This is a genomic window from Methylorubrum sp. B1-46, assembly GCF_021117295.1.
GTDB lineage: Bacteria > Pseudomonadota > Alphaproteobacteria > Rhizobiales > Beijerinckiaceae > Methylobacterium.
This window is the reverse complement of record NZ_CP088247.1, coordinates 4,824,389-4,882,059: the sequence shown is the minus strand read 5'-3', so window position 1 is coordinate 4,882,059 and position 57,671 is coordinate 4,824,389. Positions and strand designations below refer to the sequence as shown.

Here is a 57,671-nt window from a genome sequence, read left to right as displayed (position 1 = left end):
TGATCGCCCTGCTGCTCGCCGCCGTCGGATTGGCTCGGGCGCTCCTCGCCAGCCGCACCGCCGCCCGCCGCAGCCTGCGCCGGGCCGACACCGCCGCCACGGAAGCGGGCCTGCGTGACCTGATCCGGCGGATGCCGGCGGTGCGCGCCCACGGCGCCGCGGCGTTCGAGCGGCGCCGCCTGGGCCTGCGAGCGCGAGCGGCGCGCTCGGCCCTAGTGCGGGCGGAGGCCCAGCTCGCCTACGCGCGGGCCCCGGCGCTCGCCCTCGTCGTGATCCTGCCCGCGCTGCTCATCGCCACCGCCCTGTGGCAGGGCGAGGCGGCGACCGAGGCCGACAACGTCCTGCCCGGCGCGCTGGTCGCGGCGGCCGGCGCCTTCGCCCTGGCCGCAAGCCTCGTGGCGATCAGCCTGCGGCTCTGGAACCAGTACCGCACGGTCGCCCCCCTGTTTCGCACCATCGCCGAGACCCTGGACGCGCTCAATCCGCGCCGGCCGGGTGACCGCGCCCGCGCGGCCGCCCCGTTTCCCGAGACCGGTGCCCTCGTCGCGAAAGGTGTGGGCGCCTACGACCCCGGCAGCGGCGAGCGGCTGACCGGGGTCGACCTCGCCCTGCCGATGCCGGCGCATGTGGCGATCGTCGGTCATCGTGGCAGTGGATCGCGCGCGCTCGCGGCGCTCCTCGCCGGACAGATCGAGCCCACGGCCGGCGCCGTCACCTATGGCGGCATCGACCTGCGCGCCTTCGATTCCGCCGAGCGCGCCCGGCGGATGGCGCTGGCCGGCTCCGAGGCGATCCTGATCGAGGGGACGCTGCGCCAGAACCTGCTCTACGGCGCCCGCAGCGGCGACCGGGAAGCCTCGGGTCTCGCCGAGCGCATCGCCATCCTCAAGCTCACGGGCCTCGACGCCTTCGTCTACGAGCGGGGCCTGGAGGCCTCCGTCGATCCCGAGGACGATCCTGCCACGGCGGAAGCGGTCGTCGCCGCTCGGTGGGCCGTGCGCGAGGCGCTCGCCCGCGAGGGCATGGCCCGCCTCGTCGAGCCGTTCGACCCGGCCCGCTACAACCATCAGGCGGATATCGGCGAGAACATCCTGTTCGGCGAGGCGGTGAGCCCGGCCTTCTCGCAAGCGCGGCTCGCGGCGCACCCCTACCTGCGCGCGGTGCTGGAGGCGGAGGACCTGACCCGCACGCTGGTCGATGTCGGCCTGCAAGTGGCCCGCTCCACCGTCGAGATCTTTTCCGATCTCCCCGACGATCACCCGCTGTTCGAGACCTTCTCGCTGTTTCCGGCCGCCGAGCGGGGCTATTTCGAGGATCTGGTCGCCCGCCAGCCCGAAGCCCGCGGTTTTCGCCGCGGCCCCGCCGGGCATCGCGACCGCGAGCGGCTGATCGGGCTGGCGCTCCGCTACAGCGAGACGCGCCACCGCTTCGGCCTGATCGATGCGGCACTCGAACAGCGTCTCGTGGCCGCCCGCCACTCCTTCGCGGCGATGCTGCCGCCGCGCTATCGCGAGAAGGTGGAGTTCTACGATCCCTCCCGGCTCACCGCCGCCGCGAGCCTGGAGGAGAACCTGCTGTTCGGGCGCATCACCCAAGGCGAGGCGGGCGCCGAGGGGCGGGTGCGCGCCCTGGTGCGCCGGGTGCTCGCCGAACAGGGGCTGGAGCCCACCGTCTACCGGCTCGGCCTCGCGGCGCGGATCGAGGCCGGCGTCGCGGTGGCGGGCCAAGGCCAGCGTGCGGTGCTGGGGGAGGGCGCTCTCGGCCCGCGCGAGCGGGTGGCGATCGAGTTCGTCCGCTGCCTCGTGCGCCGCCCGGACATCCTCGTGGTCGGCCTCTCGCTCGACGACCGCAAGCCCGACGAGATCACCGCCCGAATCGAGCGCCTGCGGGCGCTGCGCGCGGGCGCGGCGCTCATCGTCTGTCTCCCCGACGAGGACACCCTGAACCGGCAGGCGCCGTTCGACGCCGTGCTGCGGGTGGAGCGCAACACCGTGGTGACGGGCGATCCGCAGGAAACCGAGGCGGTCCCCGCCTGAGTGCTTCCGTTTCCCGCAAAACCGCCCCAAAGCTTGGGCACAATCCGATTTCGTCGCCCGTGGGCGCCGCCGGTCGAACCCGGCCTCGATCGAGACGGTGTATGCCTTCCCCGAACGAATCTCGACGCCTTGAGAGGTTTCGCCTGCGCACCCTCGTATCGGCCGTGATCGGGCTGTTGTTCGTCTCCGCCTCGAACACGCTCGCCCTGGCCGACAAGGCGAACGCGCCGATTCCGGCCGCGACCCTGGCGCTGATGGCGGCGCGCGGCACCGATGCCGCCTCGCCGATCGTGCTGCGGGCCTACAAGAAGGAATCCGAGATCGAGGTCTGGAAGCGCAACGCCGCCGGCCGCTACGTGCCGATCAAGACCTATCCGATCTGCCGCTGGTCCGGTCAGCTCGGGCCGAAGACCAAGACCGGCGACCGGCAGACGCCGGAGGGGTTCTACACCGTGGCGAAAAGCCAGATGAACCCGAACTCGCGCTACTACCTCTCCTTCGACGTCGGCTACCCGAACGCCTACGACCGGGCGCACGGCTCCACCGGCTCGGCGGTGATGGTTCACGGCGTCTGCTCGTCCATGGGCTGCTTCGCCATGACGGATGCCGTGGCAGGAGAACTGTTTTCCATCGCCCGGGAGGCATTCTCCGGCGGGCAGCGGGCGTTTCAGTTCCAGTCCTTCCCGTTCCGCATGACCGCCGCGAACATGGCCCGGCACCGAACCGACCCGAACATCGCCTTCTGGCGCCAGTTGAAAGAGGGCTCCGACCGCTTCGAGGCGACCGGCGAGGAACCGGTCGTGAGCGTCTCGGGCGGGCGTTACACCTTCGCGCCCTCGCCCGATCCGGCCAAGGAGGCGGCCTTCACCGCCCTGCACAAGGACGAGACCGACCGGATTGCCGCACTGGTGGAGGAGGGCGCGGCGGCCGTGCGCACGACCTATTCCGACGGCGGGCAGCACGCCTTCTGGGCCGCCCGGATCCGCCAGGGCTTTCCGGTAGGCGACATCAGCCGGCCCGAGGCCTTGGCCTATGCCGGCCAGGAGGTGGTGCTGATCCCCGCCCGCCGCCGGTCGGCTCCGCCCCCGCCGGTGCCGGAGGCCGTCTGGGCCGCGTGGATCGGCCCCGGGAGTCCGTCTCTCGCGCTGCGGACGGCGGATTTCGTGCCGCCCTACGAGGCCGCGCCGGGCCGCTTCACGGCCAGCGTTGCGCGCTACGCGCAGTCATGGCCGAGCCTGGCTCGTGCCGCCATCGAGACGACAATGCCACTGCCCGAGCTTGCACTTTCGCAACCCTCGGTTGAGAAGGTGGCACAGCGCTGATCTGGATCTCCTCGAAACGGCGTGTGCGAGCACGCACACAGACCCGAATGGCGGGCCCCCATCTCAGCACTGTACACTCCGTGCCCGATGAGGGGCCGAAGGACAGCCGCGAAAACGTGCGCGGATGCGCACGGCGGCGCCACTGCGACCCGAGAAAGCCCGGCATGAAACCGGGCATTGGTGCCGATCGATGACCCTGCCATATCCAGCCAAGGACGAGGCCCTCGTCCTGCGTTTCTGGGGCGTACGCGGCTCCACGCCGGTCAGCGGCCCCGAGACCGCCGAGTTCGGCGGCAATACGCCGTGCCTGGAGATCCGCTGCGGGGATCGCCTGTTCGTCATCGATGCCGGTTCCGGGCTCAATGCCTTCGGGCGGAGCTGCCGCGAGTCGCTGCCGCGGGACATCGATCTGCTGTTCAGCCATCTCCATCTCGACCACACGGCCGGCCTGCCCTTCTTCAAGCCGGCGGTGATGGATTGCGACCACACGATCCACACCTATTGCGGGAATCTCGACGGCGCCAGCGCGCAGGACGCGCTCGACCGGCTATTCTCGCCGCCGTTGTTTCCGGTGACGCTCGACGTGCTGCCCTGCACCTTCAAGCATCACGGCTTCAAGGCAGGCGAGTCGCTGACCTTCGCCGACGGCATCCGCGTCGATACGATCCTGCTCGACCACCCGCAGGGGTCGACGGGCTACCGCTTCGATTACGGCGGCAAGCGCCTCTGCGTCATCAGCGACATCGAGCACGGCACGAACTGGCCCGATCCGGAGCTGTGCCGCTTCGTCGAGGGGGCCGACCTCCTCGTCTATGACGGCATGTTCACCGAGGGCGAGTATCCCTGCTGCAAGGGCTGGGGCCACTCGACCTGGCAGAAGGGGGTCGAGCTGGCCAAGGGAGCCGGGGTCAAGGCGCTCGGCATCATCCACCTGCACCCGGCCCATTCCGACGTGCAGTTGCGCAAGGTCGAGGCCGAGATGCAGGCCGAGATGCCGACCGCCTTCATCGCCCGCGAGCGCCAGTCGATCGAGGTGGGCCGCCCCCTCATCGGCCTCGCCGAGCCGCCGGTGCTGGCCGTGGCCCGCCGGGCCTGAAAATCGGCTTGAGCGCCGTTTCTGGGGCAGGCCCATCGCGCCTCATGCTGCCAGATCGGCTGGTTGGCTCGTAATCCCAAGAGATTGGATCAAGACCAAGTCTGGGACGCTGCACGTCCCAATGCTGAATAGAACAAGGCCCACCCGGTGCGCCGGGTGGGCCTCTCGTCATGTTATGGTCCCGGGCGTGCGAGACGGGCGGCCGACCTCACATGGCCGTCTTCGCGCCTGCCCCTTCCTCGCGGCCGATGCGGCTGTGCTTGCGGCTCCATGCGAAGTAGATCACGAGGCCGATCGCCAGCCAGATGATCAGGCGCAGCCAGGTATCGCCGTCGAGCGAGAGCATCATCGCAAGGCAGAACAGCGCGCCGAGGATCGGCACGAACGGCACCAGCGGCGTGCGGTAGGCGCGCGGGGCGTCGGGCTGGGTGCGGCGCAGGATGATCACGCCGGCGCAGACGAGGATGAAGGCGAGCAGGGTGCCGATGCTGGTCATGTGGCCGAGCTGCGAGATCGGCAGGAAGCCGCCGAGCGCGCTGGTGAACACCATGAAGAACAGGTTCGAGCGGTAGGGCGTCTTCCACTTGGGATGGATCGCCGAGAAGAAGCCCGGCAGCAGTCGGTCCTTCGACATCGAGTAGAACACCCGGCTCTGGCCGAGCAGCAGCACCAGGATCACGGTCGAGAAGCCGCAGATCACGCCGAAGGTGACGAGGCTCTTCAGCCACGGATAGGGGGTCGCGGCGATCGCGGTGTTCACCGGGGCGGCGTCGCCCCGCATGGCGTCGTAGTGGACGAGGCCGGTCAGCACGCCTGCAAACGCGATGTAGAGCGCCGTGCAGATCGCGAGCGAGCCGAGAATGCCGATCATCATGTTGCGCTGGGGGTTCTTGGCCTCCTGCGCCGCCGTCGAGACCGCGTCGAAGCCGACATAGGCGAAGAACACCACGCCGGCCGCGCGCATCACGCCGCTCCAGCCGTACTCGCCAAAGGTGCCGGTATTGGCCGGCAGGAAGGGGTCGTAGTTCTGGGCCTTGATGTAGAACAGGCCGACCCCGATCACGGTGATCACCACCGCGAGCTTGATCAGCACCACCACGCCGTTGACGCGCGCCGAGGAGCGGATGCCGACGATGAGCAGGGCCGAGGTCAGGACCACGATCAGGATCGCCGGCAGGTTGACGAGGCCGTGCGCCATCGTGCCGTCGGCGAGCTGGTAGGTCTCGAAGGGCGAGTGCACGAGGGAGCCCGGCAGGTTGATGCCGAGGGTGTCACGCATGAAGCGGGTGACGTAGCGCGACCAGCTCACCGAGACGGTGGCGGCGCCGACCGCGTATTCGAGCACCAGATCCCAGCCGATGATCCAGGCGATGAACTCGCCCATCGTGGCATAGGTGTAGGTGTAGGCCGAGCCGGCGACCGGGATCATGCCGGCCAGCTCGCTGTAGCACATGCCGGCGAGCGCGCAGCCGATGGCGGCGATGGCAAACGAGAGCGTGACGGCCGGGCCCGCATGCTCGGCGGCGGCGATGCCCGTGAGCGAGAACAGGCCCGCGCCGATCACCGCGCCGATGCCGAGGCCGACCAGACTCCAGGGACCGAGGTGGCGTTCCAGCTTGTTCTCGCCGGATTCGGCGTCGGCATTGAGCCGTTCCAGCGTCTTGATCCGAAAGAGATCACTCGCCAAGCCTGACGCCATATCCGTTTCACCCCCCGCTTGATGCCGCCGCCCCCGATGAGAGGGAAGGCACGGCGTCACATCTCATAGATCAACCGCGAAACCGGCGTGCGCGCAACGGCCGGCCGTGACAAGACCGTGCAAGGAAACGGCCAAGATGTCGCGATCCGCTGTCGGATTCGTGTCACAGCGGCCAGGAAACGTCGCGGTAAGCCCCGTCCCAGAACCCGTATTCGAGGCGGGTGGCGTGGGTGTAGGCCGCGTGCATGCGCGCCCGCAGGAGGGGTGAGGCGTCCGCCGCGGCCTCATCGGTCGCGGCGATCATCGCGGCCACGGCCTCGCCGAATTCCTCGCCGGCATAGGTGTCGATCCAGGCACGGTAGGGATTGTCGGCGCCCGCGCGGGAGAAGATGTCGCGGCCGACCTCGGCATAGATCCAGAAACAGGGCAGGAGCGCCCCGAGCACGACTTCGTAGGGCTCGGCATAGGCCGTCGCCGTCAGCCACGCGACGTAGTGGTCGCAGGCGGGCGAGAGCGGCGTCGCCGCAAAGGCCCCGGCATCGATGCCGTAGGCCTGGAAGAAGCCCCCGTGCAGCGCGCGCTCGACCACGATCGCGGTCTCGGCGCCGCGGGCAAACTGCACGATCCGGTCGGGATGCGGCGCCTTGGCGGCGGCGAGCGCCAGCGCCCGGCCGAAGCCGATCAGGTAATGCGCATCCTGGACGATGTAGCGGCGGAAGCGCTCAGGGCTCAGCGAGCCCTCCGCCAGTTCCGCGTTGAACGGCATCGTGCGGATGGTCTCGTAGGCCGCGAGGTTGCGGGCCCAGGCCTCCTGCGTGAAGCGCCTGGCAGAGGTGGTGTCGGCCAAGAACGGCGCTCCGTCTTCGAGGAAAATCAGCCCTGCCTTTGCGCCTGCGTCACCGCCACGTGAATCAATTCGGCCAGCGTGCGGACCTTGAGCTTCTGGCGCATCTGCGAGCAGGCGTTGGTGACGGTCTTGTAGCTGACCGAGAGGTCGGCGGCGATGGCGCCGTAGGATTTGCCCTGGGCGAGGCGGGCCAAAATCTGCTGCTCGCGCGGCGTCAGCTGGGTCTCCGGCGTGCGGCGCGGATCGGCGCGCAGCATGGCGACCTCGGTCGCCAGCCGCCGGTCGAGATAGACCTCGCCCGCGCGTACCCGCTCGAAGGCCTGGTACAGCTCGTTCGAGGCGTGATCCTTCAGGACGTATCCGAGCGCCCCGGCCTCCAGCGCCCGCGAGACGATGACCGGATCGTTGTGCATCGAGAAGACGAGGACGCGGGTCTCGGGCTCGATGGCGCGCATGCGCCGGATCAGGGCGAGGCCGGCCAGCCCGCTGCCCTGGAAGGTCAGGTCGCAGATCACCACCGGCGGGCGCAGGCGGTGGAAGGCGCGGTAGCCGGAGACGACGCCGGTCGCCTCCACCACGGTCTCGATCCCGGCATCCTCCAGCACGCGGCGGCAGCCCTGCAGGACGATCGGGTGATCGTCGATGACCAGAACCGGGACGGGTCCGCCCTTGCTCGACGCCGCTTTCATCACGGGGCTGCTGACCGGGGCGTTCATCTGACACGCATCACTTGGGTTGCGGCGCGGGCGGAGGCGGAACCTCGCTGCCGTCGCGCTCGGGATCGATCGGAAGGGTGATCCGGACAACGGTTCCGGAGCCGCCGTTGTCAAGAGAAGCCGTGTCGAGGCGGAAATGACCGCCGAGCGCCTCGACCCGCTCGCGCATTCCGGACAGTCCGAGGCCGACGCGGTGGCCGGGCGCGATGCCGGTGCCGTCATCCTCGACGCTGATTTGAAGGGTCGTCAGGCCGGCGGGGTCGGCCTCCTGCGCCACGCGGGCCCGGACATGACGGGCATCGCCATGGCGCACGGCGTTGGTGCTGCTCTCTTGGATGCAGCGGAACACGGTGAGGTCGACGATGTCGCCGTAGCCCTGGGCCAGCCCCTCGAACGAGCCCTCGAAACGCGTCTCGGGATGGCGCCGCTGGAAGTCGCGCAGGAGGAGGCTGAGGCAATCGGCGAGCGGCACTTCGCCGAGGCCGTGCGGGCGCAGCCGGTTGAGGAGGTCCCGGTTCAGGACCTGAACCTGGCCGACGATGCTGCCGATGTCTCCGGCGCGCGAAGCGAGCCGACCGCGGTCGATCTCGCCGGGGCTGGCGGCGAGCCGCGCTACGGAGGCCGCGTTCGCCTCCAGGGCGAACAGGCAGGGACCGAACTCGTCGTGGAGTTCCAGCGCGATCCGGGCACGCTCGTCATCCTGGGCCGTCAGGAGCTGGCGGTTGAGACGGCTGTTGGCGGCTCGCGCCTCCGACAGCGCCCCGGCCACGCGGTTGAAGCGCTCGGCGATCACGGCCAGTTCGCGGGAAGCGGGCGGGTCGAGATGGGCGGTGTAGTCGTGCCGCTCCAGCCGGGTCAGTCCGTTCGCGAGGCGGCCGAGCGGCCGCAGGATGCGCCCGAGCGCCAGAGTGAGGGCGGCGAGCACCGCGAGGTTCAGGATCAGGCTGGCGAGCGCCAGCGAGCGGGCATAGCCCCACACCTCTTCGATCTCGTCGAGGGGCTGGGTCGTGATCGCGGCGGTGCCGATCCGCTCACCGCGCACGATGATCGGCAGATCGTGCTGGTGCGGCTCGGGGGCGATCAGCCGGACGAACCAGCGCGGCGCCGTGCGCTGCTCGCGCCCCTGCTCGGACGGACCGAAGCCGACCCGCCGCCCTTCCGCATCGAGGATCGTTACGCGCACGTGGCGCAGGGCCTGGAAGCGCAGGTCGAGGGTGTGGAGCACGCTCTCGGGGCTCGGGCTGCGCAGGGAGCGGATGGTGTCGGCCACCAGGGGTTCGACGGTGGCGAGACTGGCCGCCATCTCGACCTGCACGGCGCTGCGCGCCGTCAGAACGATCACGCCGCAGGAGACCAGGGCGGCGACGACGTCGATGGCGAGCACGATCAGGATCAGGCGCGTGCGCGTCGGCCAGCCGGCCCAGAACGGCACGGCGGCTCGATCCTGCGCCTCGTCGGCGTTGGGATCGGATGTCGGTTGCGCCATCATCGGCGACAGATCGGGTTGCAGCGCGGCGGGATTCGGCACGGGCCCTCGCGGTCGGTCAGGCCACCGCCCGCCGAGGGCGCCGCGGACCGGCTCGGCCCGGGACAATTCGGCAAGCCGACATCGGATAAAAGTCTCAGATCTCTACTCTTTCGGCACGAACGGCACCGTGGCCGATCGCCGGGCGAAAGTCCATGCCGGGGCCGCGCCGCAGGGTCGCACGGCCCACTGATGTTTCTCTTATGGTCGCCGGCCTCGACGCGGCGCGAGAGCTCTTCCGGGCTACACGCTCCGTTAAACCGCCTCCGATAAGAACGATGGCGAGAACAGATCGGGGCGAGACTTGTCCGCGGCACGCGCCGTCCGGTCAGGTTTGAATGCCTCGGAGATTCCGCCAGATTCGTGTGGATGGCTGGCGCCTGAATTCTGTTCAGGCCGCGCGGACATCTTGCCGCCGCATTGCCGAGGCCGTGTTGTTGCAGGGGTACAACGTGCAAGAGGCCGGCCGCATGTCGGTGGCGATTCATCCGTCCGAAGCCCGTCCGTCCGAAGCGAGAGCCCAGGCCCGGTTCCGGCTGCCCGTAATCGCGGGCGCCGCCGGCGGGGGCGTGGCCCTCGTCGTCTTCGCCGTCGGGGCGTTCTCGTTCTTCTCCGATCTCGCCGATCCGCGGAGCCGTCCGACCCGGATTGCACCGGTCGCCTCGCAATGGCCCGACCTGAAGGACGGTGTTCCGGCCCTGGCGCCGACGACGGACGGACCCGCGATCGAACCGCGCCGGGCGAGCCTTCCCATCGCCGAACCCACGCCGTCGACATCGTCTCCGGTGCCGGTCAAGGCCACAGCCCCCATCCCGGTCGCGGTACCGACGCAAGCCACGGCGCTCGTCCAAGCCGCAGCACCTGCACAAGCGACGCTGCCCGCTCAAGCCACGCCACCGACCCAAGCTGCGCTGCCGGCCCGAGGCGCGGCAACGGTTCAAGCCGCCGCGTCGTCGCCGACGCGGGGCAACCCTCCGATCGAACCCGCCCCCACGGTCCCGGCCACGGGCCGCACGGCGGCCGCGCTGCCCCCCGCCAAGGTCACGGTTCCGCTGCCTCCGAGCCGCAGCGAGACCGTCCGGGCCAAGACGGAACAGCCTGCCAAGTTCGTCTCGCTGCCCGCACCGAAGGCGAAGCCCGAGATCGCCAAGGCTGAAACCAAGCCCGAGGCGAAGGCCGAGACCGCGAAAGCCGATGCCGCCCGCAAGGCGGTGCCGGCTCCCCGCAATCGGACGGCGGAGACGCGGCCGACCCAGACCGCTTCGGCGCAGCCGCCCGCAGCCAACCCGGCGCAGGATTCGGCGGACGAGCCCGAACTGCTCGGCGTCAAGATTCCGGGCGGTCGACAGATCCGCGAAGGCTGGGACGCCGCCGTGAACGGCCTGCTCGGCAAAAAGTCCGGCGGCGAGTAGCCGTTGTCGGCCGATCCGGTGCGGACGCGCCGGATGCGAGCCTTCCCGACGATTTTCCGTTTAGCCGCCTCCGTCATCGCGAAGCGAAGCCGTGGCGATCCGAGGCGCGACCTTTGCAGAGGGGTTGCGCCCTCGATCGTTTCGGTTCGGCCCCCACGGCCTTGATTCCGAGGCGCCGGAGGCGTGCAGGCCACGACGAGCCTCCACCGCATGTCCCAGCGTTGCAATCCCGGGTTCCGCCATGCGGCTCCGGGATGACGGGGAGGGGCTGATCCCTCACGATCCGCCGGCAACGCGATCGCCCGGCGGCGTCGCTCAGCCGCCCCGGCCGGTTTTGGTCGCCTCGCGGCGGTGGCGCTGGGCGCGGGGGCTCTTCGGCGCCTTGGCGGGTGCGGGACCGTCTCCCGGCATCCGCTCGATGCGGACATCCGCCGGCCCGCGCCGGGCGAAGGCGGCGGCGAAATCCTCCGCGGCGCTGGCCCGCACCTCGAAGGCGGTCTCGTTGTCGAAGATCCGGATCGCACCGATATCGCCACGGCCGATCTGTCCGCGGCGGGTCAGCATCGGCAGCAGGCGGCGGGGCTCGACCCGGTCGCGGCGGCCGAGATTGAGCCGGAACCACGCCGCCGGCTCATCCTCGCCGATCCGCGGGGCGCCGACCGGGATGCCGCGGGAATCCGGGCGACGGCTGGTCTCGTAGGCCGGATCACTGACTTCTTCCGGCACGGGGATGCGCGAGCGGTAGAGACGGGCGAAGGCGGCGGCGAGGCGCTCGGGCGGGCAGCGCTCCATCAGCGCTTCGGCCCATTCCCGCTCCCACTCGCGATCCTCCTCCGTCTCCGGCTCGGCGAGCAGCGGATCGGACATCATCCGCTCGCGGTCGAGGGCGCGGATCTCGTCCGCATTCGGCGGGCCGCTCCAATCGGGGCTGACCTTGGCGATGGCGAACATCTGCTCGGCGCGCCGCCGCCGGGCGGGCGGCACCAGCACGACGCTCGTGCCTTTGCGGCCGGCGCGGCCGGTGCGGCCGGAACGGTGCTGCATCACCTCGGCATCGTGCGGCAGGTCGGCATGGATGACGAGGTCGAGCCCCGGCAGGTCGATGCCGCGGGCGGCGACGTCGGTGGCGACGCAGACGCGGGCGCGACCGTCGCGCAGGGCCTGGAGCGCCGCGTTGCGCTCGCCCTGGCCGAGTTCACCCGAGAGCGCCACGGCGGAGAAGCCGCGCTCGGTCAGCGAGGCTTGGAGATGGCGCACCCCGTCGCGGGTGTTGCAGAACACGATCGCCACCGGCGCATCGACGTAGCGCAGCACGTTGACGACGGCGTGCTCGACCTCGCGCGGCATCACCCGCACGGCGCGGTAGACGATGTCGGCATGGCCGCGGGTCTCGCCGGCGACGGCAAGCCGCAGGGCGTCGCGCTGGTAGCTCTCGGCCAGCGCGACGATGGCCTTCGGCAGGGTTGCCGAGAACAGCAGGGTGCGCCGATCCGCCGGGGTCTCGGCGAGGATGAATTCGAGATCCTCGCGGAAGCCCATATCGAGCATCTCGTCGGCCTCGTCGAGGACGACGGCGCGCAGCTCGTCGGTGACGAGCCGGCCCCGCTCCATGTGGTCGCGCAGACGCCCCGGCGTACCGACCACAATGTGGACACCGGCCTCCAGCGCGCGGGCCTCGCGGCGCGGGTCCATGCCGCCGACGCAGGGAACGACCCGCGCCCCGGTCTGCGCGTAGAGCCAGGTCAGCTCGCGCTGCACCTGAAGCGCCAGTTCGCGGGTCGGCGCGATGACGAGGGCCAGCGGCGCGGCCGGCGGCGGCAGGGCCTCCTCGGGCCCGAGCAGCGTGCCGGCGATGGCGAGACCGAAGGCGACGGTCTTGCCCGAGCCGGTCTGGGCCGAGACGAGCAGGTCGCGATCCGGCGCGGCGTCGAGCACCGCCTGCTGGACGGGGGTCGGCTCGGCATAGTTGCGCTCGGTGAGCGCCCGGGCGAGGGGGGAGGGCAGAGACGGAAATGGCAAGGGAGGTGCGCCTTCGGACCGGCGATCATCGGCCGGATCGGAATCAAGCGCCGCTTCTAGCCGCAAGCGGACGCGCCGACCACTACCTGCACCGCGTGGGGGCGTTGCATGCGGGCCAGAGCCGCTCGCCGGCGAGATGAACGGCGGAGCGATGAGCGCGCCTACGCCGCCCGCTCCTCCACCAGGGCGACGATGTCGTCCCAGCGCGAGAGGAAGGCAGCAACGCAGGCCGGGTCGAAATGCCGCCCGGACTCGGCCTCCAGATGGGCGCGCGCCCGGTCCAGGGACCATGCGGGCTTGTAGCTTCGCGCGGAGATCAGCGCGTCGAATACGTCGGCGACGGCGACGATCCGTCCGGAACAGGGGATCTCCTCGCCCCTGAGGCCGCGGGGATAGCCGGTGCCGTCCCAGCGCTCATGGTGGGTCAGCGCGATCTCGGCGGCGATCTGGAGCAGGCGCGAGGAGCTATCGTGCAGCATGTGGTAGCCGCGCAAGGCGTGCTGGCGCATCTCCTCCCACTCATCGGGCGTGAGGGGGCCGGCCTTCATCAGGATGTGATCAGGAACCCCGATCTTGCCGATATCGTGCATGGTCGAGGCGAGCGCGACGTCGTCGGCTTCCGCGGGTGACAGGCCGAGCCCCTCGGCCACGGCGATGACGCAGCCGGCCACGCGGGTCAGGTGGTCGCCGGCCCGGTCGTCGCGGAACTCCGCGGCGAGCATCAGACGGCGGATCAGCTCACGCTCCCGAGCCGTCGCTTCGGCCGCCGCGCGCGCCGCGTCACGCCGCATCGCCTGCGCGCGGTCGTCGTTCTCCCGGCGCGCCAGGGCGAGGTCGATCAGCACACCGACCCGGTCCTGCAATTCGACGGCATCGAAGGGCTTGGACAGCACGTCGGTGGCGCCGGCCTCCCGGCCGATCCGGCGCAGCGTTCGCGCCTCACCGCCGGCCACCAGCAGAACGGGCGTGCGCGCGAGGCTGTCCTGCTCCCGCAGGGCGCGGATCAGGGCCGGGGCATCAAAGCGCTCGGGCTCGGCTTCCACCACGATCACGGCGGGCGCCTCGGCGACGAGATCCTCGACGACGCGACCCGAGACGGCGACGATGCTGGCGCTGCAGGGCTGGCCGCGCAGGGCGAGGACGAGGGGGGCGGGGGTTCGCGCCGCCACGACGGCGACGACCGCGTTCCCGCTTCCTTCCGCGCCGCCCGTCATCGCGTCACCCATGGCGATCCCGGCGCGGCCCGCCGCCCGCCGACTCCCGATCGCCGCATCATGCGTGCCTGAACATGATTAACCGAAATTGAAACGATTCGTCCGATCTTTGAGCGGTCCGGGCCGCCGTGCAAGCCGCAGACCGGCCGCTCCATTACGGGACGGCGCCGGTCTCCCGCCTCGCGCCGGCCGGTCCGGAAACCGGCCACCCCATTTCGGGCCGGCGCCGGTCTTCCGCCTCGCGCCGGCTGATCCAAAAACCGGCCACCACTTTTCGGGCTGGCGCGCTAGATCCCCGGCATGACCGACGCCTTCTCCCTCGATCCGCGGCTCGCCGCCGACACCCATCCCGTGGGCGATCTCGCTCTCTGCTCCGTCCTGCTGATGGACGATGCGCGCTTCCCCTGGCTGATCCTCGTGCCGCGGCGGCCGGACTTGAGCGAACTCACCGACCTCGCGCCGGAGGATGCACGCCTCGCCTTCGAGGAAATCCGAATCGCGGTCGGGGTCGTGCAGGCGCTCGCACGGCCGGACAAGGTGAACGTCGCGGCGCTCGGCAACGTGGTGTCGCAGCTCCACATCCACGTCGTGGCCCGCTTCCGCTCGGACCCGGCCTGGCCCGGACCGGTCTGGGGCGTCGGCGAGCGAAAGCCCTATCCGCCGCATGCCCGCGCCGCCCTGCTCGAACGGGCCGCCGCCCTGTTCGTGGCCGCGTGAGGGGCTCGGCGATGACCGGCTCGCCCGTTGACACCAGCCGGGATGCGCTCGCCTACGCCGCGAGCCGCCTCGTGCGCCACTCCGCCGAGTTCGGCCCGGCGCCCGTCCTGGCGGAGGCCGGGCCCGAGGCGCGCCTCGTGCTGATGGCGGGCGAGACGGTGATCCTGCGCACCGACCCGGAGCAAACCGGGACGGCCCTGCTGGCGCCCGACGAAGCGGAGCGGGCGGGCGCGCGCGCCGTCGAGATCTTCCTCGGCCGGGCCGAGGGGCGGCCGGTCTTTGCCGGCGCGGTGGCGGAGGAGACCGCCTCCCTGTTCCCGGCGCCGGGCTACCGCGCCCTCGACCTGCGAGCGCTCGCCGCCGAGGGCGCCGTCGCCCGCGAGGAGCAGGGGCTGATCGCCACCGCCAAGTCTCTGCTGGCCTGGCACGCGCGCCACCGCTTCTGCGGCAATTGCGGCAGCCCGACCGCCATCGCCGCCGGGGGCTTCCGGCGCGAATGCGGCACGTGCGGGCTGCACCACTTCCCCCGCACCGATCCGGTGGCGATCATGCTGGTGCGGCGGGGCGACGCCTGTCTGCTCGGGCGCGGCCGGCACTTCAAGCCGGGGATGTATTCCTGCCTCGCCGGCTTCATCGAGCCCGGCGAGACGGTCGAGGACGCGGTGCGCCGCGAGACCCGCGAGGAGACCGGCATCGCGGTCGGCGCAGTCGCCTATCACGCCTCGCAGCCCTGGCCCTTCCCGGCCTCGCTGATGCTCGGATGCGTCGCGGAGGGCCTCACCGACGATGTCCGGACCGATCCCGACGAGTTGGAGGATGCGCGCTGGTTCCCACGTGCGGAGGTGGTGCGGATGATCGCGGGTACGCACCCGGAGGGCCTGACCGTACCGCCGCCGACCGCCATCGCCCATCTGCTGCTGCGCGACTGGGTCGACGGCGTCATCGCGGCTCCGCCGGCCCCGCAGGGGTGAGCCTGGCCCGCACGCGCTTCACGGACGCGTGCGGATAGTGTAGGCGCCCCCACTTGACCGAGAAATCATCCAAGAAGTCGGCCAAGACAATCGGCCGGGGAAGCCGAGCCCTGTCGGGTAGCCTGGGACACCGCGTCCCGGGCCTCACAGGCCGGATGGGCCGCCGGGAGCGAGAAGCATGACCGCCCGCATCGATGCCGCTTTCGCCCGCTGCCGCGCGGAAGGACGGGCCGCCCTCGTCACCTACGTCATGGCGGGCGATCCCGATCCGGAAACCTCGCTCAGGGTGCTCGAAGCCCTGCCCAAGGCCGGGGCCGACATCGTCGAGTTCGGCCTGCCGTTCACCGATCCCATGGCGGACGGGCCGGCGATCCAGGCGGCGGGCCTGCGCGCCCTGAAGGCGGGCCAGGACCTGAGCGGCACGCTGGCGCTGGTGCGCCGCTTCCGCGAGGGCGACGACCGGACGCCCGTGGTGCTGATGGGCTACTACAACCCGATCCATACCTACGGCGTGCCTCGCTTCCTGGAGGACGCGAGGGAGGCCGGGATCGACGGACTGATCGTCGTCGACCTGCCGCCGGAGGAGGACGAGGAACTCTGCCTGCCGGCCCGCGAGAAGGGTCTCGCCTTCATCCGGCTTGCGACCCCGACGACCGACGACCGGCGCCTGCCGGCCGTGCTCGCGAACACGGCGGGCTTCGTCTACTACGTTTCGATCACCGGCGTGACCGGCACCGCGACGCCCGATTTCGGCCGGGTCTCGCAGGCGGTCGGCCGGATCTCGGCGCAGACCGATCTGCCCGTCGTCGTCGGCTTCGGGGTGAAGACCGGCGCGCATGCCGCCGAGATCGCCCGCGGCGCCGACGGCGTCGTCGTCGGTTCGGCCCTCGTCGATGCGCTGGCGCGCAGCCTCGATCCGGGCGACCGGGCCGGCAGCGGCACGGTAGAGGCGGTCTCCACCCTGGTGCGCGAGTTGGCGGAAGGCGTGCGCAGCACCAGAAAGGCGCCGGCCCAGGCCTGAGCGCCATCATCCCGCCGCCCGCCTCGCCGGACGACGCCCTCGAAGAGCCCCTTCGAAGCGTTCTTTGGCATCGAGGCGGCGGCGATCCGATATCAGCGTGGCAAGTGACCGCCGTCCGGCAGGATGCGGTCAGACGGAACGCGGTCAGACAGGGAGCCCGACGCCATGGTCGAGCCGATGAACTGGATCTCGGAGGTCGTACGGCCCCGGATCAAGACGCTGTTCAAGCGCGAGACGCCGGAGAACCTCTGGATCAAGTGCCCCGACACCGGCCAGATGGTCTTCCATAAGGAAGTCGAGCAGAACCACTGGGTCATCCCCGGCTCCGAGCACCATCTCAAGATGGGCGCGACGGCGCGCCTCAAGATGATGTTCGACGAGGGCACCTGGATCGACGTGCCGCTGCCCGAGGTGCCGGCCGACCCGCTCAAGTTCCGCGACGAGAAGCGCTACGTCGACCGCCTCAAGGAAGCGCGGGCCAAGACCGGCATGGCGGACGCCTTCAAGATCGGCTTCGGCCGGGTCGGCGGCCTGCCGATGACGATCGCGGCCCAGGAATTCGGCTTCATGGCGGGCTCGCTCGGGATGGCCGGCGGCGAGGCCTTCGTCCGCGGCGCCGAGACGGCGCTGGAGAAGCGCACGCCCTACGTGCTGTTCGCCGCCTCCGGCGGAGCGCGGATGCAGGAGGGCATTCTCTCGCTGATGCAGATGCCGCGCACCACGGTGGCCGTGCGCCGGCTCAACGCCGCGCGGTTGCCCTACATCGTGGTCCTGACCAACCCGACCACGGGCGGCGTCACCGCCTCCTACGCCATGCTCGGCGACGTGCACTTGGCCGAACCCGGCGCGCTGATCTGCTTTGCCGGCCCCCGCGTCATCGAGCAGACGATCCGCGAGAAGCTGCCCGACGGCTTCCAGCGGGCCGAATACCTGCGCGAGCACGGCATGGTCGATCAGGTCGTGCATCGCCACCAGCTCAAGGAGACGATCAGCCGGCTCTGCGGCCTGCTGATGGACGTCCGGCAGGCCCCTGCCGGAGAGCCGCCGGCACCCACGGCCCCCGAGCCGCTGCCGGACGCCGCCTGAGCGTCTCTCACGAAACTCCCGCTGCGCTGTCTTCGCCAGAGCGAGAACCGTCGGCAATCGGGAGTTTTGTGAGGCACTCTGAAACCGATTCGCGACAGAAGGTCTTCGCGCGAGATGGACTCCTCCGACGCGCTGATGGCGCGCTTCCTCGCCCTGCATCCGCGCACGATCGACCTGTCGCTCGGGCGCATCGAGCGCCTGCTGGCGGCCCTCAACCATCCCGAGCGGCGCCTGCCGCCGGTGATCCATGTCGCCGGCACCAACGGCAAGGGCTCGACCATCGCCTTCATGCGGGCGATCCTCGAGGCGGGGGGGCTGGCCGCCCACGTCTACACTTCCCCCCACCTCGTGCGCTTCCACGAGCGCATTCGCTTAGGCGGCATCGGCGGCGGCCACTACGTCGCCGAGGACCGGCTCGCCGACGCCTTCGCCCGGTGCGAGGCGGCCAACAAGGGCGATCCGATCACCGTGTTCGAGATCACCACGGCGGCGGCCCTGCTGCTGTTTTCGGAATGCCCCGCCGACGTGCTGCTGCTCGAAGTTGGCCTCGGCGGCCGGGTCGATGCCACCAACGTCATCGACCACCCGGCCTGCGCCGTCGTCACCCCGATCGGACGCGACCATGCCGAATATCTCGGCGACACCGTCGAGGCGGTGGCGATGGAGAAGGCCGGCATCTTCAAGCGCGGCTGCCCGGCGGTGATCGCCGCCCAGGACTATTCCGGGGCCGATGCCGTGCTCTGCCGCCAGGCCGAGCGGGTCGGCGCGGTGCCGGTGCGCGTCGGCAACCAGGATTTCTCGGTCCACGAGGAGAGCGGACGGCTCGTCTTTCAGGACGAGACCGACCTGTTCGACCTGCCGCGCCCCCGGCTGGCGGGGCGCCACCAGCTCACCAATGCCGGCACCGCCATCGCGGCGCTTCGCGCGGCGGGCTTCGGCGATATCGGCACGGCGGCCCTCGAGGCGGGCTTGCGCAACGTCGACTGGCCGGGCCGGCTCCAGCGCCTCGTGCGCGGCGCACTCGCCGAGCGGATGCCGAGGGACGCCGAGCTGTGGCTCGACGGCGGCCACAACGCCGATGGCGGGCGCATCCTCGCCGCGGCGATGGCCGATCTCGGCGAGCGCAGCGACGCGCCGCTGGTCCTCATCGTCGGGCTGCTCGGCACCAAGGACGCGGAGGGCTTCCTGAAGAACTTCGTCGGCCTCGCCCGCTCGCTCATCGCGGTGCCGATCACCGGCCAAGTGGCCGCACGCCCCGCTGAGGAAGTGGCGGAAATCGCCCGCACCGTCGGTCTCGCGGCGGAGGTCGCGCCGAGTGTCGAGGCGGCGGTGGCCACTCTGTCGGACACGATCTTCCAGCGTCCGCCGCGCGTCCTGATCTGCGGTTCGCTCTATCTGGCAGGCGCCGTGCTCGAGGCCAACGGTACGATCCCGGTCTGATCTGCCTCCCGTTCGGTCGAGCGGACATCCCATCGGCGAGACCGCGCGGCGACTGAGCGAAGGCTCCGACCCGCCGCACGGTGCGAGGGAGCGGAATGTGCCGAACAGGCTATTCGGCCGACGCGAGCGGGTGTTGAGCAGACGAACAGACCCGGCTCGAGCCGCCAGAACAGAACATCCGCGCCGGAAGGCTGTCGCGCGCGGAAGCCGCAAGCCAAGACCGGCTTGCCCGCATCTTTCGCCGACCAGCCCCTGAAGCATTGCGGCCCGGCGAGGGATCGTCGGCGAGCGGGCTCATGCAACCGGAACCTTCTCCGATACCTTGGCTCGACAAGTCCCTGACGGCCATCCGTTTCGGCCCAGAGGCATCCGATTCGTCCGCCGCGGCGCGAAGTCTGGTTTCGGCATCGCCTCCAGAAGGTTGCGACCGCCCGTCAGCCAGGTTGTCGCGCAGCCAGTGTGTCCTGCTCGCTACATCTCGGGCGGGAGAAATGGTCTAGCTTGCGGTTGATAGGGTTTCTGCTGGGGATCAAAAAATGAAAAAGCTTCTGACCTCTCTCGCCGCCTTCACGGCGCTGACCGCCGCGGCCTCCGCCGCCGACCTGCCGCGCCGCGCCGCGCCGCCGCCCGTCTTCACGCCCGTCCCGGTCTTCACCTGGACCGGCTTCTACGCCGGTCTCAACGCCGGTTACGGCTTCGGTGTCGAGGACTCCCTGGCCCCGACGCAGGTCGTCACGATCGACCGCCGCGTGATCGGTGGACCGGTCGGCGCGATCGGCGGCTTCGCCTTCGACAACGGCGGCCGCAGCGACGGCTTCGTCGGCGGTGGCCAGATCGGCTACAACTACCAGTTCACCCCGGGTTCGGGTGTGGTGATCGGTATCGAGGCCGACGCTCAGTACGCCGACCTCGGCGGCCGCTTCGGCCGTAACGGCCTCTGCGGCACCGGCGGCATCGCCTGCGCCGTGACCCCGGGCGCCTTCGTGCAGCCGGGCGTGACCCTGATCAACCCGACCGGCGTCCAGGGCCTCGACTTCTTCGGCACCGTCCGCGGCCGTATCGGTTACGCCTTCGACCGCGTCCTGTTCTACGGCACCGGCGGCTTCGCCTACGGCAGCTTCGGTGGCGGCCGCGCCGTCGACACCGACGACTTCAAGACCGGCTACGCGGCTGGTGGTGGCGTCGAGTACGCGCTCCCGACCGACTCGTTCCTGAACTTCTTCCGCTCCTCGGCGGTGACGCTCAAGGTCGAAGGTCTGTACGTGAACTTCGACGGCAACAACAGCCGCTACGGCTTCGCCAACGCCAACGGCGTGATCGTCACCGCCACCCCGCTGACCGCGGCCGGCCCGATCTCGCCCTCGACCATCCTGAACAACACCGCCCGCCGCGACGTCGACTTCGCCGTCATCCGCGCCGGCCTGAACTACAAGTTCGGCAGCTACTAAGCCGAACCTCCCATAAAGGGTCTCGAAACCAGGAAGCCCGGCCGCAAGGCCGGGCTTCTTGCATTTCATGCGGCGTCCGCCGGGGTCTTCGATCCGTCGTCGCGAGGCAAAGCCGAAGCAGTCGAATCGAAACGGTGTTACGTCTCGTTGCGGGCGCCCGGTCGATAGGCGGCCGGCGCACATGAAAAAGCCCGGCCTCGCGGCCGGGCTGTCTCGGATCGGTCGGGCCGGAATGCGGCGTGCGGGTCAGGCGCTCGCCTGGATCCAGCGGGAGAGGTCGCCCTTGGGGGCGGCGCCGACCTTCTGGCTGGCGAGCTTGCCGTCCTTGAAGATCATCAGCGTCGGGATCGAGCGGATGCCGTAGGTCGAGGCGATGCCGGGATTCTCATCGACGTTGACCTTGGCGATCTTCACCTTGCCCTGGAGATCGACGGAGATCTCCTCCAGCGCCGGGCCGATCTGCCGACAAGGGCCGCACCACTCCGCCCAGAAATCCACCACGACCGGCTCGGCGGACTGCAAAACGTCCTGCTCGAAGCTCGCATCGGTCACTTTCACGGTCGCCATCGTAGGTCCTTTCGACACGCGGTCCCATGCGGGTCCATGGAAGGCTCCCGCATGGAGGGCACCGGGGAGTGGGTTCGGCGCCTCACGGTGAGCCGAGAATTGGCGACGCCCCGCTCCCCGGTCAAGGCGTCGCGCCCCGGTCGCGGGTCTGAGGCGCCAAACCCACATGGATCCGGCACAGCTCATCCCCGTAATTCTTGCCCGCAATCCTCGCCCCGGATGGGTGCGCAAAACCGCCGCCTGCGGTCACCTGCGCCGCCGCAGGCCTCGCCATGAGCCGCCCGCGCCCCATTTGGCGAGCAGGATCGGCGACCCGCACAAGGATCAAACGACGTGACGCGCACTCTTTCCCTTCTGCTCGCCACTGTCGCGGCCCTCGGCCTCGATGCCTCCGCCTTCGCGCAAGCGCCCTCCGGCCAGGGCGGAGCCGAGGACACGCGCGCCCCGCGCATTCAGGGCGAGTCGTTCCAGGCTCCGGCCGCGCCGAGCGCCGGCTCCACCGTTGCGGAGAAGGAGCCGCCGAACACCGAGTACAAGCCGCTCCTGCCGAACCAGACCCGCGCGCCCGAGCCGGCGCAGAAGACCGAGGTCGAGACCGCGGTCGTGGCAAAGGGCCTGGAGAGTCCCTGGGCGATGGAGTTCCTGCCCGACGGGCGTATGATCGTCACGGAGAAGGCCGGCAAGATCCGCATCGTGGCCAAGGATGGCACGGTGGGCCAGCCGGTGGCTGGCGTGCCGAAGGTCGATCCGAAAGGGCAGGGCGGCCTGCTCGACATCGCGCTGAGCCCGAGCTTCGCCGCCGACCGCACGGTCTACTTCAGCTACAGCGAGCCGCGGGACAAGGGCAACGGCACCACGGTGGCCAAGGCCAAGCTGGTGGAGAGCGACGGCAAGGCCCGGCTCGACGATCTCAAGGTCATCTTCCGCCAGATGCCGACCTATGACGGCGACAAGCATTTCGGCTCGCGCCTCGTCTTCGCGCCGGACGGCAAGCTGTTCGTCACGGTGGGCGAGCGCTCCGACAAGCAGACTCGCGGGCAGGCGCAGGACCTGACCAGCGGCCTGGGCAAGGTGTTCCGCATCGACACCGACGGCAACGCGCCGAAGGACAACCCCTTCACCGGCGGCGAGAAGGCCAAGCCCGAGATCTGGTCCTACGGCCACCGCAACGTCCAGGCCGCCGCCCTGGACAATCAGGGTCGGCTCTGGACGGTGGAGCACGGGCCGCGCGGCGGCGATGAGCTGAACCGCCCGCGCCCCGGCCTCAATTACGGCTGGCCGGTGGTGACCTACGGCATCGAGTATTCCGGCGAGAAGATCGGCGACGGTCAGACCCAGGCCGGCGGCACGGTGCAGCCGGTCTATTACTGGGATCCGGTGATCGGTCCCTCGGGCATGGCACTCTACGACAAGGACGCGTTCCCGGCCTGGAAGAACCAGTTCCTGATCGGCGGCCTCGTCAGCACGGGCCTCGTCGTGCTCAAGCTCGACGGCGACAAGGTCGTCACCGAGGAGCGCATCCCGCTGGAGCACCGCGTCCGCGACGTGCGCGTCGGCCCCGACGGTGCCGTCTACGCGGTCACCGAGGATGACGGCCAGATCGTCAAGCTGACGCCCAAGAAAAGCAGCTGAGGCTGCTGACCCGTCATTGCGAGGCGAGGCCGAAGCAATCCAGAGCGCGCCTTTCCCGGAAGGGCCGCGCCGCTGGATCGCTTTGCATCCGCTTGCGATGACGGGGAGGGCGTCAAACGGCCCTCTCCACCCGCCGCACCACCGGCCCCGAGGTCCAGACCAAGAGGGCGGTGATCGCGTGGTCCGGCCAGATCGCGGCGGCCAGCCGCGCGTAGAGGGCGACCTGCGCCGCCTCGCGCTCGGGCAGTGGGGCATCCTCCGCCGGCGGACGGCCGGTCTTGAAGTCGCACAGGATCACGCGGCCGTCCTCGACGACGAGGCGGTCGATGCGGCCGGTGACGTCGCGCTCGACGCCGTCCACCACGATCCTGCCTGAGAGGGCCACCTCGGCCCGCGCCTGGCCTGAGAACAGCGGCGCGAGGTCCGGCGCCTCGATCAGCCGCAGCACGGAGCGCACGAGGTCCCGGCGCTTGCTCTCGTCGAGAGCCGGCGCACGGGCGCGGGCGAAACGTTCGGCGGCTTCCGCCCGGCGGGCCGGCTCGATCCGCGGCAGGTGTTCGAGCAGCGCGTGGACCAGGGCGCCGCGGCGGCGGGCCTCGGCGTCGCCGAGGCGGCGCTGGGGCTGGCGCTGGCCATCCGCCGCGCCGAGAGCGCCGGACGGGCTCAGGGGCGGCGCGGCCTCGGCCTCCGGCGCGGCCTTCGCGAACAGCCAGTCCGGCACCGCCTCGGGCTCCGGCGCGACCGTGGCCTCCGCTGCGGCGGCGAACGCGGCGGCGGAGCCGTCGCGCCAGATCGTGATCGGTCCGTGCTCGGTCTCGATCGCCTCGCCGGGCCCCAAGCCCCGCTCCAGGCCGATGCGGACCATCTCGCACCACGAGGCCGGGGTCTCCCGCGTCGCCCCGCGATAGGGGGCGATGACGAGGTGGTCGGCGGCCCGCGTCATGGCGACGTAGAGCAGGCGGTTATGCTCCTCTCGCGCCCGCGCCTGCAGTGCCGAGCGGGCGGCCAGCGTCGCCGCGCAATCCTGCGTGCGCCCGCCGGTCCAGACCGGCGGCAGCGGGCCGTCGGCGGCGTGGTCGAGACCGAGGAGCGGCGGGTCGTTGCGCCCGAGCGGCTCGCAGCCGTCGATGACGACGACGACGGGCGCTTCCAACCCCTTGGCGCCGTGGACCGTCATCACGCGCACCTCGTCGCGGCCGGCCTCCAGGTCGCGCTTGACCGAGAGGCCGCTCTTTCCGCGGCCGGGACGCACCACGTAGTCGGACAAGAAGGCTTCGAGGCAGGGGGCGTCGCCGCCGTTCTCGGCGTCGGCGGCCTGGGCGAGGAAGACGTCGATGGCGTCGCCCGCCTCGCCGCCGAGCCGCGCCACCAGCCGGCTGCGCCCGCCATGGGGGCCGAGCAGGGCGGCGTAGAAGCCGAACGGGCCGTTCTCCGCCGCGAGGCGGATCCAGAGCTGCAGGGCAGTGCGGCCGCGGATCGCCGCCCCGTCGCCGGCTTCCGCGTGGCGGGTCAGCGCGTCTTCCAGCGTCTCGGAGAACGGGCGGCGGGCAGCGATGCGGGTCAGGTCGTCGTCGGTCAGCCCGACGAGCGGGGTCTTGAGGGCGGTGGCGAGCGTCAGGTCGTCGGCGGGCAGAAGCCCGGCGCGGCCGACCGCGACCAGATCGAGCACGGCGATGTGGCCCGCCACCTCGAGCCGGTCTTGGCCCGCCACCGGCACGCCGAGCCCTTTCAGCGCCCGGATCACTTCCTCGAAGGCGGCCGAGCGCTTGCGCACGAGGATCAGCACGTCGCCCGGCCGCCAGACGCGGCCACAGGCATCGCCCTTGCTCGTCCAGGCTTTCACCGCGCGGGCGATACGGCGGGCGGTGACGATGGCAGGCGCATTGGGCTCCGGCGCATCGACGGGGGCGGCCCAGGCATCGGGCTCTTCGGCTTCCGCCGGCTCCTCGATGCCCCAGAGTTCGACCGCGCCGGGCACGCCGGCACGGGCGGAGGCGTGGACCGTGCCCGGCGCGCCCGCGTCGAAGGAGAGGCCGGCAAAGTGCTCCGGCACGCCGAATACGGCATCGACCGCGGCGAGCACGTGGTTCGCGGTGCGGAACGAGAGCCGCAGGCTGACATCGGCGAAGTCGTGGCCCGCGCCCTCCGCCGCCCGGCCCCAGGCGCGGCGGGTCAGCTCGAATTCCCGCGGGTCGGCGCCCTGGAAACTGTAGATCGACTGCTTGGGGTCGCCCACGGCGAAGCGGGTGCGGGTGAGGCCGCGGGCGCCTTCGCCCGCCGCGAACTCGGCGGTGAGCGTGCGCAGGATTTCCCATTGCTGCGGGTTGGTGTCCTGCGCCTCATCGACGAGGACGTGGTCGACGCCGCGGTCGAGCTTGTACAGGACCCAAGAGGCGCCGACCCGCGAGAGCAGGTCGAGGGTCTTGTGGATCAGGTCGTCGAAATCGAGAGCGCCGAGCCGGGTTTTTTGAGCCTCGACCCGGCGGTGGATCTCGGCGGCCAGCCGAAACAGCCCGCGCGTCCGGGCGAGCGCGCGGGCGGCGCGCAGATCGTCGAAGAGCGGGATGAGGCGGGCCTGCTCGTCGAGCAGCGCCTGCTTCACGTCTTCCGGCACCGCCTTGGTGCCGAAGGACTTCGCCGCACGCGGCTCGTCCTTGTCGGTGAAGAAGACCGAGCGATAGGGGGCGAGCGCCTTGCCCAGGTTCAGGGCAGCCTGCGCCTCCACGAGCCCGTCGGCCAGCCGCTCGTCCGTCGCCTTGCCGGTGCGCAGCCTCGCCGCGATCTCGCGCCAGTCGCCGAGTGTGCTGCCCGCCAGGATTTCGGTCTCGATGCTCTCGACGCTGGCGCCGTCCCGCAGCGCCAGCGCGCGGGGCAGGCGGGCCAGCGCCGGCTCCAGGGCGCGGTGATCGGAGAACAGGGCGCGGGTGCGCATCGCGGCGCGGATCGCCTCGCGCAGCGTATCGCCGGAGGCTTCCGCGCCGACCACGGCCAGCGCGTCGGAAAGCTCCTGATTGCCGCCGAGGATCGCGTCGGCGAGGACGTTGTCGGTCTCGATCTCGAACGCCTCGCGCGACTGGTTGTCGTCGAGCACGACGAAGCGGGCCGGCACGTTGGCCTCGAACGGGAACATGTGCAGCAGCCGCTCGCACAGCGCGTGCAGGGTCTCGATCTTGAGGCCGCCCGGCGTCTCGACGGCGCGGGCGAACAGGCGGCGTGCGAGCCGCAGGGTGTCGCGGGCGGGCCGCTCGCCGGTGAGTTCGATCAGTTCCGCGCTCAGGGCCGCGTCGTCCAGCGTCACCCAGCGGCCGAGGCGCTGGAACACGCGGATCGACATGTTGGCGGCCGCCGCCTTGGTGAAGGTGAGGCAGAGGATGCGGCCGGGCGGCGCCCCGTCGAGGAGCAGGCGCAGCACCCGGTCGGTGAGCACCTTGGTCTTGCCCGCGCCCGCATTGGCCGAAACCCAGGCCGAGAGGCGCGGATCGGCGGCCCGGCGCTGGGCCGCCTTGGTCAGGTCGTCGACGGTGAAGCCGGTCAGCGGGGCGTTCACGCGGCCTCTCCTTCGCCGGCCAGCGACCATTCGAGCACGCGGGCGAGGTGATCGTACTCGTTATAGGCGCGCACATATTGCGGGTAGGGCCGCGACAGATAGGCCGCCTCTCCGGTCATGTAGCGGGCGATCAGCCCGCGCAGGCGCTCGAGATGCTCGGTGACGATGGCCTCGACCGGGCGGCCATCGCCGGGCGGAGGCTTGATCGGGATCGGCCGGAACGGGTCGCGCCCGCCCGAGGCGTGGACGTAGAGCAGATCCGGGGGGGCGGCGGCCTTCAGCCCCTCGAACGCGCCGTGCATCAGCATCGCCGCCTCCAGGGTGAGTTGGGGCGAGAACCCGGCGAAGACCGTGCGGTTGCTCGGCGGCGTGCCGGTCTTGAAGTCCACGATGCAGTAGCCGCCGTCGGCGCGGGCCTCGATCCGGTCGGCACGGGCCGAGAGGGTGAACGTCCGCTCGCCGAGCGGGATCGTCAGCTTTCCGGATCGCTCGGCGTGGATTGCCCGCAGGCCCTGGCGCTGGCTCGCCTCCCATTCGAGGAAGGCCACCGCCATCCGCTCGTAGCGGGGGAACCACTCGGCGTAGAGTTCCGGATACTGGTCCTGAAGCGGGCCGAAGGCGTCGAGGGCGATGGCGTAGAGCAACGTCTCCGCACCGGCTGGCAGCGGGCCGGGATGGGCTGCGGAAAAGTCGCCAAGAATCTTGTGGATCAGGCTGCCGCGCTCGGCCGCGCCCGGCACCACGGCCATCGGCTCCAGCGCTTCCAGCCCGAGGATGTGGCGGGCGAAGATCGAGTAGGGGTCGCGCACCAGGGTCTCGATCTCGGTGACGCTGAGCCGCTCCGGGAACAGGGCCGGATCGGGCCGCGGCGCGGGCCGCGTCAGCCGTGGGGGTGGCGCCTCCTGGCCGCGGTCGAGGATGGCCGCGAGGCCGCGCAGGCGCTGCCCACGGGCGAGGGCGCCGGCCCAGACCGCATCGCCGCCGAAGGCACGCAGGCGCTGGAGGAAGCGCGAGGGCACGGTCGGCGAGCCCTCGCGCTTCGCCGCGCGGGTCACCACGGCGTCGTGCGTCCCGAGGCCCTGGACGAAGTCGTGGGCTGCCTGCCCGATCCGGCGCTCCGGCGGGCTCAGGCCGACATCCCCGCGCATCGGCCGGTTGAGGAAGGCATCGGTGGTCTGGCGCACCGGCCAGACCGCCTCGTCGAGCCCGCCGAGCACGATCCGATCGACGGAGAGCAGGCGCGCTTCGAGCGGCCCGAGGATGCGCAGGCGCGGATGCGCGTTCCGCTGGGCGCAGGCCACGGTGCGGTCGCGGGCCAGCGCGGTGAAGAAGGCGGCGTAATCGGAGAAGCGGCCCGGCAGCTCTTCCTGCTCGGCCGCTTCGAGATCGTCGAACAGGCCGTCGAGGGTGTCGAGAGAGGGATCGTCGATCTCGTCGTCCTCTTCCGCTCCGCCCATCATCCCCTCGCAGGCCTCGCGATGGAGAGCGGCCAGCGCCACGAGGTTGCCGGTGGCGGGGTGGAGGTCGGTGCGGAACGCGTCGAGCGCGATCTCCAGACGGTCGAGGATGTTCTCGGAAAGATCCCAATCGATCGGCTTCAGGCGCTTCTTGGCGCGCGGCACCCGCTCCGTGGCGTTGCGCTGGAGCGCCACCGCCGCCCGCATGCCCTCGAAACTGTTCTTCGGGATCGGGGCGGGGCCGCGCAAGCCGCCGATCTCCAGGGCGGCGGCGGCGCGCACCACCTCGCTGCGGGAGAGACCCAGCCGGACGAAGGGATGGGCCAGGAGCGCGATGACGCGGGCAGGGGACACCTCGGCGGCGAGTTCGGCCACAAGCCGGGCGAAGCGGCCGGCCTGCGAGCGGGCGAGGCTCAAGCCCGCCGAATCCTCCGCCGCGATGCCCCAACGGGCGAGTTCGGCGGACACGCGCAGCGCCAGCCCGCGGTCGGGCGTGACGAGGGCGGCGGTGGCGCCGGGCGTCTCCAGCGTCTCGCGGAGCGCCAGGGCGGCGACCAGCGCCTCCTCGCGCTCGTCCGCCGCCTCGACCACAGCGAGGCCCGCCATCCCTTCCCGCGCGAGGGTCACCCGTTCGGCCGGGTCGAGCCGGGCCCAGGCATCCGTCGTCTCGGCCGGGCGTAGCGCCTGCGACAGCAGCCTCTCCCGCGCCACCGCCTCGGGCGGGAGCGCGCCGAGTGTCTCGACCTCCGCCCGGCCGGTGGCCAAGCCCCTCGGCCCGGTCAGAGCATGCAGGATCGCCTGCGGATGGCCGTGGGCGATCTCCTCGCGCTTGCCGCCCGCGCCGTCGATCGCCTCCCAGCCCTCTTCGTCGAGATGCAGGTCGAGGCCTGGCAGCACCACCGCGCCGCGGGGGAGGCGGGCCACCGCCGCGATCAGCCGTGCGGTCGCGGGCACCGAACCGGTGGAGCCCGCAACGATCACCGGATCGTCCGGCCGGTCGCGGTCGAGCCGGGCGGCCTCGGCGAGGACGAGGCGGCGGGCACGGGCGGCCGGGTCGGCGAGCGAGCGGGCGGCGAGGATGTCGGGCCAGTGCTCGGCGGCGATCCGCAGGAAGTCGAGGGTGAGGCGGAAGTAGCGCGAATGCTCGGCCTCCACCGCGGAGGCGATCTCGCTCCAGGGCAGGCCCTCGACGGTGAGCGCATCCATCAGCCCTTCGAGGTCGGCGGCGAGCGCCACCGCGTCGGCGGGAGAGGAGGGCACGAGGAAGGGCACCTCGTCGTCGATGGGCAGCAATTCGCGGTCCACCGTCTCCGCCCATTTCTGGACGAGCCGCGCCAGGATCAGCCGGCGCTCGAGCGCGGGGATCGACGGGTAGAGCAGGTCTTCCGGCGTTTCCAGAAGCGTGTTGGAGGAGAGATCGAGTTCGGCCTCGTCTGCCTCGCCGAGCGGGATCATCCGCGGCAGCAGGGCCGCCCCGCCCAGGCGCTGTGCGAGCACGGTCGAGAGCGCCCGCACCGCGCGCTGCGTCGGCAGGTAGAGCGTGACCGCGGCGAGCGCCAAGGGATCGTGGCCGACCGCGCCGACGAGGCGGCCGGAGACCAGGGCCTCCGCCAGTGTCGGCAGGAACGGGGCGCCGGGAGGAATCGTGAAGACGCGAGGAGCGGCGCGTGCGGACATGCTCGACGGTATGAGACCTGACCCTCGGGAGGCGTGTGCGACCACCTGAGGACAAGAGGGTGAAGGCTTTCGAAAGGCGGCGGCCGTGCCGGCTCTCGTTCGAGGTTTGTTCTAGCACGGGGCGGCAATCTGTGGCGAGGCGCCTGTTCGCCGCCCCAGGCTTGGCTTATCTCCTCGGCCATTCCCCGACAGGGCAGGGCGGCAGGCGGACCGGTGGAAGAAGTTCTCACCCGATGGCTCGGCACGACGGCCTCGCTTCGCACCGAGATCGTCGCGGCCATCGGCCTCGTGATCTCGGCGGGCGTCAGCGTCCACGTGCTGCTGCGCAAGCGAGTGGTGGGCGCGGCGATCGGCTGGATCGGGCTGGCCTGGCTCGCGCCGGTCTTCGGCAGCCTCCTCTACATCACCTTCGGCATCAACCGGGTCGAACGGCGCGCCCGGCGGCTGAAGCGGCGCCCCTCGCAGACGGTCGACGACACGCCGCAGCCCTCCGCCCACGTGCCCGAGCCGTACCGCGCCCTCGACCGGGCGGCGCAGTCGATCACAGGCCTGCCGACCGTGGCCGGTAACCGCTTCGCGATGTTCCGCAACGGCGACGAGGCCTATCCGGCGATGCTGGCGGCGATCGGCGAGGCAAGCCGCAGCGTCGCGCTGTCGAGCTACATCTTTCGCGACGACGCGACCGGACGGGCCTTTTGCGACGCGCTGAAGGCGGCCCAGGACCGGGGCGCCGAGGTGCGGGTCATCCTCGACGGCATCGGCAGCGGCTACTTCTTCCCGGCGGCGTGGCGGCGCCTGCGTCGGCTTGGGGTGCCGGCGGGCCTGTTCATGCATTCCGCGCTGCCCTGGCGGATGCCCTTCCTGAACCTGCGCACGCACAAGAAGCTGCTGATCCTCGACGGACGCGTCGCCTTCACCGGCGGCGTCAACATCTCCGACGGCAACCGCGTCGCCCAGAAGCCGGACTTTCCGATCCGCGACACCCATTTCCGGATCGAGGGGCCGGTGGTCGAGCACCTGACGCAGGCCTTCATCGCCGACTGGCTGTTCGTGGCCGACGAGGAGCTGGACGGCGAGGCGTGGCTGCCGCCGCTCGCGCTGGCCGGCGCGGTCACCGCCCGCGTCGTCACCTCGGGCCCCGACGCCGACATCGAGAAGATCGCCACCGTGATCCTTCAGGCGATCACCTGCGCGAAGGACTCGATCCGGCTGACGACGCCGTATTTCCTGCCCAACGACCTCATCGTGAACGCGCTGTGCCTTGCGGCGACCCGCGGCATCGAGGTCGACGTGGTCATCCCCAAGAAGAGCGACCATCGCTTCGTCGATTGGGCGACTCGCGGCCATATCGACCCGCTGCTCAAGAGCGGCGTGCGGATCTGGATCGATGGCCCGCCCTTCGACCATTCGAAGGCGATGACCGTCGACGGGCAATGGTGCTTCATCGGCAGCGCGAACTGGGATTCGCGCAGCTTCCGCCTGAACTTCGAATTGAACGTCGAGGTCTACGACACGGAGCTCGCTCGAAGGCTCGAAGCCTTCATCATGGGGAAGCGCCAGACCCGCCTGACGCTGAACGACCTCGACGCCCGCCTGCTCCCCGTGCGCCTGCGCGACGCAGCCGTCCGACTGCTTCTGCCATACCTCTGAGCCGGCCGATCGCGGCGGCGCCCTCCGGTGCGGGCGAGAGACGCACCACGATCGGATGATGGTCGGAGAGGCCGCGTGGCAGGACCATGCGCTCGTGGCAGACGAGGCCGCGCACGAGGCAGCGGTCGAGCCGCAGCGGCAGCACGTCGACCATGGCATGGGTGGGACGCCGCGGGCCGACATCGCGGAACCCCGGCAACAGGGCCGGGCCGACGATGTTGTAGTCGCCGAGCACCGCCGCGCGGACCGGCAAATGGCTCTCGATCCGCCGAAGCTGGCGTCGGTTCAGAACCTGCCCGTGCGAGAGATGCACGTTGGCGACGCCGAAATCGCCCCAGTCGAGCACCTGGCAGACCCGATCGATCAGCACGCCCGGGGGGAGGGTGACGATCTCGGGCGGCTTGCCCCATTCGACCGGGCTCCACATCGCCAGCCCGTGGATGCGCCCCGGCAATTGCGCCCAGGCATAGACGCCGCCGACCCGGTTCTTCAGGGCGGCGATCTCCTTGGTCGCCTCCTGCATCAGCAGCAGGTCGGGCCGCTCCTGCTCGATCAGCGTGACGAGGCAATCCACCGCCGCGCCGGTGCGGCGCAGCAGGTTCCAGCTCACGATCTTTTTGGAGTCGGGACCGGGTGCGGGCAGGGTGATGGCATTGCGGCGCAGGAGCATGAGGCTGTTTCGCGCGATCTCGTGTCGGCTTCGGGGCGGCGGGGAGGCAATGCGCCGGGGCAGGATCGGTTCGACCCCTCGCGCGTTCAACGTCCCCTGCGATCGAGGAAGGCGGCGATCCCCTCTTCCGCCGTGCGTGCCAGCATGTTCTCCAGCATCACCCGGCCGGCGTGGGCATAGGCCTCGGCCCGAGGCATCTCCAGTTGCTCGTAGAAGGCCCGCTTGCCGATCCGCACCGTATAGGGGCTGCGCGCCGCGATTCCTGCGGCCAGCGCCTGCGCCGCGGGAAGCGCGCCGCCCACCTCCACCACGTCGTTGACGAGGCCGAGGCGCTGCGCCTCTTCCGCATCCGCCATGTCGGCGGTGAGCAGCATCCGCATCGCCGCCTTGCGCGAGAGATTGCGCGAGAGCGCCACCATCGGCGTCGAGCAGAACAGGCCGATCTGCACGCCCGGCGTGGCGAAGCGCGCCTGCGCCCCCGCCACCGCGAGATCGCAGGAGGCCACGAGTTGGCAGCCGGCGGCGGTGGCGACGCCCTCCACCGCCGCGATCACCGGCTGCGGCAGGGCGGGGATCGCCATCATCACGTCTGAGCAGAGCGCGAACAGCGCCTCGAACCGCTTCGCGCCGCGGTCGGCCTCCCCGCGATAGCCGGTCATCTCCTTGAGGTCGTGGCCGGCGCAGAAGGCGGGGCCCGCTGCCGCCAGCACCACGGCGCGCACGCTCCCGTCCTCCGCAAGACCGGCGAAGGCGTCGCGCAGGGCTTCGAGCAGGCCAAGCGAGAGGGCGTTGCGGGCCGCCGGCCGGTTGAGCGTCAGGGTGGCGACGCCGTCGTGGTCCGCGCGCAGCAGAAGGGGGGTCGAGCCGGTTTCGCTCACGGGCATCCTCGTCGGGCCAATGTCTTCCACCTCGTTCTCGCCCGCCTTGGGAGGCGCGGCAACACCACCCCCTAGCCCGCGCTTGTGCACTGCCATACCGTGCGCCGCACCATCATCCTGCCAGCCCGGAGACCGCCACCGGTGACCGAAGCGACGACTCGCCCTACCACCCGCACGCCCGACCACGCCATCGAACCGATCTTCGCCGAGCGCTGGTCGCCCCGTGCCTTCACCGGTGAGGCGGTGCCCGAGGCCGAGCTGTTCAGGATGTTCGAGGCGGCGCGCTGGTCGCCGTCGGCCTACAACTCGCAGCCCTGGCGCTTCCTCTACGCACTGCGCGGCACGCCGGACTGGGACGCCTTCTTCGACCTCCTGGTGCCGGGCAACCAGAAATGGGCCAAGGATACGGGCGCCCTCGTCATCCTCGTCTCGAGCAGCCGGATGAAGGTCGGCGACGAATTCAAGCCGTCCGCCAGCCACTCGCTCGATGCGGGGGCCGCCTCGCTCGCCTTCGCGCTCCAGGCCAACCGCCAGGGCTGGCACGTCCACGGCATGGGCGGCTTCGACAAGGAGCGGGCGGTGACGGTGCTGAACGTACCCGAGCATCATCGGGTCGAGGCGGCCTACGCGGTCGGGCGCGCGACGCCCTGGGCGGAGCTGAGCGAGGAGCAACAGGCCAAGGAACGCCCAAACGCCCGCCGCCCGATCACCGATTTCGCCTTCCGCGGCGGCTTTCCGCCTCGCGAAGACTAGGCCCGCAAGACTGCGTGCAGCCTGCGGATTGCGGCTGCCCCGGCGAGGGTGGATGAGGGGCGGCCGGTCCCGCTGCGGCGCGACCGGCAAGACGAAACAGGACCGGCGCCGGGGGGCCGCCGCAGGTTCGAGGACAAGGCCGTGCCGGAGCCAGCCGACACTTACGAACAATGCGTCGCGAATTTCCGCTGGGAGATCCCGGAGCGCTACAACATCGCGGCCGATGTCTGCGACCGCTGGGCGCTGAGCGAGCCCGACCGCACCGCACTCCTCGTCCTGGGAGCCGACGACCGTCCCGAGGCGATGAGCTACGGCCGTCTGCGCTCCTGTTCGCTGCGGCTCGCGGCAGCACTGGCCGCGCGCGGCGTCGGGCCGGGCGACCGGGTAGCGGTGTTGCTGCCGCAATCGGCGGCGGTGGTGGTGACACATTTCGCCGCCTACCGGCTCGGGGCGATCGCACTCCCGCTCGCCGGCCTGTTCGGTGAGGCGGCTCTGCGCCATCGCCTCGCCGATTCCGGCGCCTGCGCCGTCGTCACCGACGCGCCGGGGCTGGCCAAGCTGGAGCCGCTGCGCGCCGACTTGCCGGATCTCGCCACGATCCTCTCGGTCGATGGGGCAGGGGACGCCGCGGAGGATTTCTTCGCGGCTCTGGAGAACGCCCCGGACGGGTTCGCGACACGGGCGACCGGGCCGGACGATCCGGCCCTGATGATCTACACCTCCGGCACGACCGGGCTGGCCAAGGGCGCGCTGCACGGCCACCGGGTCCTGCTCGGTCACCTGCCGGGCTGGACCCTGATGCACGGTTTTCCCGCTGAAGGCACCGGGCTGATGTGGACGCCCTCCGACTGGGCCTGGGCCGGCGGCCTGCTCAATGTGCTGATGCCGTCGCTCCGCCTCGGCATGCCGGTGGTCGCGAAGGCCTCGGGCCGGTTCGAGCCGGAAGCGGCGTTCCGGCTGATGGCCGATCTCGGCGTCACCCACGCCTTCCTGCCGCCGACCGCGCTGCGGATGCTGCGCGGCGTCACGAACCCGCGCGAAATCTTCGATCTCTCCGCCTTGCGCAACATCGCCTCGGCCGGCGAGGCGCTCGGGGCCGAGACCTTCGAATGGGCGCGAGCCGCGCTCGGCCTCACCATCGGCGAGGCCTACGGCCAGACCGAGTGCAACCTCGTTCTCGCCTCCAGCGCGCGGATCGGCGTGGCGCGGGCCGGTGCCACGGGCAAGCCGGTGCCCGGCCACCGCGTCGCGGTCTTGCGCGAGGACGGGACCGAGGCGGATATCGACGAGACCGGCGAGATCGCCGTACGCGCGCCCGACCCGGTGCTGTTCCTCGACTACTGGAACCAGCCCGAGGCGACCGCGAATAAATTCCGCGACGGCTGGTGGATGACCGGCGACCAGGCGCGGCGCGACGCCGACGGCTACATCCGTTTCGTCGGCCGCGAGGACGATCTCATCACCTCCGCCGCCTACCGGATCGGCCCGGCCGAGATCGAAGCCTGCCTCTGCGCCCATCCGGCGGTGGCCCTCGCCGCCGCCGTCGGCGTGCCCGACCCGCTTCGCACCGAGACCGTGAAGGCCTTCGTCACCCTGCGCACCGGCTTTTCACCCTCCGACGCGCTCGCCGCCGAGATCCTCGCCTTCGCTAAGGCGCGCCTCTCCGCCCACGAGGTGCCGCGCGCGCTCGCGTTTCGCGACACCCTGCCAATGACGACGAGCGGCAAGATCATCCGGCGGCAGTTGCGGGACGAGCCGGCCTGAGCGCCCAGCCGTTCACCCTGGAATTAAACGCATAAAGACATCTTTATGTCTTGATTGCTCCCTAAGCCCCGCCCTGCTACAGGGATGGCCGACCCGGCCGGGTGAACCGGCCGATGCGCCGGAACGATTGGCCGTTTCGCGCCGGCCACGACTGAAAAGGGATACCGAGATGGCAGTTGCCAACGATTACATCGTCAAGGACATCGGGCTGGCCGATTACGGCCGCAAGGAAATCTCGATCGCCGAGACCGAGATGCCCGGCCTGATGGCGACCCGCGCCGAGTACGGCGCGTCGCAGCCGCTCAAGGGCGCCAAGATCGCCGGCTCGCTGCACATGACGATCCAGACGGCGGTGCTGATCGAGACCCTGAAGGCGCTCGGTGCCGACATCCGCTGGGTCTCCTGCAACATCTACTCGACCCAGGACCACGCCGCCGCCGCCATCGCGGCTGCCGGCATCCCGGTCTTCGCCGTGAAGGGCGAGACCCTGACCGAGTACTGGGACTACACCTCGAAGCTGTTCGACTGGCATGACGGCGGCATGCCGAACATGATCCTCGACGACGGCGGCGACGCCACCATGTTCGTCCATCTGGGTCTGCGGGCCGAGAACGGCGACACCGCCTTCCTCGACAAGCCGGAATCCGAGGAGGAGGAGATCTTCTTCGCTCTCCTGAAGAAGAAGCTCGCCGAGAAGCCGAAGGGCTGGTTCGCCGGTCTCGCCGACTCGATCAAGGGCGTCTCCGAGGAGACCACCACGGGCGTGCACCGCCTCTACAACCTCGCCAAGGAGGGCAAGCTGCTCTTCCCGGCGATCAACGTGAACGACTCGGTCACCAAGTCGAAGTTCGACAACCTCTACGGCTGCAAGGAGTCGCTGGTCGACGGCATCCGCCGCGGCACCGACGTCATGATGGCCGGCAAGGTCGCCATGGTCGCGGGCTTCGGCGACGTGGGCAAGGGCTCGGCCGCCTCGCTCCGCAACGCCGGCTGCCGCGTCATGGTCTCCGAGATCGATCCGATCTGCGCCCTGCAGGCGGCGATGGAGGGCTACGAGGTCGTCACCATGGAAGATGCCGCGCCGCGCGCCGACATCTTCGTGACCGCGACGGGCAACAAGGACATCATCACGATCGAGCACATGCGGGCGATGAAGGACCGCGCCATCGTGTGCAACATCGGCCACTTCGACAACGAGATCCAGGTCGCCGGCCTGAAGAACCTCAAGTGGCAGAACATCAAGCCGCAGGTCGACGAGATCGAGTTCGCCGACGGCCACCGCATCATCCTCCTCTCGGAGGGCCGCCTGGTGAACCTCGGCAACGCGACGGGCCACCCGTCCTTCGTGATGTCGGCCTCCTTCACCAACCAGACGCTCGCCCAGATCGAGCTGTGGACCAACCCCGGCAAGTATGAGCGGCAGGTCTACACGCTGCCCAAGGCCCTCGACGAGAAGGTCGCGGCCCTGCACCTCGAGAAGATCGGCGTGAAGCTCTCCAAGCTCCGCCCCGATCAGGCCGCCTATATCGGCGTGTCGCAGACCGGCCCGTTCAAGCCCGAGCATTACCGCTACTGATCGACGTTCGAGCACCCGGCTTCGTTCAGGAAACCGGGTCGCCGGCGCGATTGGACCTGCCGTCAGAGTCACGCAAGAAGCCCGGCCATGGCCGGGCTTCTCTCGTTTTGCGGGTCGCCTCGCGCCGGCACAGACCGGCCATCGCACCGGTGGCGAAACTGTTTTCACGGCTGCATGGGAGACTTGACTTAGGATTACGGCCCATACGGCGCGGCAATCATTCCTAAGACGGCGTCAAGAGACCATTTCGGTGGTGTGGCTTTTGGGTGCTGTGTGCCGCCGGAATGCAGGGCCGACCCGCTCGGGGCGATAAAGGCGCTTCCAGCCGGAATCGACCCCGCGTTACAGTGGCGCGAATCTTCGGAAGCAGGTGCCTGCGCGGCGGCGGCAAGCCGGTTGCGGCGGTGGGCATTTGCCCGGCGTGTTCGGTGAGCTTTCCGAGCCGTGGGCGCGAGCGCCGCGGAGCGCCGGGTATGGGGTGGGGGCGGACATGGGTCTGGAACGGGCGGCGCGCGTCCTGTCGCGCGTCGGCGTCCTCGTCGTCGCGGCGCCGGTCGCGGCACTCGCCGAGGGGGCTCCGTCCATCGAAGCGAGGCCGATGCTGGGAGCGATGCAAACGCACAACGTTGCCGGCCTTGCCGTCGTCCTCGGCCTCATCCTGTTCGCGACCATCCTGTCGCTGGTCTATCTGCGCGAGCGCGTCGGCTGGACGCGCAAGGAGCGGGCGCTTCAGGACGAACTCGCTCAGCTCCGGGGCGCGCACGACCGGGCCGAGATGCTGCTCCATTCCGAGCATCAGGTCCTCATCGCCTGGGCCGGGCGCGGCGAGCCGAGCATCGTCGGCGATGCCGGTTTCGCCCAGGATTTTCGGAACCAGGATGCCCGCGGGATTCAGGGCGCCTCCCGGCACCTGCTGACCTTCGGCACCTGGCTCACGCCCCAGGACGCGCAGCTCCTCGAGGCGGCGGTCGCCACGTTGCGCGAACGCGGCACCGGCTTCCGGACGAATCTGCGCAGCCTCGCCGGGCGCTTCATCGAGGCGCAGGGGCAGGCGGTGGGCGGCCGGGCGCTGCTGCGCCTGCGCGAGACCACCGAGGAGCGCCGCGAGCTGATCGAGCTGCGCCACACCCTGGACGAGGCCAAAAGCCGTCTCGCCGCGCTCGCGGGTCTGCTCGACGCGATCCCGCAGCCGGTCTGGCACCGATCCCCGGACGGGGCGCTCGCCTTCGTCAACGCCGCCTACGCCGCTGCCGTCGAGGCCCCGAGCCGTGAAACGGCGCTGCATCACGGCCTGGAACTCCTCGACCGCGGCGCCCGCGAGCAGATCGCCCGCCAAGTGCGACGCGCCGGCCTCGCCCCCCAACCCTTACGCCTCTCGGCGGTGGTGGCGGGCGCCCGCCGCACCCTCGACGTCAGCGAGAGCACCCTGGAGGCCGGCCGCGTCGGCATCGCCGTCGACGTCTCGGAGCTGGAGAGCGTGCGCGCCGACCTGCAGCGGCAGATGGACGCCAACGTGCGCACCCTCGACCAGTTGCCGACCGCGGTGGCGATCTTCGATGCGCGCCAGCGCCTGATCTTCCACAACGCCGCCTACCAGCGCCTGTGGGATCTCGACCCCGCCTTCCTCGAAGGCCGCCCGCTCGACGGCGAGATCCTCGACCGCCTGCGCGCCGCCCGCAAGCTGCCCGAGCAAGCCGATTTCCGCTCGTGGAAGGCCGACGTGCTCGCCGCCTACCGCGCGGTCGAGCCGACCGACACGCCCTGGTACCTGCCCGACGGGCGGACGCTCCGCGTCGTCGCCGACCCCAACCCGCAGGGCGGCCTGACCTATCTCTACCACGACGTCTCGGAGAGCATGAAGCTCGCCTCGCGCTACGACGCGCTGATGAAGGAGCAGGCCGAGACCCTGGAGGCACTCAAGGAGCCGGTGGCGGTGTTCGGCGCCGACGGGCGCCTGACGGTGGCAAACCGCGCCTTCGCCGCGACCTGGCGCCTCGACCCGGCGACGCTCGCGGGCAAGCCGCATGTCGATGCGGTGATCGCCGCCTGCCGGGCGCTGACCCCCGACCAGAGCGCCTGGGCCGGCATCCGCCAGTCGATCACCGGCCTGTCCGAGACCCGCAGCGGCCATGGCTGCCGCCTCGATATCAGCGACGGCACGGTGCTCGACTGTTCCTCGCAGCCGCTGCCGCTCGGCGCCACGCTGCTGACCTTCATCGACGTCACCGCGAGCGCCAATGTCGAGCGGGCGCTGACCGAGAAGAACGACGCCCTGGAGCGCGCCTCGCAGCTGCGCGACACCTTCGTCCACCACGTCTCCTACGAGCTGCGCTCGCCGCTCACCAACATCATCGGCTTCACCCAGTTGCTGGGCGACGAGACCGTCGGCGCGCTGAACGAGCGCCAGCGCGAATATTCCGAGCACATCATGCGCTCGTCCGCCGCGCTGCTCGTCATCATCAACGACATCCTCGACCTCGCCTCGATCGATGCCGGCTCGCTCGAATTGCAGCGCGAGACCATCGACGTGCGCTCCACCGTGGAGGCCGCCGCCCGCGGCATCGAGGATCGGCTCGCAGAATCCGATATCGGCCTCGACCTCGACGTGCCGGAGGACATCGGCAACGTCTTCGCCGACGGCAAGCGGGTGCGCCAGATCCTGTTCAACCTGCTCTCCAACGCGGTCGGCTTCTCCGCGCCCGGCCAGCAGGTCCGCGTCGAGGCCCGGCGCGAGGGAACGGCGCTGCGGCTGACCGTGATCGACCGCGGCCGCGGCATCGCGCCCGAGGTGATCGACCGGGTGTTCGACCGGTTCGAGAGCAACACGCTCGGCACCAAGCACCGCGGCGTCGGCCTCGGCCTCTCGATCGTGCGCTCCTTCGTCGAGCTGCATGGCGGTCGCGTCGAGATCCACTCGGCGCCGGGCGCGGGCACCCGCGTCACCTGCCTGTTCCCGGTCGAGACGCCGCCGGGCAATGGGAGCCTCGCCGAGGCCGCCGAGTAGGACATCGACGTTCTTCGAGAGCCGGCCGCCGCTCACGGAATCGGGGTGAAATCGGCTCGCGCCGGCAGGCGGGGCTCACCGCGGGCGCGGAAAAAGGGTTAAACATCCCCCGATAGAAGGGTTGAGGCTTAACCCTGAGCGGGGTGGCCGTTCGCGGCTTTGCGGAGGATTGGGGCGTTGAGCGAGGTTCCGGACAGCACGGCGGGAAGCCCGCGGCCCGGCCCGTCGCAGGGCGAGGCCCAGACGCCGCCGGCGTCATCGTCGCCCCGGCGCGCCGCCTGGGAGGTGCTGCTGCCCGAGGAGGGCGCGACCGAGGACATGGCCGCTTTCCTGGCCGGCATTCTGCGGCCCGGCGACCTCGTGGCGCTCTCCGGCGGGCTCGGCGCGGGCAAGACCACGCTCGCCCGCGCGATGATCCGCGAACTCGCGGGCGATCCGCGGCTCGAAGTGCCGAGCCCGACCTTCACCCTGATGCAGCCCTACGAGACCCGCTCCGGCCGCACGGTGATCCACGCCGATCTCTACCGCCTGCGCGGTCCGGACGAGCTGGTGGAACTCGGCTTCGACGAACTTTCGGAGACCGCGATCACCCTGGTCGAGTGGCCCGAAAGGCTGGGCCACCGCGAGAATCCCACGCTCACCGTCGAGCTGTCCCTGCGGGCGGAGTATGGCGAGGAGGCCCGCCTCATCCGGATTGACGGCACCGGCGACATGCGCGAGCGCATCGATCGCGCCCGCGCCGTCCGGGCTTTGCTCGCCCGCAGCGGCTGGGACGAGGCCGAGCGGGTGCTGATGCAGGGCGACGCCTCCTCGCGCGCCTACGAGCGGCTGGTGAGGCCGGGCGGCGAGACCGCCGTGCTGATGATCTCGCCGCCCCGTCCCGACGGCCCGCCGGTCAAGGACGGGAAGCCCTACAGCGCCGTGGTCAAGCTCGCCGAGAGCATCCACGCCTTCGTCGGTATGGACCGGGCGCTGCGGGCGATCGGCTTCTCGGCCCCGAAGATCCTGGGTGAGAACCTCGATGCCGGCCTGCTGATCCTGGAGGATCTCGGCTCCGAGCCGGTGATCGAGAACGGCGCGCCGCGTCCCGAGCGCTACGCCGAGGCCGTCCGGCTGCTGGCCAAGCTCCATGCCACCGACCTGCCGACGACCGTGCCGGTGAGCGAGGGGATCGATCACGCCATCCCGGCCTACGACCTCGAAGCCCTGCTGTTCGAGGCGGAGCTGATGCCCGAGTGGTACGCGCCCGCGATCCGCGGCACGACCCTGTCGCCCGAGGCGCGGAGCACCTTCCGCGATCTCTGGGCGGAGGCGCTGAAGGACCTGATCGCCGAGCCCGCCACCTGGACCCTGCGCGACTACCACTCGCCCAACCTGATCTGGCTCCCCGAGCGGACCGGGCTGGAGCGGGTCGGCGTGATCGACTTCCAGGACGCGGTGATGGGCCACCCGGCCTACGACGTCGCCTCGCTGCTGCAGGACGCCCGCGTCGATGCCAGCGCCGATTTCGAATTGCGGCTGCTCGGCCTCTATATCCGCGAGCGCCGCGGCCGGGATATCGGCTTCGACATGCAGGCTTTCGCCCGCGCCTACGCGGTGCTGGCGGCCCAGCGCGCCACCAAGATCCTCGGCATCTTCGCCCGACTGGACAAGCGCGACGGCAAGCCGGGCTACCTGGCCCACCTGCCGCGGATCGAGGGCTATGTCGCCCGCAACCTCGCCCATCCGGCGCTGGCGGCGGTCAGGGCGTGGCACGAGACCCACCTGCCGAGCCTCGTCGCACCGCGGCCGGATGCCGAACCTGCCGCATCCTGAACGCTTCATTTCAACCGGACCGGTCGAGGCGGCATGAGCGCTGAACCCACCCCGAAAAAAATCACCCGCGCCTTCGTGCTCGCGGCGGGCCTGGGCAAGCGCATGCGCCCGATTACCGCGACGGTGCCCAAACCCTTGGTCGAAGTCGCCGGCAAGGCCCTGATCGACCACGCCCTCGACCGGGCGGCGCAGGGCGGCATCGAGACGGCGGTGGTCAACGTCCACTGGCTCGCCGACCTGATGGAGGGGCATCTCTCCCACCGCACCGGCGCCCCGGCCATCGTCGTCTCCGACGAACGGGACGCCCTGCTCGAGACCGGCGGCGGCGTGAAGAAGGCGCTCGACCGGCTCAACGGCGAGCCCTTCGTGGTGTTCAACTCGGACTCGTTCTGGTTGGAGGGGCCGCGGCCCAATCTCGGGCGGCTGATCGAGTCCTGGAACCCCGAGACGATGGATATCCTGCTTCTCGTCGCCCCGACCGCGACGAGCCTCGGCTACGAGGGCGCGGGCGATTTCGACATGGACTCGGACGGTCGGCTCTCGTGGCGCGGCGAGCGCGAGGTTGCGCCCTTCATCTATGCCGGCGTGGCGATCCTGAAGCCGGAGCTATTCGCCGACACGCCGGAGGGCTCCTTCTCCCTGACCCTGCTGTTCGACCGGGCGGTCAAGCGCAACCGCCTCCACGGCCTGCGCCTCGACGGGCAGTGGCTGCACGTCGGCACGCCGGAGGCGATCCAGGCGGCCGAGGCGCGGGTGCAGGAGAGTGCGCGGATCGTTTGACCGGCATCCCCGTTGTCGGGGCTCTGCCACGGGGTTTTGTACGAGACATGGGCCTTCTTCACGCTGCGGTCGAGCAGTTCCGCACCACCCTCAAGGCCTATGCCGGCGACGAGACGCTGATGCAGGCGGCGGTGTCGGCCTGCGCCAACGTCGCGGTGGCCGACGGCGAACTGATGACCGAGGAGTTCGAGACCGCGCTCGCCGGCATCCGCGCGAACCCGATCATCGAGAAGGGCTACGACAGCCTGATGCTGGAACACGCCCTCTACGAAGGGCTCGGCCGCGCCCGCACCCGCGCCGGCCGCGCGGAAAACCTCGTTCGAATCGGCGCGATCGCCGATCGGCCGGAGGAGCAGCGCCGCAACGTTTTCCTCGTCGCGGCCGACGTCGCCGACCACGAGGGTATCGGCCGCGAGGAGCACGCGGCGCTCGCCGAGGTCGGCGCCGCGCTCGGGCTCAATGGCGACGCGCTGCTGAGGCGGTTTCCGGAGGTTTGAGCCGGTCCCAAGCATCTCCTCGCCCCGCTTGCGGGGAGAGGGCTTTACCGACCTCGTCGTCGGGTAAGCGAGGCGGTCGCCGAAGGTGAGGGGCTTCGCCGGAAGAGCCTCTTTCGGAAGCGCCCCCTCACCTCCGCTTCGGCTTCGCCTCCGCCTCCCGCAAGCACGACGAGGGGCCTGCGGGCCTTTCCCCGCGGGCGGGGAGAGGGGATACCCGGCGGCACCGAACCGGCAAAATCCCGCCTATTCCGCACACTCCCCCTTAAGCCTCTTTCTCAAGCGGCGCTTCACGCCCGACTGGCATGATCGTCCCTCTGACGATCCCGGCTTTCGACCTCGGCCGGCCCTGGGGGATGTTCGTGGAACCGATGACCCTTGCGGTGAGCGTGATGGGCCTGAGCATCGCCGCGGCGATGCTGGCGCTGATCCTGGTGTCGCTGCGCCGTCGCGGATCCGTCGTGCCGGATTCCGACATGACGGAGGCGCTTCAGGACCGGCTCTGGCAGATCGCCGAGAGCGAGGAACGCTACCGGGTGCTGGTCGAGGCTACGACGGAGGTCGTGGTGCAGCGGGACGGGCAGGGGCGGATCACCTTCGCCAGCGAGGGCTTCGCCGCCCTGCTCGGCGTAAGGCCGCTGGAGCTGATCGGCTCGACGCTGAGCCCGCAGGTGATCGAGCGCGGTGCGAGCGCGCAGCGGCCCGACGGCGTGCGGGTGGTCGAGGAGCGCCTGATGCCGGTGGACGGCGTGCCGCGCTGGTTCTCCTTCATCGAGATGCCGGCGGCCGGCCGTGCGGACGGGCCGAGCTGGCTGCGGGCCGGCCAGGACGTCACTGAGCGTGTGGAGGCCGCGCGCTCCCTCGACGAGGCGAAGAGCCGGGCGGAGGCCGCCAACGTCGCCAAATCCCGGTTCCTCGCCACCGTCAGCCACGAGCTGCGCACGCCGTTGAACGGCATCCTCGGCATGGCCGACCTGCTGCTCGAGACGCGGCTCGACCCCGAGCAGCGCACCTATGTCGAGGCGTTCCGCACGAGCGGCAAGGCGCTGCTCGGCCTGGTCGACGGCATCCTCGACTTCTCGCGCATCGAGGCCGGTCGCCTCGACCTCGCCGCCGAGCCCTTCGACGTCGCCGCCCTGGTCGAGGGCGTGGTCGAGCTGCTTGCGCCGCGGGCGCAGGACAAGGGCCTGGAGATCGCCCTCGACATCGCCGACGACCTCGCCGCCTCACGCATCGGCGATGCCGACCGGGTGCGGCAGATCCTCGTGAACCTCGCCGGCAACGCCATCAAGTTCACCCAAGCCGGCGGCGTCGGCGTCAGCCTCGCGCGGGCGGGGCAGGGTCCGGGAGAAGGGCTCGTCCTCACGGTCGAGGATACCGGCCCGGGCATCCCCGAGGAGCGCATCCCGATCCTGTTCGAGGAGTTCGAGCAGGGCGAGGACAGCGCGAGCCACGAGGGCACGGGGCTGGGGCTGGCCATCACCCGCCGCCTCGTGGAGCGGATGAACGGTACGATCGAGGCCCGCTCGACGGTGGGGCGCGGCTCGACCTTCCGGGTGGTGCTGCCGCTCCCGGCGGCGGACTGTGCGGAGGCCGCCCGGGTCCCGCGCCTCGCTCCGCGAAAGGTGCTGATCGTTGCCGACTCACCCTTCCAGGCGCCCTACCTGGCGCGCCGGCTCAGCCGCTCGGGTGCCGCGGCGGTGGTGGTCGACAGCGCGGATGCCGGGCTCGACGCGCTGGCGGGCATCGCCTTCGACGCGCTCATCGCCGACCGCAGCCTGGGCGACGCCGCCGTGCGGCGTCTTGCGGCGGAGGCCACCCGCAGCGGCGTGCGCTGCAGCCTGATCCTGCTCTCGCCCTTCGACCGGCGGGAATTCGGCGCCCCGAACGCGGCGGGGTTCGACAGCTACCTGATCAAGCCGGTGCGCGCCCGCTCGCTGTTCGACCGCCTGCTGGAACCGGGATCCGCCCAGGCCCGCCTCCCAACCGACGCGACAGCAGAACCCGCTCCCGCCGAGCCGGCGCCGGCCGCCGCACCGGTCCGCCGGGTCCTGCTGGCGGAGGACAACCCGATCAACGCGCTCCTCGCCACCAAGGCGCTGGAGCGGCTCGGTGCGCAGGTGATCCTGGCTCGCGACGGGCTCGAAGCCTTGGCGGCGGCGGAAGGGCAGGGGCCCTTCGACCTCGCGCTGATCGACATTCGCATGCCCGGCCTCGACGGCCTGGAGGCGGCCCGCCGCATCCGTGCCCGCGAGGCCGAGACTGGCGCGGCGCCGCTCCATCTCGTGGCGCTCACGGCCAATACCGGCCGCGAGGACGTGGCCGCGGCCTTCGCCGCCGGCTTCGACGGCTTCCTGCCCAAGCCGCTCAACCTGCGCGCCCTGCCGAGGCTGCTCGACCGCCGCCAAGAAGCCGCTTGAGGGGCCACCTGAACGCAAAAAGAGGATTTCATCCCCTCGCCCTGGTGTGAATTCTGCCTCATGGTCCGGCGCCGAACCGACGGGGAGCGTATGACCGGACCGAAGGCACGATTCCGCAAGCCATCGCCGGGGAGGGGCCGTCGATGAAACTGATTCAGTGGCTCGCCGCGCTGCCCGCCCTCGGGATGCTGGTGGGACCGTTCTTCCTCAACCGGGTCGAGCCGATGGTGCTCGGCATGCCGCTGCTCTTGGCGTGGCTCGTCGGCTGCACGGTCGCGACCTCGGCCATCATGGCGCTGATCTACCTCACCGATCCCGCCAACCGGGAACCGGAGGAAGGGCCATGAACGCGGCGCTTCTCATCATCGCGCTCGCCGTCGTGGTGGCGTTGGGCCTGGGCCTCAAGGCGCGCTCGGGCCACGACATGGACATGGAACAGTGGAGCGTGGGCAAGCGCGGCTTCGGCACGCTGCTCGTCTTCCTGCTGATGGCGGGGGAGATCTACACCACCTTCACCTTCCTCGGCGGCTCGGGTTGGGCCTACGGCAAGGGCGGGCCGACCTACTACATCCTCTGCTACCTGACGCTGATCTACGTCATCTCCTACTGGATCCTGCCGCCGGCCTGGCGCTTCGCCAAGGAGCGCAACCTGTTCTCGCAGCCCGATTATTTCGCGGCGCGCTACGACAGTAAGAGCCTCGGCATCCTGGTGGCGCTGGTCGGGATCGTGGCGCTCGTCCCCTACATGGTGCTGCAGCTCAAGGGGCTGGGCATCATCGTCGCCACCGCCTCCTACGGCGCAATCTCGCCGACGGTCGCGATCTGGATCGGCGCGGCGGTGCTCACCGTCTACGTCATGGTCTCGGGCGTGCGCGGCTCGGCCTGGACCGCGGTCCTGAAGGACTTCATGATCCTGTTCGTGGTGATTTTTCTCGGCGTCTACCTGCCGTATCACTACTACGGCGGCATCGGGGAGATGTTCACGGCGATCGATACCGCCAAGCCCGGCTTCCTGGCCCTGCCGGACCGCGGCCAGAGCGCGACGTGGTTCGCCTCGACCACGGTGCTGACCGCGCTCGGCGGCTGGATGTTCCCGCACATCTTCGCCTCGATCTACACCGCGAGCGACGCGCGCACCTTCCGGCGCAACGCGGTCTTCCTGCCGCTCTACCAGCTCATGCTGCTGTTCGTGTTCTTCGCCGGTTTTGCCGCCGTGCTGCAGGTGCCGGGGCTGACGGGCCCGGACGTCGATCTCTCCCTGTTCAGAATCGCGCTCCAGACCTTCCCGCCGTGGTTCGTCGGCATCATCGGTGCCACCGGCGTGCTGACCGCTCTGGTGCCGGGCTCGATGATCCTGATCGCCGGCTCGACGCTGATCGCGCAGAACCTCTACCGGCCACTGGCGCGCAATGCGACCGACGCCACCACGGGCCGGCTCGCCAAGGGGATCGCGCCGCTGCTCGCGCTCGCCTGCGTCGGCTTCACCCTCTACGGCGGCGAGACGATCGTGCAATTGCTGCTGATCGGCTACGCCGTCGTCACGCAGCTCTTCCCGGCCTTCTTCTTCAGCCTCCTGCCCCGCAACCCGCTCACCCGCGCCGGGGCGATGGCGGGCATCCTGGCCGGCGTGGCCGCCGTGGCGGTGACGGTGGTCGGCGGCTATACGCTCGCCAAGCTGTTCCCCGGCCTGCCGGGGCCGGTGCAGGACCTGAACATCGGCGTCGTGGCGCTGGCGCTCAACCTCGCGGTGGCCTTCGCCGTCAGTCTCGTGGGCGGCGGCGCTCGGCGGACAGCGCTGCCCTGACTTTCAGAGGAGGGCCGGACGGTCAGCGCCCGGCCGGCTCCGGCGCGCCGCTCCGCTCCTTGGCCGCGGCATCATCCTCACGCACGTCCTCGAACTCCGCGCCGGTCCAGACCCGGACGGTCACGGTGGCCCGCCCGTCCTCGATGACGATGCGGTTATAGGCGTTGGGCTCGTTGCCGCGCAGCCGTGTCGAGGTGGCCGAGCCCGCCTGCACCGCGAGCAGCCGCTGGCCGCCCGCCTGCGCCCGGCCGCGATCGACCGCAACCATGTCGGGTTCGGTGCCGGTCTCCGGCGCCTCGGCGAAGCGGGCATAGTGGCGGTGGAGGTGGCCGGCCAGCGTCAGCCCGACGCTGTGGCGGCGGAAGGCGTCCAGCGCTTCGTCGGCGCGGCCCACGAGGCGGGCCTCCGCGTCCCAGGGCGGCGGCATGAAGGGGTGGTGGCCGACCACGATCCGGAACACGTGGCTCGGCAAGGCCGCCAGCCGCTCCTCGGTGCGGGCGATCTGCGCCCGCGTGATCTTGCCCTGCGACCAATCCGTTTCCGGCGCCCAGGTCCGCACGGTGTTGAGGCAGACCACCGCGATCTCGTCGTCGAGGAAGGTCGGTTCGGTGTCCCGCGCGATGAAGCGGCGGTAGCGGCCGAACGGATGGAAGAAGCGGGTGAAGAGCTTGAAATAGGCGATGTCGTGATTGCCCGGCACCGCGATCCAGGGCGCGGTGAGCCGGTCGAGGAAGGCGCGCGCCTCCGCGTACTCCTTGCGCCGGGCGCGCATGGTGAAGTCGCCGGAGGCCACGATCAGGTCCGGTGGGTCGCGGTTCAGCTCGGCCGCGAGCCCCTCGACCACCGCCGTGTCGGTGCGTCCGAAATGCAGGTCGGAGATGTGGGCGATCCGTCTCACCGCTTCGGCTCCGGAACGATCACGGTCAGCGCGCGGGGCATCAGACGGTAGCGTAGGGGCGGGGCGATCAAGCGGACCTCTCCATCGTTCATCACCCGCAGCGCGCGCCTCCGGGCGGAGACGGCGAAGCGGGTCGCACTGCGGCGTTCCAGCCCCGGCCCGTCGCGCCAGCGGCCGAGCCCGAACCCGAGGGCCAGCCGGACAAGACGCCACGGCGAGAGCCGGCGGGCGATGTAGAGCGTCAACTCGCCGCCATCGACCTGGCTCCGCTCCAGAATCTTTCCCGGCCCCTCGGCGTAGTCGTTGTTGACCACAGCGAGCATGCGGAGGCGCAGCCGCGTCCGCCGCCCGCCCTCCGAGATCACCGCCGCGAGACGCGGATAGGGTCCGAGATGGCGCAGGGTCGCCACCGCCAGCCGCAGCAGCGCCGGAAGGCCGAGCCGCCGCCCGCGAAATATCTCGCGGTGGCGGACCATGCGCGCGGGCATGCCGAGCACCGAGTTGATCAGGAAGAGGTGCCCGTTGACGCAGCCGAGATCGATGGCGCGGGTCTGCCCGGCCGCGAGAACGGCAATGGCGCGGTCGAGATCGAGCGGGATGCCGAGATCCTTGGCCAGCAGGTTCATGGTGCCGAAGGGCAGGATACCGAGCGCCACGCCGCTGCCCGCGAGCACACCGGCCGCGCCGTTGAGCGTGCCGTCCCCGCCCGCCACCGCCACGGCCGTGACGCCCTCCGTGTGCAGCGCGGCCCGCAAGCGGTCGGGCAGGGGCAGGGTCTCGTCCGGCTCAGGGGCGAGATCGAGACCCGCCCCCCGCAGCCGCGCACGGATCGCGTCCGGCGTCACGCCGGCAGCAAACGCGCCCGACGCGGGGTTGGCGACGAGGACGATCCGCATGTCGTGTCGAGCCCCGCCCGCGTCCGGCCGATGACGGCGCGGACATGGCAGGCTCCGGCGTCGAGCGTGTGACGGGCAGTGCGACTAGAGCATCGTCCTGGATATCGGATCCAGGACGATGCTCTAGGCCTTTTGTGTTGCATCATCTTTTTCCGAAAGCCGGCGGCCACCTTTCGGGATGATGCTCTAGCCCGGCGGCGGGCGCCGCTGCACGAAACGCGCCTGGAACCAGTCGCGCAACACCTCACGCTCGTAGAAGAAGGTCTGTCCGGAGGAGAGGCGGTTGGCGCGCAGCAGGAAGTTGATGTCGCTGACGGCCTCCTCCGCCGCCAGCACCGTGCGGCCACGCTCCTTCAGGGCGTAGCGCAGGCGAAAGCGGGGCGGGGTGATGTCGGTGACCACCCGCACACCCTGGGCCGGGCCGAAGCTCGGCTGGTCGAGCCCGGCGAGGTCGATGTCGAGCACCGCGATGTCGAGCGTCTGACCCGGCGCCAGCACCGGATTGCCAAGCGTCTCGAACAGGCGGCGCATCTCGGCGAGTACGACCCGCAACGATGGGCCCGAACCGAAGCGGTTCTGGGCGTCGGTGTAGCGCTCGGGCGCGACGAAGGTCACCCGCACCTGTGCCGCCGCGGGCGAGGCGGCCAGAGAGAGCGGCGCGGCCAGCGCCGCGAGCAGCGCGAGCGCCGCCGCCCTCATTGCTGCGAGCGCTTGAGGATCGCCTGCAGGGCGCGAGCGACCGGCTCAGTGATGGTGCGCCGGTACTTGCGGTGGACGAGTTGGCCGTTGTGGTAGATGTCCTGCTCGACGTAGAGCCGCTCGCCGTCCCAGCGGACGATGTTGTCGGATTCCGTCGTCTCCTCGACACCCAGATCCCGGCGGAGGATCGGTGCGCCGGATGTCGTTTGCATGGAGCGGCCTCGGCCTTCATTTCGGGAAACGTCCGCCCCTGTTTAGGGCCTCGGCGCGCGCTGTACCAGGGTCGGATGCGCGGTGCGGCCATCGGAGGACGCTCTACCGGTTTCTCTCAGGCCCGCTTGTCTCCAAGACCGTCGCTGTCTCGCCGATCGATCCGCGCTTTCGGCGGCGGGGGCGAGCCGCCGCCGACGTCACCGCGCCGTCACCTGATCCTTGATGCGCTGGTAGGTGGCGCGGTTGAGGACGCGTTTGGAGAGGAGCTGGTCAACGGAGGCGTAGGGCCGGTGCTGGATGATCGTCCGGCCGATGGCGCCGCCGCCCTTCAGCCCGTTCAGTTCGGCGAGCGAGGCGGTGTTGAGGTCGATCAGGGCGACCGCCGCGGGCGGCGCGTTCTCCTCGGCCTCGGCCACCGGATCGGGAGGCGGCGGGGCCGGCGCCGTTCGCGCCGCCGGAGACGTCACCGGCTCGGGTGAGGGATCGGCGCGCGGTGCGGCAGGAGCAGGCGACGCCTCGGCGGCCGGAGGTACCGGCTCCTTTGCCGCCTCCCTGACCGGCTCGGCCGGCCTCACCACCCGCACCGGCTCGGGCGGGGCAGGCAGGCCCGTCGGCCGAGCCGGGCTCACCGTCGCCGCCGCGGGCAGGCCGGCCGGCCTATCGGAGCCGTGCAGCCAGAACGCCTGAACGATCCAGGCCAACCCCGCCGCCGCCGCGATCAACAGGAGGACCCGCAGGATCACCGATCCGCTCAGCACGGGCACCTCCCGCCGCGGACGCGGGACGACATCAAGGTCTCGTGCTCGGCTCCGGACATTGCCGTGATCCTAACCTACGGGCGCGGCACGAACATATGACAAATCCGAGAGGTCGGACACGGTGTTCCCCGGCCCGCCGCGCCAGTCCCGCGCAAGCAAGCGCGTGCAGGAGACCCGCAATTGTCCCATCGGGACCGCTCCTGCCCAGGTTGTGGCAGCGCGGCATCAGCCTCCGAGCAAGCAAGGCCGTGTCGTGCGGGAACGCAATACGGCCAAGCTCGTTTGGTGTAGGCTGGCCCCCTTCCACGGGCTTGTTCAGGTCATGTCGATGCCAAAGGGTTTCCACTGGTCGCGCCTGCTCCTCGCCGCGCTGGTCGCCGGGCAGGCCGCTTCCTGTTCCTCGTTGCCGCGGACGAGCTACACCAAGGATGAGGCGGAAGCCGCGACCGTGCCCGGCATGGTCGGCGTGCGGGCCTATGCCGATGCCAGCGCCGCCGACTTCGTGGCGATGGCCGCCGGCCCGCAGAAGAAGCGTCAGGCCTTCAGCTATCTGGCGCTCTCGGGCGGCGGCGGCGATGGGGCCTACGGGGCCGGCGTACTCAACGGCTGGACCGCCTCGGGCAAGCGGCCGGACTTCACCATCGTCTCCGGCGTCTCGACCGGTGCCCTGATCGCGCCCTTCGCCTTCCTCGGGCCGGCCTACGATCCCTATCTCACCGACATCTACACCAGCGGCGCCGCCGAATCGCTGGTGCAGAGCCCGAGCCTCGCCAACGTGCTGTTCGGCTCAGGCCTGTTCGGCGACGGGCGGCTGCGCACCCTGATCGCCCGCTACGTCACGCCCGACCTGCTCCAGGCCGTCGCCGAGGAGCATGCCAAGGGCCGCCGCCTGCTTGTGGTGACGACGAATCTCGACACGCAGCGCGCGGTGATCTGGAACATGGGCGCCATCGCTTCGAGCGGTGCGCCCAACGCGGTCTCGCTGTTCACCGACGTGCTGACCGCCTCGGCCAGCATCCCGGCGGTGTTCCCGCCCCAGCTCCTCGACGTGCAGGCGGAGGGCCGCGCCTTCCAGGAGATGCATGTGGACGGCTCGGTGGTGACGCCGGTCTTCACCTTGCCCCAATCCTTCCTCGTGCGCGACGGGCGCTTCCGCAACGCCGGGAAGGCCGACATCTACGTGGTCATCAACGGGCGGCTGGAACCCGAATTCGAGGTGACCAAGAACAACACCCTGTCGATCGTCGAAAAGTCCTTCACCACCGCCAGCCGTGCCCGCTCGCGGGCGACGCTGGTGGCCACCGACGCCTTCGCCCGGCGCAACGGAATCGGCTTCAACCTGGCCTATATCGACGAGACCGCGCCGCAGACCGCCACGGCCCGCGGCTTCGATACCGCCTATATGCGCAGCCTCTACCAGTACGGCTATGAGGCCGGCCGCACCGGCCAGTTCTGGCATCCGAGCGTGCCGGCCGCGCCACTCGTCAAGAGCGTGGTGCGGGAAGCGGTGGCGGGGCGCTGAGCCCGCGCCACGCCTCTCATACCGATCCGGTTGATCCCTTCGGGAGGCGGAGTTAGCCGTCGCTCGAGCGCCGCGCGGGCAGGCTGATACCGTTTCCGATTGATCGCTTCGGCTTTGACCCGACGCCGTCATCGCGAGGCGAAGCCGAAGCGATCCAGCGGAGACCGTATCACAGGGCGATGCGCAACGGCTCGGCGCTGAGGCGGACCGCGCCGACGCGGCGTCCGGTCCGACCGACCGCATATTGGAACGCCGCCTCGCGGCTGCGGAAGTAGCCGCCGCCGAGGCCTTGGCTCTCCAGGGCCACCCAGCGGCCCTGTCCGTCCTGGCCGACGATGTAGCTCGGCAAGCCTGGTCTGGCGTCGGTTTCCGCCCGCGGCGATTCGGCGGCCGGAGCAAGGTGGGGCAATGGGGACATGATTACAGATCGGCTCGCGCGGTCCGGTGCGGTGAACCGCGGCAGAAACCTGGGCCTCAAGCTGTGGGGATTCGAGCGCGGAAGAGGGGCAGGGGCATAAAGGCCTCATCAGAAAAAGACCACCCCGCAAAAGGTCACTCCTCCTCGTGGCGCCTGAGATCAAAAAGGGCCGCGCCGTCCTTTCGGACGGCCGGCCCTCGGCTCGGTGTCATGTGGCGCGATGACGTGTCGCGCGGTTACTTGCGCAGGATCTTCGTCACGAGCCGGCCGATCGGGGAACTCGAGTCGGCGTTGCGATCGTCGCGGACGACGGCGCGGTCGTCGGTGCCGAGGATCTTGGTGACGATGCGTCCGATGAGGCTCATGGTTCGGGCTCCTTCGTCGTCGGAATGAAAAACGGTGCAGCTTCGACGGGATAACGGGCACCGCCGGGGCGCCGTTCCGTGCCGCCGCAACCGATCTCAGCCCGCCGGTCCCCGCACGAGGCTGCGAACCACCGGCACCGCGTAGAGCGCGAACAGCAGGCTCATGGCGACGGCGAACCCCTGGGGCGGAGCGAGGTCCATGCCGCCGCCGATCAGCGGCGGCCCGAGCATCAGGCCGGCATTGTAGAGCATCACGAAGGCGGCGTTGGCGCCCGCCAGATCCGGTCCGCGCAAGGTGGCGCCGAGATGGGCGAGGCCCACCGTGTAGAGCGTGCCGACGATCCCGCCCCAGACGAAGAGCAGGGCTGTGAGCCCCGGCAGGGAGGCGGACGCCCACGGGATCAGCGCCGCCCCGAGCGCGCCCGCGAGGCTGCCGCCGAGCAGGACGAGGCGCCGGTCCACCCGGTCGGCCAGCAGCCCGACGGGGATCTGGAACACGACGTTGCCGAGCGCCACCGCGCTCACCAGGGCGGCAGCGACCTGCGCGTCGAGGCCGATGCGCAGGCCGTAGAGCGGCAGGATCGCGAAGGCGCCCGCCTCCACCGCGCCGTAGAGGGCGGCGGCCAGCACCGCGAGCGGCGCGAGGCGCAGATAGGTCACGATCCCGCCGCCCTCGCCGTGCCCGAGGGCGGGCGACAGGTTGCGGGCCAGCACCAGCGGGGTGAGGCCGAGGAAGAACAGGGCCGAACCAGCGAGATACGGCGCGAATCCTTCCGTGCCGAGCAGGGTCAGAAGGGTCGGGCCGATGGCGAAGCCGATCGCCAGCACCGTCGCGTAGATGCCCATCACCAGCCCACGCCGCTCAGGGGGCGCCGCGTCGTTGATCCAGAACTCGGAGAGAACGAACAGCACCCCCATCGTCGTCGAGAAGACGAAGCGCAGGGGGAACCACAGGACGAGGTGGGGAAAGATCTTGAAGGCGGTGAGGCACAGCCCGCCGAGCACGATCGCCAGGATCAGCAGACGTACCACGCCGACCCGTGCGGCCAGCCGCGGCACGAACGGCACCGTGAGGATCGCCGCGAACCCCGCCACCGCCGTGTTGAGGCCGATGACGACGCTCGACGCGCCCATCCGCTCCATTTCCAGCGACAGCAGCGGGATCGACAGGCCGAGACCCGTGCCCACCACCGCCACGCAGGCGATCGCGGCGGTCATGGCGCCGAGGCGGTCGCGATCGGAGACGGGGGCGGAGAGGCCGGGCATGACCTTGGAACGGCGCGTCAGGGTTGCAGGGCGCCCGCCTCAGCAGGCCCCGGCCTCCACCGCAACCCCGCAGCCGTCAGGCGGCGTGCCGATCCGCACCCGCGCCGAAATGTCCGATATAGCGGGCGGAGATGGCCGAGACCGGCAGCACCACCAGCACGTCGGTGGTGCCGAACTGCCGGTCCACCACCGCGCCGTCGCCGAAGGTCGCCCCAACCCGGAGATAGCCCTTCACCAGCGGCGGCAGCGCCATCAGCGCGGCCTTGGGATCGACCGCCTCCTGGGCCAGCCGGTCCATTGCGACATAGCGCTCCGGCAGGGCGCAGGCGCGCCACGCCTCGGGGGCGCGGGCGTGGTGGTGCAGGAAGCTCAAGGGAAGGGCGAGGCGGTCCGGATCGGTGCCTTCCAGGCTGGCGCAGCCAAGCATCGCATCGATGCGGTGGTGCAGCACGTAGGTCCAGATGCCGTGCCACAAGAGTTCGACGGTGCGCTTGGTGCGGTAGGGCTTCAGCACGCAGGAGCGGCCGAGTTCGAGGAAGCGTTTTCCCGGATGGCGCTCCAGCAGCGGCGCGAGGTCGTACTCGCCCGAGGAGTAGAAGCCGAAATGTGCCTCCGCCCGGTCCTGGCGCAGCAGCCGGTAGGTGCCGACCACCTTCGGCCGGGCCTTACGGAAGGGCTTGGCCTCGGTGGCGGTGTGGTCGATCACCAGGAGATGGTCGCAGATCGCGTCGTAGGCATCGACGTCCCGACGCTTGAGCGCGGCCAGGCCGGTCGGCACCGCCGACATCTCCTCGTAGAACACGCGGAAGCGCAGGCGCTGCGCCCGGCGGATCTCGGACTTGGTGGTGGCGAGCCGCACTTCGAGCGGGCCGATGCGGCCGAGCCCCGGCTCCAGCAAAGAGCGCTTGGCCCGTGACTTCAGCAGGATCGGCGCAGCCCCGGGGAGCCCGAGATCGCCGCCCTCGAAGGTCTGCCGGAAACGGGCGAAGGGCGCCTGGACCTTGGTCTCCCAGCCGGCCTTCCACGCCGCCGTGGCCTCGCGCGGAGAAAAATTCGGCAACATGGGCGACACGATCCTGTCGTGGCGGAGGCCGCGCGATGCGTCCTCTTGCGCGGCGACAACACCATGAAGGCCGCACGCTTTTATGACGGAGATTTTTGCGTTTTTACAGAGACTTGCGCGAAGCCGCTGCGAGGCTACGCGCAAAGTTCCCATGCTAGCCGGCGAATGAAAACCGGCTAACGATCGCAAGGGCTTATCGAACGACCCTGCCGCCTCAGACGAACTGATTCAGCCCCGGGATCGAGCCGACGATCGGCCCCATCACGTCCTCGCCGGCCTTCTCGCGGCCATAGGCGAACAGCTCCTGGCCGAGCGGCTGCATCTGGTTCATCGGCACGCCGGCCGAGATCAACTTCTGGCCGAGCGCCATCACGCCGCCGCCCATCATCCCGCCGAGCATGCCCATCAGCCCGCCGCCGCCTTCCGACGCGTTCGCCTCGGCGAGCGCCGTCTCGGAGCCCGGAAGCGCGGCCATGAGCTGGCTCACCTCCGTCGCCGGACCCTCCTTCTGCAGGAAGGCGAGGATGTGCCCGATCGCAGTCTTGGCGGTCGCGGCGTCGAGGCCCGTGCGGTTGGTGACGCGGGCGATCAGCTCTTCCATGAAACGTGTCCTCTCTGGCAGATTTTCGTCTGTCCGATGCGGCGGCGGCGAAATCAAGGGTCGCCCGTAGCCGGGGGCCCTGGATCAGGGACGCAGGGCGCCATACCCTGTCCTGGGCAACGGCCACGGTTTGGGCGAGGGCGGTGAGATGGCGGGCGAGGGGACGATTCTGGTCGGCCGGAGCACGGGCTCGCACCCGAAGCCCGAGGTGCTGACCCTGCGGCTGGCCAACCGCCACGGCCTCGTGGCGGGCGCCACCGGCACCGGCAAGACCGTGACGCTGCAGGTGCTGGCCGAAGGCTTCTCCAACGCGGGCGTCCCGGTCTTCGCCGCCGACATCAAGGGCGACCTCTCGGGGCTCGCTGCAGCCGGCGAGGCCAAGCCGCATTTCGTCAAGCGGGCGGAAGAACTCGGCATTCCTTACGAGCCCGACCGCTTCCCGACCGTGTTCTGGGACGTGTTCGGCGAGCAGGGCCACCCGATCCGCTGCACCGTCACCGAGATGGGTCCGCTCCTGCTCGCGCGCCTGCTCGAACTCAACGACATCCAGGAGGGCGTGCTCAACATCGCCTTCCGCGTCGCCGACGAGAACCAGTGGCCGCTGATCGACCTCAAGGACCTGCGCGCGCTCCTCACCTTCCTGTCGGAGAACGCCAAGGAGCTGTCGGCCACCTACGGCAACGTCTCCGGCGCCTCGATCGGGGCGATCCAGCGATCGCTCCTCGTGCTGGAGAACCAGGGCGCGGACCAATTCCTCGGCGAGCCGGCGCTCAACCTCGAAGACTTCATGCGCACCGACCGGGAGGGAAGGGGCTTCGTCAACATCCTGGCCGCGGACAGGCTGATGCAGCGGCCGCGCCTCTACGCCTCGTTCCTGCTGTGGATGCTCTCCGAGCTGTTCGAGCAGCTCCCGGAAGTGGGCGACCTGGACAAGCCGAAGCTGGTGTTCTTCTTCGACGAGGCGCACCTGCTTTTCAACGACGCGCCGAAGGCGCTGCTCGACGCGGTGGAGCAGGTCGTGCGCCTGATCCGCTCGAAGGGCGTCGGCGTCTACTTCGTGACGCAGAACCCGCTCGACGTGCCGGAGACCGTGCTCGGTCAGCTCGGCAACCGGGTGCAGCACGCGCTGCGCGCCTTCACGCCCCGCGACCAGCGCGCGGTGCGCGCGGCGGCCGAGACCTTCCGCCAGAACCCCGGCTTCGATGTCGGCAAGGCGATCACCGAACTCGCCGTCGGCGAGGCGCTGGTGAGTTTTCTGGAGGCCAAGGGCACGCCCTCGATCGTCGAGCGGGCCTTGATCGCCCCGCCGCAGGGCCGGGTGGGACCGCTGACCCCGGCCGAGCGCGCCGCGATCATCGGGCAGAGCCCGCTGCGCGGAAAATACGACGAGGCGGTCGACAACGAGAGCGCCTACGAGATGCTGGCCCAGCGCAAGCACTTGGATTCCGCTCCGGCTGAGGCCGCGAGCCAGAGCGAGGGCGGGCTGTCGGGGATGCTCGGCGGGCTGTTCGGCAGCATTTTCGGCGGCAGCGAGGAAGCGCCGAAGGGCAAAGGAGCCGGCAAGGGAACCGGTCGTGGCCGGCGCCCGCCGCCGAGCCTCGCCGAGCAGGTCCTCGGCAATGCCGCCCGCTCGATGGCGCGCAAGGTCGGCACGGAGGTGGGGGACGCGATCCTGCGCAACGTGCTGGGTGGGCTGACGAAGCGGTAGACCGCGTCCTCCGCGAGGCCCGGCTTCATGGACGGCCTCCGTCCCCGCCACGGCGGAGACGGGTGCGGTCCGTCAGGTCACTGGGCCCGCTTGAAGCGGATGACGCTGTGCGAGAGGTGGCCGACATCCCAGTTCGGCATCTTGCGCCAGGGCGTGACGACATCGGCATAGTCACCATCCAGCTTGATGGTGCGCCGCTGTTCCGTT

Annotated in this window: 46 protein-coding genes (2 of these 46 running past the window's edge); 24 read left to right on the top strand and 22 right to left on the bottom strand. The window is 70.6% G+C overall.

Annotated elements, in window-relative coordinates; all coding sequences use genetic code 11:
* The 3 genes from LPC10_RS22690 to LPC10_RS22680 all read left to right on the top strand — a co-directional run.
* Nucleotides 1–2,036, top strand: partial view of an ATP-binding cassette domain-containing protein gene (locus LPC10_RS22690; RefSeq protein ID WP_231344501.1) — the 3' portion only. 568 nt of this gene lie to the left of the window's left edge; only the last 2,036 of its 2,604 coding nucleotides appear in the window; its start codon lies beyond the left edge, outside the window; it ends in the stop codon at nucleotides 2,034–2,036.
* 101 nt (nucleotides 2,037–2,137) lie between these two features.
* Nucleotides 2,138–3,358, top strand: coding sequence for a murein L,D-transpeptidase family protein (locus LPC10_RS22685; protein ID WP_231344500.1), 1,221 nt, complete (start codon nucleotides 2,138–2,140; stop codon nucleotides 3,356–3,358).
* Between the two features lie 190 nt (nucleotides 3,359–3,548).
* Nucleotides 3,549–4,454 carry an MBL fold metallo-hydrolase gene (locus tag LPC10_RS22680; protein ID WP_231344499.1) on the top strand — a complete coding sequence of 302 codons (906 nt, stop codon included), beginning with the start codon at nucleotides 3,549–3,551 and terminating at the stop codon, nucleotides 4,452–4,454.
* Between the two features lie 208 nt (nucleotides 4,455–4,662).
* On the opposite strand, the gene LPC10_RS22675 is transcribed toward LPC10_RS22680, so the two are convergent.
* From LPC10_RS22675 to LPC10_RS22660, 4 genes are all read right to left on the bottom strand, one after another.
* Nucleotides 4,663–6,153 (bottom strand): amino acid permease, encoded by a 1,491-nt coding sequence (locus LPC10_RS22675; RefSeq protein WP_231344498.1) that lies wholly within the window; start codon nucleotides 6,151–6,153, stop codon nucleotides 4,663–4,665.
* A gap of 163 nt (nucleotides 6,154–6,316) precedes the next feature.
* Entirely contained in the window at nucleotides 6,317–7,000 is a 684-nt protein-coding gene (locus tag LPC10_RS22670; protein ID WP_231344497.1) for a TenA family protein, read from the bottom strand.
* Nucleotides 7,001–7,026: 26 nt separating this feature from the next.
* Nucleotides 7,027–7,716 (bottom strand): response regulator transcription factor, encoded by a 690-nt coding sequence (locus LPC10_RS22665; RefSeq protein WP_231344496.1) that lies wholly within the window; start codon nucleotides 7,714–7,716, stop codon nucleotides 7,027–7,029.
* Between the two features lie 10 nt (nucleotides 7,717–7,726).
* Nucleotides 7,727–9,244 (bottom strand): ATP-binding protein, encoded by a 1,518-nt coding sequence (locus LPC10_RS22660; RefSeq protein ID WP_231344494.1) that lies wholly within the window; start codon nucleotides 9,242–9,244, stop codon nucleotides 7,727–7,729.
* Nucleotides 9,245–9,711: 467 nt separating this feature from the next.
* Between LPC10_RS22660 and LPC10_RS22655 the strand changes: the two genes are divergently transcribed.
* Nucleotides 9,712–10,653 (top strand): hypothetical protein, encoded by a 942-nt coding sequence (locus LPC10_RS22655; RefSeq protein WP_231344493.1) that lies wholly within the window; start codon nucleotides 9,712–9,714, stop codon nucleotides 10,651–10,653.
* Between the two features lie 315 nt (nucleotides 10,654–10,968).
* On the opposite strand, the gene LPC10_RS22650 is transcribed toward LPC10_RS22655, so the two are convergent.
* Entirely contained in the window at nucleotides 10,969–12,672 is a 1,704-nt protein-coding gene (locus LPC10_RS22650) for a DEAD/DEAH box helicase (RefSeq protein ID WP_231344492.1), read from the bottom strand.
* Between the two features lie 161 nt (nucleotides 12,673–12,833).
* Nucleotides 12,834–13,886, bottom strand: coding sequence for an HD-GYP domain-containing protein (locus tag LPC10_RS22645; RefSeq protein ID WP_231347127.1), 1,053 nt, complete (start codon nucleotides 13,884–13,886; stop codon nucleotides 12,834–12,836).
* A gap of 300 nt (nucleotides 13,887–14,186) precedes the next feature.
* Between LPC10_RS22645 and LPC10_RS22640 the strand changes: the two genes are divergently transcribed.
* The 6 genes from LPC10_RS22640 (at nucleotide 14,187) to LPC10_RS22615 (ending at nucleotide 20,569) form a co-directional block, all read left to right on the top strand.
* On the top strand, nucleotides 14,187–14,603 hold the full coding sequence (locus LPC10_RS22640; RefSeq protein WP_231344491.1) for an HIT domain-containing protein: 417 nt from the start codon (nucleotides 14,187–14,189) through the stop codon (nucleotides 14,601–14,603).
* 11 nt (nucleotides 14,604–14,614) lie between these two features.
* Nucleotides 14,615–15,574, top strand: coding sequence for an NAD(+) diphosphatase (gene nudC, locus LPC10_RS22635; RefSeq protein WP_231344490.1), 960 nt, complete (start codon nucleotides 14,615–14,617; stop codon nucleotides 15,572–15,574).
* Nucleotides 15,575–15,752: 178 nt separating this feature from the next.
* On the top strand, nucleotides 15,753–16,595 hold the full coding sequence (gene trpA / locus LPC10_RS22630; RefSeq protein ID WP_231344489.1) for a tryptophan synthase subunit alpha: 843 nt from the start codon (nucleotides 15,753–15,755) through the stop codon (nucleotides 16,593–16,595).
* 165 nt (nucleotides 16,596–16,760) lie between these two features.
* A complete protein-coding gene (gene accD, locus LPC10_RS22625) occupies nucleotides 16,761–17,681 on the top strand; it encodes an acetyl-CoA carboxylase, carboxyltransferase subunit beta (RefSeq protein WP_231344488.1) in 921 nt (306 codons plus the stop codon).
* A 114-nt stretch (nucleotides 17,682–17,795) separates the two neighbouring features.
* Nucleotides 17,796–19,121 carry a folylpolyglutamate synthase/dihydrofolate synthase family protein gene (locus LPC10_RS22620; protein WP_231344487.1) on the top strand — a complete coding sequence of 442 codons (1,326 nt, stop codon included), beginning with the start codon at nucleotides 17,796–17,798 and terminating at the stop codon, nucleotides 19,119–19,121.
* 536 nt (nucleotides 19,122–19,657) lie between these two features.
* Entirely contained in the window at nucleotides 19,658–20,569 is a 912-nt protein-coding gene (locus LPC10_RS22615; RefSeq protein ID WP_231344486.1) for an outer membrane protein, read from the top strand.
* 246 nt (nucleotides 20,570–20,815) lie between these two features.
* On the opposite strand, the gene trxA is transcribed toward LPC10_RS22615, so the two are convergent.
* Nucleotides 20,816–21,136: a thioredoxin gene (trxA, locus tag LPC10_RS22610; protein ID WP_012456650.1), complete on the bottom strand. Its 321-nt coding sequence runs from the start codon at nucleotides 21,134–21,136 to the stop codon at nucleotides 20,816–20,818.
* Nucleotides 21,137–21,469: 333 nt separating this feature from the next.
* Here trxA and LPC10_RS22605 point away from each other — a divergent pair, with 333 nt between their 5' ends.
* Nucleotides 21,470–22,768: a PQQ-dependent sugar dehydrogenase gene (locus LPC10_RS22605; protein WP_231344485.1), complete on the top strand. Its 1,299-nt coding sequence runs from the start codon at nucleotides 21,470–21,472 to the stop codon at nucleotides 22,766–22,768.
* A 112-nt stretch (nucleotides 22,769–22,880) separates the two neighbouring features.
* On the opposite strand, the gene addA is transcribed toward LPC10_RS22605, so the two are convergent.
* A complete protein-coding gene (gene addA / locus LPC10_RS22600) occupies nucleotides 22,881–26,315 on the bottom strand; it encodes a double-strand break repair helicase AddA (RefSeq protein ID WP_231344484.1) in 3,435 nt (1,144 codons plus the stop codon).
* Nucleotides 26,312–29,449, bottom strand: a complete 3,138-nt coding sequence (gene addB / locus LPC10_RS22595) for a double-strand break repair protein AddB (RefSeq protein WP_231344483.1) — start codon at nucleotides 29,447–29,449, stop codon at nucleotides 26,312–26,314. Before addB ends, addA begins: the two co-directional genes overlap by 4 nt.
* 213 nt (nucleotides 29,450–29,662) lie before the next feature.
* Between addB and LPC10_RS22590 the strand changes: the two genes are divergently transcribed.
* The gene (locus LPC10_RS22590; protein WP_231344482.1) at nucleotides 29,663–31,099 is read left to right on the top strand and encodes a phospholipase D-like domain-containing protein; all 1,437 of its coding nucleotides are present in this window, start codon (nucleotides 29,663–29,665) and stop codon (nucleotides 31,097–31,099) included.
* Here LPC10_RS22590 and LPC10_RS22585 read toward each other — a convergent pair.
* Both LPC10_RS22585 and LPC10_RS22580 read right to left on the bottom strand, forming a co-directional pair.
* On the bottom strand, nucleotides 30,993–31,769 hold the full coding sequence (locus LPC10_RS22585) for an endonuclease/exonuclease/phosphatase family protein (protein WP_231344481.1): 777 nt from the start codon (nucleotides 31,767–31,769) through the stop codon (nucleotides 30,993–30,995). The genes LPC10_RS22590 and LPC10_RS22585 overlap by 107 nt on opposite strands.
* An 86-nt stretch (nucleotides 31,770–31,855) precedes the next feature.
* Complete coding sequence (locus LPC10_RS22580; RefSeq protein ID WP_231344480.1) at nucleotides 31,856–32,653, bottom strand: enoyl-CoA hydratase; 798 nt, start codon at nucleotides 32,651–32,653, stop codon at nucleotides 31,856–31,858.
* Between the two features lie 135 nt (nucleotides 32,654–32,788).
* Between LPC10_RS22580 and LPC10_RS22575 the strand changes: the two genes are divergently transcribed.
* From LPC10_RS22575 to LPC10_RS22530, 10 genes are all read left to right on the top strand, one after another.
* Nucleotides 32,789–33,400, top strand: coding sequence for a nitroreductase family protein (locus LPC10_RS22575; RefSeq protein ID WP_231344479.1), 612 nt, complete (start codon nucleotides 32,789–32,791; stop codon nucleotides 33,398–33,400).
* Nucleotides 33,401–33,541: 141 nt separating this feature from the next.
* On the top strand, nucleotides 33,542–35,164 hold the full coding sequence (locus LPC10_RS22570; protein WP_370644606.1) for an AMP-binding protein: 1,623 nt from the start codon (nucleotides 33,542–33,544) through the stop codon (nucleotides 35,162–35,164).
* Nucleotides 35,165–35,333: 169 nt separating this feature from the next.
* Nucleotides 35,334–36,740, top strand: a complete 1,407-nt coding sequence (gene ahcY / locus LPC10_RS22565) for an adenosylhomocysteinase (RefSeq protein ID WP_231344478.1) — start codon at nucleotides 35,334–35,336, stop codon at nucleotides 36,738–36,740.
* Between the two features lie 490 nt (nucleotides 36,741–37,230).
* Nucleotides 37,231–39,744 (top strand): PAS domain-containing sensor histidine kinase, encoded by a 2,514-nt coding sequence (locus LPC10_RS22560; protein ID WP_231344476.1) that lies wholly within the window; start codon nucleotides 37,231–37,233, stop codon nucleotides 39,742–39,744.
* Nucleotides 39,745–39,921: 177 nt separating this feature from the next.
* On the top strand, nucleotides 39,922–41,559 hold the full coding sequence (tsaE, locus tag LPC10_RS22555) for a tRNA (adenosine(37)-N6)-threonylcarbamoyltransferase complex ATPase subunit type 1 TsaE (RefSeq protein WP_231344474.1): 1,638 nt from the start codon (nucleotides 39,922–39,924) through the stop codon (nucleotides 41,557–41,559).
* Between the two features lie 33 nt (nucleotides 41,560–41,592).
* The gene (locus LPC10_RS22550) at nucleotides 41,593–42,339 is read left to right on the top strand and encodes a nucleotidyltransferase family protein (RefSeq protein ID WP_231344473.1); all 747 of its coding nucleotides are present in this window, start codon (nucleotides 41,593–41,595) and stop codon (nucleotides 42,337–42,339) included.
* 47 nt (nucleotides 42,340–42,386) lie between these two features.
* Nucleotides 42,387–42,836, top strand: a complete 450-nt coding sequence (locus LPC10_RS22545) for a tellurite resistance TerB family protein (protein WP_231344471.1) — start codon at nucleotides 42,387–42,389, stop codon at nucleotides 42,834–42,836.
* 368 nt (nucleotides 42,837–43,204) lie between these two features.
* A complete protein-coding gene (locus tag LPC10_RS22540; protein ID WP_231347125.1) occupies nucleotides 43,205–45,253 on the top strand; it encodes an ATP-binding protein in 2,049 nt (682 codons plus the stop codon).
* 143 nt (nucleotides 45,254–45,396) lie between these two features.
* Nucleotides 45,397–45,600, top strand: a complete 204-nt coding sequence (locus LPC10_RS22535; RefSeq protein WP_108942124.1) for a DUF3311 domain-containing protein — start codon at nucleotides 45,397–45,399, stop codon at nucleotides 45,598–45,600.
* Nucleotides 45,597–47,057: a sodium:solute symporter gene (locus LPC10_RS22530; protein ID WP_231344470.1), complete on the top strand. Its 1,461-nt coding sequence runs from the start codon at nucleotides 45,597–45,599 to the stop codon at nucleotides 47,055–47,057. Before LPC10_RS22535 ends, LPC10_RS22530 begins: the two co-directional genes overlap by 4 nt.
* A 22-nt stretch (nucleotides 47,058–47,079) precedes the next feature.
* Here the strand turns inward: LPC10_RS22530 and LPC10_RS22525 are convergent, their stop codons facing one another.
* The 5 genes from LPC10_RS22525 to LPC10_RS22505 all read right to left on the bottom strand — a co-directional run bounded on the left by LPC10_RS22525 (nucleotide 47,080) and on the right by LPC10_RS22505 (nucleotide 50,521).
* Entirely contained in the window at nucleotides 47,080–47,955 is an 876-nt protein-coding gene (locus LPC10_RS22525) for a metallophosphoesterase (RefSeq protein WP_231344468.1), read from the bottom strand.
* On the bottom strand, nucleotides 47,952–48,851 hold the full coding sequence (locus LPC10_RS22520; protein WP_231344467.1) for a diacylglycerol kinase family protein: 900 nt from the start codon (nucleotides 48,849–48,851) through the stop codon (nucleotides 47,952–47,954). The genes LPC10_RS22525 and LPC10_RS22520 overlap by 4 nt, the downstream gene beginning before the upstream one ends.
* A 186-nt stretch (nucleotides 48,852–49,037) precedes the next feature.
* The gene (locus LPC10_RS22515; protein ID WP_231344465.1) at nucleotides 49,038–49,550 is read right to left on the bottom strand and encodes a DUF3016 domain-containing protein; all 513 of its coding nucleotides are present in this window, start codon (nucleotides 49,548–49,550) and stop codon (nucleotides 49,038–49,040) included.
* The gene (locus tag LPC10_RS22510; protein ID WP_012456626.1) at nucleotides 49,547–49,762 is read right to left on the bottom strand and encodes a hypothetical protein; all 216 of its coding nucleotides are present in this window, start codon (nucleotides 49,760–49,762) and stop codon (nucleotides 49,547–49,549) included. The genes LPC10_RS22515 and LPC10_RS22510 overlap by 4 nt, the downstream gene beginning before the upstream one ends.
* A 198-nt stretch (nucleotides 49,763–49,960) precedes the next feature.
* Entirely contained in the window at nucleotides 49,961–50,521 is a 561-nt protein-coding gene (locus tag LPC10_RS22505) for a helix-hairpin-helix domain-containing protein (protein ID WP_231344463.1), read from the bottom strand.
* Between the two features lie 328 nt (nucleotides 50,522–50,849).
* Between LPC10_RS22505 and LPC10_RS22500 the strand changes: the two genes are divergently transcribed.
* A complete protein-coding gene (locus tag LPC10_RS22500) occupies nucleotides 50,850–52,043 on the top strand; it encodes a patatin-like phospholipase family protein (RefSeq protein ID WP_231344462.1) in 1,194 nt (397 codons plus the stop codon).
* A gap of 169 nt (nucleotides 52,044–52,212) precedes the next feature.
* Here the strand turns inward: LPC10_RS22500 and LPC10_RS22495 are convergent, their stop codons facing one another.
* From LPC10_RS22495 to LPC10_RS22475, 5 genes are all read right to left on the bottom strand, one after another.
* Nucleotides 52,213–52,461 carry a hypothetical protein gene (locus LPC10_RS22495; protein ID WP_231344460.1) on the bottom strand — a complete coding sequence of 83 codons (249 nt, stop codon included), beginning with the start codon at nucleotides 52,459–52,461 and terminating at the stop codon, nucleotides 52,213–52,215.
* A 236-nt stretch (nucleotides 52,462–52,697) separates the two neighbouring features.
* The gene (locus tag LPC10_RS22490) at nucleotides 52,698–52,826 is read right to left on the bottom strand and encodes a TFIIS helical bundle-like domain containing protein (protein WP_108942116.1); all 129 of its coding nucleotides are present in this window, start codon (nucleotides 52,824–52,826) and stop codon (nucleotides 52,698–52,700) included.
* 96 nt (nucleotides 52,827–52,922) lie between these two features.
* Nucleotides 52,923–54,092, bottom strand: a complete 1,170-nt coding sequence (locus LPC10_RS22485) for an MFS transporter (protein WP_231344459.1) — start codon at nucleotides 54,090–54,092, stop codon at nucleotides 52,923–52,925.
* Nucleotides 54,093–54,168: 76 nt separating this feature from the next.
* Complete coding sequence (locus LPC10_RS22480) at nucleotides 54,169–55,155, bottom strand: GNAT family N-acetyltransferase (RefSeq protein WP_231344458.1); 987 nt, start codon at nucleotides 55,153–55,155, stop codon at nucleotides 54,169–54,171.
* A 214-nt stretch (nucleotides 55,156–55,369) separates the two neighbouring features.
* Nucleotides 55,370–55,756 (bottom strand): DUF2267 domain-containing protein, encoded by a 387-nt coding sequence (locus tag LPC10_RS22475; protein ID WP_108942113.1) that lies wholly within the window; start codon nucleotides 55,754–55,756, stop codon nucleotides 55,370–55,372.
* Between the two features lie 148 nt (nucleotides 55,757–55,904).
* Between LPC10_RS22475 and LPC10_RS22470 the strand changes: the two genes are divergently transcribed.
* Nucleotides 55,905–57,464: a helicase HerA-like domain-containing protein gene (locus tag LPC10_RS22470; RefSeq protein ID WP_231344457.1), complete on the top strand. Its 1,560-nt coding sequence runs from the start codon at nucleotides 55,905–55,907 to the stop codon at nucleotides 57,462–57,464.
* A gap of 77 nt (nucleotides 57,465–57,541) precedes the next feature.
* Here LPC10_RS22470 and LPC10_RS22465 read toward each other — a convergent pair whose 3' ends face one another.
* On the bottom strand, nucleotides 57,542–57,671 hold the 3' end of the coding sequence (locus tag LPC10_RS22465) for a lipocalin-like domain-containing protein (RefSeq protein ID WP_231344456.1). 347 nt of this gene lie beyond the right edge of the window; only the last 130 of its 477 coding nucleotides appear in the window; its start codon lies off the right edge, out of view; the stop codon is at nucleotides 57,542–57,544.

Excerpts from the sequence above, each read along its gene's own strand:
- LPC10_RS22685 (WP_231344500.1), top strand. The coding sequence starts at position 2,138 with ATGCCTTCCCCGAACGAATCTCGACGCCTTGAGAGGTTTCGCCTGCGC.
- LPC10_RS22680 (WP_231344499.1), top strand. The coding sequence starts at position 3,549 with ATGACCCTGCCATATCCAGCCAAGGACGAGGCCCTCGTCCTGCGTTTC.
- LPC10_RS22675 (WP_231344498.1), bottom strand. The coding sequence starts at position 6,153 with ATGGCGTCAGGCTTGGCGAGTGATCTCTTTCGGATCAAGACGCTGGAA.
- LPC10_RS22665 (WP_231344496.1), bottom strand. The coding sequence starts at position 7,716 with ATGAACGCCCCGGTCAGCAGCCCCGTGATGAAAGCGGCGTCGAGCAAG.
- LPC10_RS22655 (WP_231344493.1), top strand. The coding sequence starts at position 9,712 with ATGTCGGTGGCGATTCATCCGTCCGAAGCCCGTCCGTCCGAAGCGAGA.
- LPC10_RS22645 (WP_231347127.1), bottom strand. The coding sequence starts at position 13,886 with ATGACGGGCGGCGCGGAAGGAAGCGGGAACGCGGTCGTCGCCGTCGTG.
- LPC10_RS22640 (WP_231344491.1), top strand. The coding sequence starts at position 14,187 with ATGACCGACGCCTTCTCCCTCGATCCGCGGCTCGCCGCCGACACCCAT.
- nudC (WP_231344490.1), top strand. The coding sequence starts at position 14,615 with ATGACCGGCTCGCCCGTTGACACCAGCCGGGATGCGCTCGCCTACGCC.
- trpA (WP_231344489.1), top strand. The coding sequence starts at position 15,753 with ATGACCGCCCGCATCGATGCCGCTTTCGCCCGCTGCCGCGCGGAAGGA.
- accD (WP_231344488.1), top strand. The coding sequence starts at position 16,761 with ATGGTCGAGCCGATGAACTGGATCTCGGAGGTCGTACGGCCCCGGATC.
- LPC10_RS22620 (WP_231344487.1), top strand. The coding sequence starts at position 17,796 with ATGGACTCCTCCGACGCGCTGATGGCGCGCTTCCTCGCCCTGCATCCG.
- LPC10_RS22615 (WP_231344486.1), top strand. The coding sequence starts at position 19,658 with ATGAAAAAGCTTCTGACCTCTCTCGCCGCCTTCACGGCGCTGACCGCC.
- trxA (WP_012456650.1), bottom strand. The coding sequence starts at position 21,136 with ATGGCGACCGTGAAAGTGACCGATGCGAGCTTCGAGCAGGACGTTTTG.
- addB (WP_231344483.1), bottom strand. The coding sequence starts at position 29,449 with ATGTCCGCACGCGCCGCTCCTCGCGTCTTCACGATTCCTCCCGGCGCC.
- LPC10_RS22585 (WP_231344481.1), bottom strand. The coding sequence starts at position 31,769 with ATGCTCCTGCGCCGCAATGCCATCACCCTGCCCGCACCCGGTCCCGAC.
- LPC10_RS22580 (WP_231344480.1), bottom strand. The coding sequence starts at position 32,653 with ATGCCCGTGAGCGAAACCGGCTCGACCCCCCTTCTGCTGCGCGCGGAC.
- ahcY (WP_231344478.1), top strand. The coding sequence starts at position 35,334 with ATGGCAGTTGCCAACGATTACATCGTCAAGGACATCGGGCTGGCCGAT.
- LPC10_RS22560 (WP_231344476.1), top strand. The coding sequence starts at position 37,231 with ATGGGTCTGGAACGGGCGGCGCGCGTCCTGTCGCGCGTCGGCGTCCTC.
- LPC10_RS22550 (WP_231344473.1), top strand. The coding sequence starts at position 41,593 with ATGAGCGCTGAACCCACCCCGAAAAAAATCACCCGCGCCTTCGTGCTC.
- LPC10_RS22545 (WP_231344471.1), top strand. The coding sequence starts at position 42,387 with ATGGGCCTTCTTCACGCTGCGGTCGAGCAGTTCCGCACCACCCTCAAG.
- LPC10_RS22540 (WP_231347125.1), top strand. The coding sequence starts at position 43,205 with ATGACCCTTGCGGTGAGCGTGATGGGCCTGAGCATCGCCGCGGCGATG.
- LPC10_RS22535 (WP_108942124.1), top strand. The coding sequence starts at position 45,397 with ATGAAACTGATTCAGTGGCTCGCCGCGCTGCCCGCCCTCGGGATGCTG.
- LPC10_RS22530 (WP_231344470.1), top strand. The coding sequence starts at position 45,597 with ATGAACGCGGCGCTTCTCATCATCGCGCTCGCCGTCGTGGTGGCGTTG.
- LPC10_RS22520 (WP_231344467.1), bottom strand. The coding sequence starts at position 48,851 with ATGCGGATCGTCCTCGTCGCCAACCCCGCGTCGGGCGCGTTTGCTGCC.
- LPC10_RS22515 (WP_231344465.1), bottom strand. The coding sequence starts at position 49,550 with ATGAGGGCGGCGGCGCTCGCGCTGCTCGCGGCGCTGGCCGCGCCGCTC.
- LPC10_RS22510 (WP_012456626.1), bottom strand. The coding sequence starts at position 49,762 with ATGCAAACGACATCCGGCGCACCGATCCTCCGCCGGGATCTGGGTGTC.
- LPC10_RS22500 (WP_231344462.1), top strand. The coding sequence starts at position 50,850 with ATGCCAAAGGGTTTCCACTGGTCGCGCCTGCTCCTCGCCGCGCTGGTC.
- LPC10_RS22495 (WP_231344460.1), bottom strand. The coding sequence starts at position 52,461 with ATGTCCCCATTGCCCCACCTTGCTCCGGCCGCCGAATCGCCGCGGGCG.
- LPC10_RS22490 (WP_108942116.1), bottom strand. The coding sequence starts at position 52,826 with ATGAGCCTCATCGGACGCATCGTCACCAAGATCCTCGGCACCGACGAC.
- LPC10_RS22485 (WP_231344459.1), bottom strand. The coding sequence starts at position 54,092 with ATGCCCGGCCTCTCCGCCCCCGTCTCCGATCGCGACCGCCTCGGCGCC.
- LPC10_RS22480 (WP_231344458.1), bottom strand. The coding sequence starts at position 55,155 with ATGTTGCCGAATTTTTCTCCGCGCGAGGCCACGGCGGCGTGGAAGGCC.
- LPC10_RS22475 (WP_108942113.1), bottom strand. The coding sequence starts at position 55,756 with ATGGAAGAGCTGATCGCCCGCGTCACCAACCGCACGGGCCTCGACGCC.
- LPC10_RS22470 (WP_231344457.1), top strand. The coding sequence starts at position 55,905 with ATGGCGGGCGAGGGGACGATTCTGGTCGGCCGGAGCACGGGCTCGCAC.